The 57,671-nt window shown below is 44.0% G+C and carries 48 protein-coding genes (2 of these 48 only partly in view); 36 read left to right on the forward strand and 12 right to left on the reverse strand.

Annotation, left to right across the window (positions count from 1 at the left end; all coding sequences use genetic code 11):
- Positions 1 to 174, forward strand: the 3' end of a protein-coding gene (locus MKY42_RS15690) for a right-handed parallel beta-helix repeat-containing protein (RefSeq protein ID WP_339852393.1). Its footprint begins 1,374 nt before the window's first position; 174 of the gene's 1,548 nt are visible here — the last part of the coding sequence; its start codon lies beyond the left edge, outside the window; the stop codon is at positions 172 to 174.
- A 339-nt stretch (positions 175 to 513) separates the two neighbouring features.
- Positions 514 to 1,143 (forward strand): hypothetical protein, encoded by a 630-nt coding sequence (locus MKY42_RS15695; protein ID WP_090897873.1) that lies wholly within the window; start codon positions 514 to 516, stop codon positions 1,141 to 1,143.
- Positions 1,144 to 1,341: 198 nt separating this feature from the next.
- Here MKY42_RS15695 and MKY42_RS15700 read toward each other — a convergent pair whose 3' ends face one another.
- Both MKY42_RS15700 and MKY42_RS15705 read right to left on the reverse strand, forming a co-directional pair.
- Complete coding sequence (locus MKY42_RS15700; RefSeq protein WP_179264872.1) at positions 1,342 to 1,983, reverse strand: TetR/AcrR family transcriptional regulator; 642 nt, start codon at positions 1,981 to 1,983, stop codon at positions 1,342 to 1,344.
- Positions 1,976 to 3,178, reverse strand: coding sequence for an MFS transporter (locus MKY42_RS15705; RefSeq protein ID WP_110000101.1), 1,203 nt, complete (start codon positions 3,176 to 3,178; stop codon positions 1,976 to 1,978). The genes MKY42_RS15700 and MKY42_RS15705 overlap by 8 nt, the downstream gene beginning before the upstream one ends.
- A 113-nt stretch (positions 3,179 to 3,291) precedes the next feature.
- On the opposite strand from MKY42_RS15705, the gene MKY42_RS15710 reads away from it, so the two are divergent.
- The 6 genes from MKY42_RS15710 to MKY42_RS15735 all read left to right on the forward strand — a co-directional run bounded on the left by MKY42_RS15710 (position 3,292) and on the right by MKY42_RS15735 (position 9,785).
- Positions 3,292 to 3,708, forward strand: coding sequence for a class I SAM-dependent methyltransferase (locus tag MKY42_RS15710; RefSeq protein WP_339852398.1), 417 nt, complete (start codon positions 3,292 to 3,294; stop codon positions 3,706 to 3,708).
- 1 nt (position 3,709) lies between these two features.
- Complete coding sequence (locus tag MKY42_RS15715; RefSeq protein ID WP_339852401.1) at positions 3,710 to 4,033, forward strand: methyltransferase type 12; 324 nt, start codon at positions 3,710 to 3,712, stop codon at positions 4,031 to 4,033.
- A gap of 359 nt (positions 4,034 to 4,392) precedes the next feature.
- A complete protein-coding gene (locus MKY42_RS15720; protein ID WP_090897885.1) occupies positions 4,393 to 5,094 on the forward strand; it encodes a response regulator transcription factor in 702 nt (233 codons plus the stop codon).
- Positions 5,094 to 6,353, forward strand: coding sequence for a HAMP domain-containing sensor histidine kinase (locus MKY42_RS15725; protein ID WP_179264870.1), 1,260 nt, complete (start codon positions 5,094 to 5,096; stop codon positions 6,351 to 6,353). Before MKY42_RS15720 ends, MKY42_RS15725 begins: the two co-directional genes overlap by 1 nt.
- 98 nt (positions 6,354 to 6,451) lie before the next feature.
- Positions 6,452 to 7,141 carry an ABC transporter ATP-binding protein gene (locus tag MKY42_RS15730; RefSeq protein ID WP_090897891.1) on the forward strand — a complete coding sequence of 230 codons (690 nt, stop codon included), beginning with the start codon at positions 6,452 to 6,454 and terminating at the stop codon, positions 7,139 to 7,141.
- Positions 7,134 to 9,785, forward strand: coding sequence for an ABC transporter permease (locus MKY42_RS15735; protein WP_339852405.1), 2,652 nt, complete (start codon positions 7,134 to 7,136; stop codon positions 9,783 to 9,785). The genes MKY42_RS15730 and MKY42_RS15735 overlap by 8 nt, the downstream gene beginning before the upstream one ends.
- Before the next feature lie 151 nt (positions 9,786 to 9,936).
- Here MKY42_RS15735 and MKY42_RS15740 read toward each other — a convergent pair whose 3' ends face one another.
- Positions 9,937 to 10,194, reverse strand: a complete 258-nt coding sequence (locus MKY42_RS15740) for a GlsB/YeaQ/YmgE family stress response membrane protein (protein ID WP_090897897.1) — start codon at positions 10,192 to 10,194, stop codon at positions 9,937 to 9,939.
- A gap of 199 nt (positions 10,195 to 10,393) precedes the next feature.
- On the opposite strand from MKY42_RS15740, the gene MKY42_RS15745 reads away from it, so the two are divergent.
- The 4 genes from MKY42_RS15745 (at position 10,394) to MKY42_RS15760 (ending at position 17,746) form a co-directional block, all read left to right on the forward strand.
- Entirely contained in the window at positions 10,394 to 12,055 is a 1,662-nt protein-coding gene (locus MKY42_RS15745; RefSeq protein WP_339852408.1) for an extracellular solute-binding protein, read from the forward strand.
- Positions 12,056 to 12,151: 96 nt separating this feature from the next.
- Positions 12,152 to 13,966, forward strand: coding sequence for a histidine kinase (locus MKY42_RS15750; protein ID WP_339852411.1), 1,815 nt, complete (start codon positions 12,152 to 12,154; stop codon positions 13,964 to 13,966).
- Between the two features lie 2 nt (positions 13,967 to 13,968).
- Positions 13,969 to 15,540 carry a response regulator gene (locus MKY42_RS15755; protein ID WP_339852414.1) on the forward strand — a complete coding sequence of 524 codons (1,572 nt, stop codon included), beginning with the start codon at positions 13,969 to 13,971 and terminating at the stop codon, positions 15,538 to 15,540.
- Positions 15,541 to 15,697: 157 nt separating this feature from the next.
- On the forward strand, positions 15,698 to 17,746 hold the full coding sequence (locus tag MKY42_RS15760) for a glycoside hydrolase family 16 protein (protein ID WP_339852418.1): 2,049 nt from the start codon (positions 15,698 to 15,700) through the stop codon (positions 17,744 to 17,746).
- Positions 17,747 to 18,005: 259 nt separating this feature from the next.
- Here MKY42_RS15760 and MKY42_RS15765 read toward each other — a convergent pair whose 3' ends face one another.
- Together MKY42_RS15765 and MKY42_RS15770 are read right to left on the reverse strand one after the other, a co-directional pair.
- Positions 18,006 to 19,301, reverse strand: a complete 1,296-nt coding sequence (locus MKY42_RS15765; RefSeq protein WP_339852421.1) for a M56 family metallopeptidase — start codon at positions 19,299 to 19,301, stop codon at positions 18,006 to 18,008.
- A gap of 9 nt (positions 19,302 to 19,310) precedes the next feature.
- Positions 19,311 to 19,685 carry a BlaI/MecI/CopY family transcriptional regulator gene (locus MKY42_RS15770; RefSeq protein ID WP_090897911.1) on the reverse strand — a complete coding sequence of 125 codons (375 nt, stop codon included), beginning with the start codon at positions 19,683 to 19,685 and terminating at the stop codon, positions 19,311 to 19,313.
- A 236-nt stretch (positions 19,686 to 19,921) separates the two neighbouring features.
- Here MKY42_RS15770 and MKY42_RS15775 point away from each other — a divergent pair, with 236 nt between their 5' ends.
- The 4 genes from MKY42_RS15775 to MKY42_RS15790 all read left to right on the forward strand — a co-directional run bounded on the left by MKY42_RS15775 (position 19,922) and on the right by MKY42_RS15790 (position 23,096).
- Complete coding sequence (locus tag MKY42_RS15775; RefSeq protein WP_179264865.1) at positions 19,922 to 20,548, forward strand: hypothetical protein; 627 nt, start codon at positions 19,922 to 19,924, stop codon at positions 20,546 to 20,548.
- Between the two features lie 245 nt (positions 20,549 to 20,793).
- On the forward strand, positions 20,794 to 21,387 hold the full coding sequence (locus tag MKY42_RS15780) for a YdeI family protein (protein ID WP_339852426.1): 594 nt from the start codon (positions 20,794 to 20,796) through the stop codon (positions 21,385 to 21,387).
- Between the two features lie 185 nt (positions 21,388 to 21,572).
- Positions 21,573 to 22,601, forward strand: coding sequence for an ABC transporter substrate-binding protein (locus MKY42_RS15785; protein WP_090897917.1), 1,029 nt, complete (start codon positions 21,573 to 21,575; stop codon positions 22,599 to 22,601).
- A gap of 123 nt (positions 22,602 to 22,724) precedes the next feature.
- A complete protein-coding gene (locus MKY42_RS15790; RefSeq protein ID WP_339852428.1) occupies positions 22,725 to 23,096 on the forward strand; it encodes an iron chaperone in 372 nt (123 codons plus the stop codon).
- Between the two features lie 70 nt (positions 23,097 to 23,166).
- On the opposite strand, the gene MKY42_RS15795 is transcribed toward MKY42_RS15790, so the two are convergent.
- Complete coding sequence (locus MKY42_RS15795) at positions 23,167 to 24,057, reverse strand: LysR family transcriptional regulator (RefSeq protein WP_339852430.1); 891 nt, start codon at positions 24,055 to 24,057, stop codon at positions 23,167 to 23,169.
- Between the two features lie 111 nt (positions 24,058 to 24,168).
- On the opposite strand from MKY42_RS15795, the gene MKY42_RS15800 reads away from it, so the two are divergent.
- Complete coding sequence (locus tag MKY42_RS15800) at positions 24,169 to 25,554, forward strand: MFS transporter (RefSeq protein ID WP_090897922.1); 1,386 nt, start codon at positions 24,169 to 24,171, stop codon at positions 25,552 to 25,554.
- A gap of 24 nt (positions 25,555 to 25,578) precedes the next feature.
- On the opposite strand, the gene MKY42_RS15805 is transcribed toward MKY42_RS15800, so the two are convergent.
- Entirely contained in the window at positions 25,579 to 26,442 is an 864-nt protein-coding gene (locus MKY42_RS15805) for an AraC family transcriptional regulator (protein WP_256222054.1), read from the reverse strand.
- Positions 26,443 to 26,568: 126 nt separating this feature from the next.
- Here MKY42_RS15805 and MKY42_RS15810 point away from each other — a divergent pair, with 126 nt between their 5' ends.
- The 4 genes from MKY42_RS15810 to MKY42_RS15825 all read left to right on the forward strand — a co-directional run bounded on the left by MKY42_RS15810 (position 26,569) and on the right by MKY42_RS15825 (position 33,450).
- Positions 26,569 to 28,512 (forward strand): beta-L-arabinofuranosidase domain-containing protein, encoded by a 1,944-nt coding sequence (locus MKY42_RS15810; RefSeq protein WP_339852434.1) that lies wholly within the window; start codon positions 26,569 to 26,571, stop codon positions 28,510 to 28,512.
- A 281-nt stretch (positions 28,513 to 28,793) separates the two neighbouring features.
- Complete coding sequence (locus tag MKY42_RS15815) at positions 28,794 to 30,935, forward strand: M1 family metallopeptidase (RefSeq protein ID WP_339852437.1); 2,142 nt, start codon at positions 28,794 to 28,796, stop codon at positions 30,933 to 30,935.
- A gap of 348 nt (positions 30,936 to 31,283) precedes the next feature.
- Positions 31,284 to 32,729 carry an amino acid ABC transporter substrate-binding protein/permease gene (locus MKY42_RS15820; protein ID WP_339852440.1) on the forward strand — a complete coding sequence of 482 codons (1,446 nt, stop codon included), beginning with the start codon at positions 31,284 to 31,286 and terminating at the stop codon, positions 32,727 to 32,729.
- Positions 32,722 to 33,450 (forward strand): amino acid ABC transporter ATP-binding protein, encoded by a 729-nt coding sequence (locus MKY42_RS15825; RefSeq protein WP_090897930.1) that lies wholly within the window; start codon positions 32,722 to 32,724, stop codon positions 33,448 to 33,450. Before MKY42_RS15820 ends, MKY42_RS15825 begins: the two co-directional genes overlap by 8 nt.
- Before the next feature lie 157 nt (positions 33,451 to 33,607).
- On the opposite strand, the gene MKY42_RS15830 is transcribed toward MKY42_RS15825, so the two are convergent.
- Positions 33,608 to 34,459 carry a MurR/RpiR family transcriptional regulator gene (locus tag MKY42_RS15830; protein ID WP_339852444.1) on the reverse strand — a complete coding sequence of 284 codons (852 nt, stop codon included), beginning with the start codon at positions 34,457 to 34,459 and terminating at the stop codon, positions 33,608 to 33,610.
- Positions 34,460 to 34,639: 180 nt separating this feature from the next.
- On the opposite strand from MKY42_RS15830, the gene MKY42_RS15835 reads away from it, so the two are divergent.
- From MKY42_RS15835 to MKY42_RS15860, 6 genes are all read left to right on the forward strand, one after another.
- Entirely contained in the window at positions 34,640 to 35,659 is a 1,020-nt protein-coding gene (locus tag MKY42_RS15835; protein WP_179264860.1) for a Gfo/Idh/MocA family oxidoreductase, read from the forward strand.
- 1 nt (position 35,660) lies between these two features.
- Positions 35,661 to 36,647, forward strand: a complete 987-nt coding sequence (locus MKY42_RS15840) for a Gfo/Idh/MocA family oxidoreductase (RefSeq protein ID WP_339852448.1) — start codon at positions 35,661 to 35,663, stop codon at positions 36,645 to 36,647.
- Between the two features lie 135 nt (positions 36,648 to 36,782).
- Complete coding sequence (locus tag MKY42_RS15845; protein WP_179264858.1) at positions 36,783 to 37,784, forward strand: LacI family DNA-binding transcriptional regulator; 1,002 nt, start codon at positions 36,783 to 36,785, stop codon at positions 37,782 to 37,784.
- A 16-nt stretch (positions 37,785 to 37,800) separates the two neighbouring features.
- On the forward strand, positions 37,801 to 38,709 hold the full coding sequence (locus MKY42_RS15850; protein WP_090897944.1) for an AraC family transcriptional regulator: 909 nt from the start codon (positions 37,801 to 37,803) through the stop codon (positions 38,707 to 38,709).
- Positions 38,710 to 38,935: 226 nt separating this feature from the next.
- Positions 38,936 to 39,931 carry an aldo/keto reductase gene (locus MKY42_RS15855; RefSeq protein ID WP_339852452.1) on the forward strand — a complete coding sequence of 332 codons (996 nt, stop codon included), beginning with the start codon at positions 38,936 to 38,938 and terminating at the stop codon, positions 39,929 to 39,931.
- Positions 39,932 to 40,108: 177 nt separating this feature from the next.
- Positions 40,109 to 41,464, forward strand: a complete 1,356-nt coding sequence (locus MKY42_RS15860; RefSeq protein WP_179264856.1) for a DJ-1/PfpI family protein — start codon at positions 40,109 to 40,111, stop codon at positions 41,462 to 41,464.
- Positions 41,465 to 41,645: 181 nt separating this feature from the next.
- On the opposite strand, the gene MKY42_RS15865 is transcribed toward MKY42_RS15860, so the two are convergent.
- Positions 41,646 to 42,536, reverse strand: coding sequence for an AraC family transcriptional regulator (locus MKY42_RS15865; RefSeq protein ID WP_090897953.1), 891 nt, complete (start codon positions 42,534 to 42,536; stop codon positions 41,646 to 41,648).
- A 161-nt stretch (positions 42,537 to 42,697) separates the two neighbouring features.
- Between MKY42_RS15865 and MKY42_RS15870 the strand changes: the two genes are divergently transcribed.
- From MKY42_RS15870 to MKY42_RS15880, 3 genes are all read left to right on the forward strand, one after another.
- A complete protein-coding gene (locus MKY42_RS15870; protein WP_257031414.1) occupies positions 42,698 to 43,600 on the forward strand; it encodes a DMT family transporter in 903 nt (300 codons plus the stop codon).
- 51 nt (positions 43,601 to 43,651) lie between these two features.
- Positions 43,652 to 43,984, forward strand: coding sequence for a chaperone CsaA (csaA, locus tag MKY42_RS15875; RefSeq protein ID WP_179264854.1), 333 nt, complete (start codon positions 43,652 to 43,654; stop codon positions 43,982 to 43,984).
- A gap of 192 nt (positions 43,985 to 44,176) precedes the next feature.
- On the forward strand, positions 44,177 to 45,367 hold the full coding sequence (locus MKY42_RS15880) for a cellulase family glycosylhydrolase (RefSeq protein ID WP_339852461.1): 1,191 nt from the start codon (positions 44,177 to 44,179) through the stop codon (positions 45,365 to 45,367).
- Between the two features lie 76 nt (positions 45,368 to 45,443).
- Here the strand turns inward: MKY42_RS15880 and MKY42_RS15885 are convergent, their stop codons facing one another.
- Entirely contained in the window at positions 45,444 to 46,085 is a 642-nt protein-coding gene (locus MKY42_RS15885) for a DUF2306 domain-containing protein (protein WP_339852464.1), read from the reverse strand.
- Between the two features lie 49 nt (positions 46,086 to 46,134).
- Positions 46,135 to 47,169: a DJ-1/PfpI family protein gene (locus tag MKY42_RS15890; RefSeq protein WP_339852466.1), complete on the reverse strand. Its 1,035-nt coding sequence runs from the start codon at positions 47,167 to 47,169 to the stop codon at positions 46,135 to 46,137.
- 259 nt (positions 47,170 to 47,428) lie between these two features.
- Here MKY42_RS15890 and MKY42_RS15895 point away from each other — a divergent pair, with 259 nt between their 5' ends.
- From MKY42_RS15895 to MKY42_RS15905, 3 genes are all read left to right on the forward strand, one after another.
- Positions 47,429 to 48,115 (forward strand): response regulator transcription factor, encoded by a 687-nt coding sequence (locus tag MKY42_RS15895; protein ID WP_090897970.1) that lies wholly within the window; start codon positions 47,429 to 47,431, stop codon positions 48,113 to 48,115.
- Position 48,116: 1 nt separating this feature from the next.
- A complete protein-coding gene (locus tag MKY42_RS15900) occupies positions 48,117 to 49,448 on the forward strand; it encodes a HAMP domain-containing sensor histidine kinase (protein ID WP_339852469.1) in 1,332 nt (443 codons plus the stop codon).
- 202 nt (positions 49,449 to 49,650) lie between these two features.
- Positions 49,651 to 50,652 carry an NADP-dependent oxidoreductase gene (locus tag MKY42_RS15905; protein ID WP_090897976.1) on the forward strand — a complete coding sequence of 334 codons (1,002 nt, stop codon included), beginning with the start codon at positions 49,651 to 49,653 and terminating at the stop codon, positions 50,650 to 50,652.
- 104 nt (positions 50,653 to 50,756) lie between these two features.
- Here MKY42_RS15905 and MKY42_RS15910 read toward each other — a convergent pair whose 3' ends face one another.
- On the reverse strand, positions 50,757 to 51,602 hold the full coding sequence (locus tag MKY42_RS15910) for an AraC family transcriptional regulator (protein ID WP_090897978.1): 846 nt from the start codon (positions 51,600 to 51,602) through the stop codon (positions 50,757 to 50,759).
- 334 nt (positions 51,603 to 51,936) lie between these two features.
- Between MKY42_RS15910 and helD the strand changes: the two genes are divergently transcribed.
- The 3 genes from helD to MKY42_RS15925 all read left to right on the forward strand — a co-directional run.
- Positions 51,937 to 54,366 carry an RNA polymerase recycling motor HelD gene (helD, locus tag MKY42_RS15915; protein WP_339852474.1) on the forward strand — a complete coding sequence of 810 codons (2,430 nt, stop codon included), beginning with the start codon at positions 51,937 to 51,939 and terminating at the stop codon, positions 54,364 to 54,366.
- A 263-nt stretch (positions 54,367 to 54,629) separates the two neighbouring features.
- Positions 54,630 to 57,479 carry a glycoside hydrolase family 2 TIM barrel-domain containing protein gene (locus MKY42_RS15920; RefSeq protein WP_339852477.1) on the forward strand — a complete coding sequence of 950 codons (2,850 nt, stop codon included), beginning with the start codon at positions 54,630 to 54,632 and terminating at the stop codon, positions 57,477 to 57,479.
- A 126-nt stretch (positions 57,480 to 57,605) separates the two neighbouring features.
- Positions 57,606 to 57,671, forward strand: the 5' end (the start) of a protein-coding gene (locus MKY42_RS15925; protein ID WP_339852480.1) for an amino acid permease. Its footprint extends 1,284 nt past the window's final position; 66 of the gene's 1,350 nt are visible here — the first part of the coding sequence; it begins with the start codon at positions 57,606 to 57,608; its stop codon lies off the right edge, out of view.

Consider the following 57,671-nt stretch of genomic DNA (forward strand, 5'->3'; position numbering starts at 1 on the left):
TCCTTGTTCATTGATCCCAAATTTGTGAATGCTTCAGCATACGATTTCCATCTTCAATCTTCATCTCCAGCGATTGATGCCGGGAACACGGACAATGCCATTATCGGAACACTGGATATTGAGGGGAAACCGAGAGTACAGGGAGCTGCCGTGAATATCGGTGCTTACGAGTGAGACTTATAATCGAACGAATGGAAAGATACAAGTATCCATGGTGGACAAACCCTGTTCGATTACGACTGTCTCATTTAACGAACGGATCCATTTTTGTCCGCTGATTCAATAAGTTAACGGGCAGGTCACCTATGTGGCCTGCTCGTTTTTTTGTGCAACGGAGAAACAAATGGGTTGGAACCTAACCAAATCCAACTCATTTTTAATGGTGCAACGATCATATTTGTCCCTGTGATTGATGCTAATACATGGGCCACCTAAATTTATACAATTGCGGAGTTTATTCTGATATACTAGATGCTTATTTAATATGGATGTTGGAGGGAGGTGAAGATAGAAATGGATAGGCGGGAAGTTGTGTATTATGCTGCTTTATTTGTCTTTGGCCTTGTGATGCTGTGGAATGGACAATCGATTTTTCTGGTCGCAGGCATGATGCTTGCTACCACTCTTATTGCTTTTACCATTTACGTTTGGTATCCCATGGCTTGGGAAAAAAGGATGGATCGTGTAGAGAATTTTTTACGAAGAAATCATTATAAGCCCTATATCTATTTTTATTATGTGACTGCCAACAGACTTGATGAAGAAGTCGAAATCACGATGGAGAAACTCAGAAACAACTCAACGAATAAATCAATGCAAGCGATATATCAGGCAGCTTACGGTGTTTATCGCAAGGATATGTTCATTGTTCGGCAAGCCGTACCCAATATGCGCAGATCCGATTATCGTACATATTACGAAACATGTCTACTTATAGAAGAAGGGATGGGTGAGCAAGCCAGGGAGCACCTGAAATCCATTAGAAGACGATGGATGCAATCTGCACTGCTGGCCGAAATTGAACGTAAATTAGGTCATCGTGAGATGGCCATTCAGCACGCTGAGGAAGCAGTGAGTGCCACCAACGGTGCCCAGCGTTATATGCTGGTTAAAGAGTATGAAAGATGTTATGCAGAAGAATAACACGTACCATCAATGAACTGCATTATGAAGAGTCTAGTACAGTTGCGCTCTCAACAATTGAAAGAAGCCCTTCCTTTGTAGCATGGACGTGTCATGCAACCATTTCGTGAAGGGCTTCTTTTGTACAATCTAATTTAGTGCAGTTTACCTGACTATTCTTTCTGTGAATCATTTTGATTCGGTATCTTCCTGTCATTCTTATCTCTGGTCCTCGTTACACGCATAATGCAGCAGCATATTCACCAATTGCTCAGTCATCTGATCATCCGGAGGGTAAAGGTCATTGGAGCGGCTTGTAACCATTTTCTGAAGCATGCCCATCATCACCGTGAAAATAAACTGTGCAAGCTTGAGCGGAGGGGAGGGATTTTGGATGCTGCTATCAGCAATCCCTGTAGTTAGTGCCCCCAGCAGGAAGTGATTTTCCTTACCGTTCTGGGTGAAACGGTCATACACTTCTCTTAACTCCGGATGAAAATCATAAACCTCATAATTAATATCAAATAATTGAATAAAGCGTATATGGTCGGGATGATTCTGTGCAAAATGGACCCACGCGTTCAACATAGCTGCAAGCTGCTCACGACCACTCTCATTCGGGATAGCGGCATGCCTGACATGATCCGTTAATTTCTCAACCAGCTGCATCTGTACCGTAAGCAGCAGCTCATCCATCGATTGAAAATGTTTGTAGAACGTCACTCGGCTAAGCTCCGCCTTGGTACATACGTCCTTGATTTTCACCTGAAGCAATCCGTACTTCAAAAAGAGCTCCTTGCCTGCTTCAATCAGATCATCACGATGTTGGTTCTTTATCTGCTGATGCCAGTTTTCATTCACTTGTATAGGGCAGTCCTTTCCTGGAACGATGTGCTTTTAACGTAAGGGAACATGCGGCCAAAAGCATAATGGCACCAAAAATATACGGGAAGTTCACGTTTTTGTCAAACAGCAGACCGGCTACCAGAGGGCCGAACACCGTACCAAGACTGGAATAGGTTGTATTTAATCCGGACGCATATCCTTGTCGATCGCCTGCGTTTTTGGAAATAAGCGAGCTGACTGTCGGCCGCAAAAAAGCATTAAAAGCAAAATACAGTGCTGATGCGAATAACAGGAACAGCAGGTTGACCTTAATTAACATCAGCAAGAGCGCAATGGGTGTAATGATTAAGGACAGGCGAATGAGCTTGATCTCTCCCATTCTTTTCACAAAGAAGTCCAGCAGCCAAATTTGCACTACAATACCAATGATCGCTCCCATCGTAATGATGATGGAGATGGTTGAAGCATTAAAGCCGTATTTATGCTCGGCAAAAAGAGAGAAGACCGTCTCGTAGCTCATCAGACCAAAGGTCATCACCAGAATAATCAACAAGTAGCCAAAATAGGGAACCTGGAATGAACTCCAGAATTGTTTTCCGATAGCGAACCCTTTCCCTTTCGAATGAGCGCTCGTCCTTTTCTCAGGCGGAAGTGTCTCAGGAAGCAGCAGCGTGAGCAAGGCTGCAACAAGTCCCAATCCGGCAGCAAAGAAATAGGGCATGCGCACACCCATCTCCGCAATCAAGCCGCCAAGACCGGGTCCAAGCACCATACCGAGGTTCATGGCGGCACCGAAATAACCCATGCCCTTTGCCCGGGTCTCCGGTGTTGTAATGTCGGCAACATAGGCCAGATTGGCCGGAACCATCAAACCCAGACTGATTCCGCCGATGAAACGTGCGATATAGAGGAGAGGCAGGGAGGTGGACAATGCAAATATGATATCCGACACAACAACAAGAAACATGCCGGCCATAATCAATTTTTTTCGTCCAAAGCGATCAGCCCATTGTCCTCCGAGTGGAGAGAAGAGGAATTGAGCAGCTCCGAATGCAGCTACCAAAAATCCGGCAACCGTACCTCCTGCATGAAAAAGCTTAAGGTACTCAGGCAATATGGGGATCAACATGCCTTGCCCCAATAAGGCAATGAACAGATTTAACATGAGAATAAAAAGCGGGAATCGGACGGACTTGGGTAGTGAACTCATGATGAAGCATTCTCCTTTGTTTACACAGTGTTAACCTTTACAATCTGTAAACCATCATAATATGCTATAATCCCAGTTGTAAATACATTTTTTTGGAAGAAGGGTGAAACTTATTGATTGACCACAACAATCTGGAAGAATACCAGGAGCCCATGAACTATGATCTGGAATTTGGCGGTGAGACCGGCAAGTATGACTTTTTCCTTGAGTTGGCAAAGAGCCATCCGGGGAACGTGCTTGAGCTTGCTTGCGGAACCGGATTAACCACCATTTATTTAGCCGAAGCGGGCATTCAGATAACCGGTGTGGATATCGTAGAGCCCATGCTGGCTTATGCGCGGCACAAAGCGAAGGATCTGCCGGTTGAATTTATTGAAGCAGATGCTCGGACCTTTGAATCTGATCAGCGCTTTTCCATGATTTATTTGACAGGAAACGCATTTCAGGCATTTCTGAGCGATGAGGATTCAGATTGCGTTGCTGCAAACCGTTTATGCCCATCTGGAGCCTGGCGGCATATTTGTTTTTGAGATGAGAAACCCGGAAGGCAATGATTTGTCTGACGAGGAAGAAGAGAGTTGGGCCACGTTTGTCGATACGGATGGCGTCACCGTCAAGGTATCCGGAACCCAAACCTATGATGCGGGGAAGCAGATCATGCACTGGGTTACGATTCGGGATTGGGGACACCGCAAAACCATATCTCGAATTGCCTGCCGCTTTACGGATAACAAGGCCCTTCAGCATCTGCTGACAAGCCATGGCTTTATCGTAGAACATCAATATGCGAACTGGGATAAAACATCTTTTGAACCATCAAGCCCGCTAGTGATCAGCGTATGCAGGAAAGTATAAAGTTGAATTGAGATTACATAAGAAGAAAGGGAAAGGTTTGACATGACAATATAAAAATGCGGTTGTATCTCGTTTGTTGAAGCGATGGATTTCATAAATTTGCGGCCCGTGAATGAAAAATTGTCACTTGTTTCTGAACGTGTGTATACGATAGGTCTGGACTGCTCATTCTATAATTCTTCCTGTCAGACAATCCATGCGTGGCATCGCATCGGTTGTCTTTTTGTGTTGAACACCAATGTATGTATTTCAAAAGCACGTAGACATTCCGTCTCTTGAAATTCAATATGTCCATTTAGTAGAATGATTGAGCACATACGCTTGGATAGATAAGGTTACGCTATAATGGGGGTGTTTGGATGAAACGCATCTTACTTGTAGAAGATGACGAAAATTTTGTATTCGGGATAGAGTATACCTTGACGAATGAAGGTTATGAGGTCGTTCATGCCGGAAGCCTGAAGGAAGCCAGAGCTGCGCTCGCACAGACGGAAGTGGATATTATTCTGCTGGACATTAATTTGCCTGATGGAACAGGATATGAATTGTGCAGGGATATTCGCATGGATTCTCAGGTTCCTATTATTTTTCTGACTGCACTGGACGAAGAAACCAACGTGGTCGCGGGACTCGATCTGGGTGCAGACGATTACATGACCAAGCCGATCCGCACCAAGGAATTGCTTTCCAGAATCAAAGCGGTTTTGCGGCGTCATCCTCACCCTGAACAGAAGTCGAATATATGGAGGTCCGGTGAATTTGAAGTTCGGGTCCTTGAAGGGGCCGTTCTCAAAAATAAAAAGGAAGTTTTGCTGACCAGCATGGAGTTTCGGCTGCTCCTGATGCTGATGTCCAACCCAAAGCAAATCTGCAGCAGAACCTCAATCCTTGAAAAATTATGGGATGTCTCCGGCGAATTCATTGACGACAATACGTTGTCGGTGCACATTCGAAGACTTAGGGAAAAAGTGGAGCAGACTCCCGCTGCACCTCAATATATTGTTACGATTCGCGGCGTTGGATACAAATGGAATGCTGAAACGACAGGAGTATACAGCTGATGCATGAAGTGATCCGTAATCCGGAATGGAAGTCTGTCGCCGCCAAGTTGATCATATTGCAGCTTTTTTTGGCATTATGCGTATATCTTCTGATGAACGTTCAGCTTCAAAAAATCAATGATGCCATTGTTCATCAACAGGCAGCCTTCGTTGGACAAGTCCTGAGCAAGGAGCCCCAGCTGGAACCACAGCTCATTCATCATGTTACTCAGGGTGCGAATGAAAAGGACATTGCACTGGGTAAACGGATATTGTCCCAATACGGGTATACGGAACAGATGACGATTCAAGATCAGCCTGCACTCTCTGGCACAAGATTGCCTGTGAATGCTGCAGTGATCTGTTTTCTGTTTGGTATCCCTGTATTGTTGCTTTTATTTTGGGAGTACCGCAAACTTTTTTGCAAAATTCGCAATGTTGCGTTTGCAGCAGAGCAGGTCGTTGAAGGTCGCTTTGATACTTCCTTACCGGAAAGCATGGAGGGGGATCTCAGTGCGCTTGGCCACAGCTTCAATCTGATGGCAGGCAGACTGAGTCATAGTGTGGAGCAGCTTAAACAGGAGAAAACATTTCTAAGCCATCTGCTCACGGATATATCGCATCAACTCAAAACACCTTTGGCATCCCTGCTTATTTTTAATGAAAACATGCTGGATAATTCCGAAATGAAATTGGAGACAAGAAAAATTTTTCTGGAGCGAAGCAGGCAACAGATTGAGCGCATGGAGTGGCTGATCATCAGCTTGTTGAAGCTGGCAAGGGTGGAAGCGGGTGCAATTGTTTTTCACAAGCAAAAGGTCAGACCAAAAGACATTGTCGAGTCAACGGCGTTATCTTTGCATGCCTTGGCAGAACAAAAGGAACAGACCATTCTCATTCGGGGCGGGGAAGAGATGTTCCTGCACGCGGATGAAGAATGGTTAACCGAGGCCATCATCAATCTGACCAAAAATGCGCTTGAACACTCCCCGGTGTCGGGCAAGGTGTATATTACACTGGAAGAGGATTCATTGTTTGATTCAATCGTCATTCGGGATGAAGGGGAAGGCATCAAACCGGAGGAGATACCCAATGTATTCACCAGATTTTACCGAGGGAGGAGCAACGCCAAGCCGCATAGTACAGGAGTCGGTCTATCCCTGACCAAATCAATTATTGAAGGTCTGGGAGGCACCATCTCGGTATCGAGTGAACCCGGGAAGGGTTCCGAATTCAGAATTACATTCATTAAAACTGTGCATGAAGAGGAAGCTTACTAAAACGTAAGCTTCCTCTTCACTTTAACGTAAGCTTCCGTGCCTATAATAACTAATATAAGTTACAGCAAACATTCACAACTCTAAAGGAGGCACATGTCTTGGAAATTTTAAAGACCCATGATTTATGCAAAACATACGGAAGCAACGATGCAAGGGTCGAAGCATTGAAGAATATCAACTTAACGGTTGAACGTGGGGAATTTGTCGCCATTGTTGGTGCCAGTGGTTCGGGGAAAAGTTCTTTACTGCACCTGCTTGGTGGTGTGGATCGCCCAACTGGTGGTCAAGTGATCATTGATAACACAGATTTGTATTCTCTTGGTGAGAAAGATCTGGCTATATTCAGAAGACGCAAAATTGGATTTATTTTTCAGGCCTATAACCTGATTCCGGTATTGAGTGCTGAAGAAAACATCAAGCTGCCGATGCTGCTCGACAACAAAAAAACGGACGAAAGCTACGCAGACGAATTAATGAACGTACTCGGTCTGAGTGACAGAAAACTTCATCTGCCAAACCAGTTGTCTGGCGGGCAGCAGCAACGTACAGCTATTGGTCGAGCCTTGATTAACAAACCATCCATCATTCTGGCTGATGAACCTACAGGTAATCTGGACAGCAAAAACAGTAAAGAGATCGTCGATTTGCTCACCTTCTCAGTCCGGAAATATAATCAAACGCTGATCATGATTACGCACGATTCCAATGTCGCCCAAAGAGCCGATCGAATCGTAAACATTAAAGATGGAGTTCTGATGCAGCAATCCGGGGGCAAGCACGATGCATAAGTATACGAGACTTACGGAGAAATATCTGCTCGGTCAGAAAAAACGTTCCATACTTACCATTGTCGGAATCATTTTATCGGTAACGCTTCTCACCGCTGTCGGAACACTCGCCATTAGTTATCAGGACAAGCTGATACGACAGACAACACAGGAATACGGGGATTATGAGGTTTCATTCAAGGGAGTTCCTGGGAAGGACGTTTCCCGTATTATCAACCACGCTGTTATAGGCAGTGCAGGCGTCCTTCACCGCGTCGGTTATGCAGCGATTAGTTCTACAAGTGAAAAAGAGAAAAAGGAAAATCCGTTTTCTGCGCCTTATCGCTATTTAAATGTCAAAGGATACGATTCAGAGGCGATGAATAAGCTGCAGATTCAGCTGGAGAGCGGCCGTTTGCCTCAAAAAGATAATGAAATTATATTGTCATCCTGGAGTCTGGAGTATTTTGCTTCCAAGCCGACAATCGGCGACAACATCACGCTGAACCTCGGTGATCGGCTTGTGGCTTCCACTGGAAAGGTGAAGAGTGCTAATACAATCGGTGATTACGGTTGGGATCTGGATGAGAAGTTCCAGCCGCGAACCAAACAGAAGTATACCGTTGTAGGGATTATGAAGCCTGCCAAAAATGTGACATGGTCGTCAACCTTTATCTATTCAGCCATTACGTATGACGATCATCAAAAGACAGATCCGTCCAAAACGTATTTTATCTATGCCACCATGAAATCAATGGACAACATTCGCGAGAAGAGTGAGGCCATTCTTTCATCCCTGGCTTGGGGAAAAGTTGATCAGGGTGCTGCCCAGGCATTGAATCGGGAAGCGGTCAGCAAGAATGCAAGCATCGAATTTAATAATGAGCTGCTGAAGCTGTATGGAAAGAGTACCTATAAAAATGTTAACCAAAGCTCGCTTCTCGCATTTTCAGCAATTGTTCTCATTATTATGGGATGCACGAGCGCAGTCATATATAATACGTTCCATATTTCGGTGCTGGAGCGCATATCACAATTCGGGATGCTTCGGTGTATTGGTGCAACACCAGATCAGATTCGCAAGATCGTACTGAAGGAAGCAGCCATTCTTAGTTTAGTTGCGATTCCCATCGGTTTATTTACAGGAACGATTCTCATGAAAGTGTTGTTTTATAATATCAGCCTGCTGACGTTAGGCTTCTTGAACGATATGCATATGATTGTTTCACTACCCGTTATGGTTGCTGCAGCGGGGTTAGGATTATTGACTGTTTATGTGTCAGCCCTTGGACCCGCCAAGATGGCTTCCAGCGTTTCACCACTTGAAGCCCTGAAAGCCTCGGGTAGTACGGTAATAGAACCGGGTAGCTTCAAGCGCCAATCTTATATGAGCAGCCGATGGCTGGGTTTCGAAGGACGCTTCGCCAGCAGAAATATACGGCGTAACAAAAAAAGATTTCGGATCACGGCATTCTCCATGATCATTAGCATCGTGTTGTATATCGTATTCAGTGGGCTGGCGAGTTATCTGGAGACAACATCCGCATCCGGCATTGATTACTCCTATTCGCTGGAGTATGAGGGGGCGTCCAAACGCATCCCGAACGCTGTGTACACCAATATGACCACACTTGATGCGGTTGACCAAGCCTATACATTTTATAATCATCAGGTTCAGGCGATCATTCCAAAAGAAAAGGTGAACCCTGAGTATTACAAGGATCGGAAGGGGATGTACACGGTTGAAAAGGAGAACGGATATCGGACAGACAACAACTATCTGGTGTCTTACGGCATTAACGGACTTCATGAACTTCGAACTAAATTGACTTCGGGAAGCATTAATGTAAGCCAAATGAACGATGAAAATGGTGTCATCGTAATCCAAAAAATCAGCATGACAACAGAACAAGGAAAGCGTATGATCATTGATCAAACCCGCTTCAAGGTAGGGGACCGGATTCCAGTACGATCTCTGGAAGGAGATCGGGATTACAAGATGCTTACCGTTGTGGGAACAGCAGATAAAGAGCCGCTCTCCAAGGGATATGGGGAAAGTGCAGTTCTTGAATTGATAACGACACCCCAGGTGATAGAGAACATCACTGGTGATAATTCCTATGGCAGAATATTAATTCAGGCTAATCCGAAGGCAGACAACAAGCCCATTACCAGTTATCTCAAAAGCCTTGTCCAGAAGGATGCAGCCTATAGTTATCGTGATCGGGTAGAAGAAATGAAACAAGACCAAAACGACGCCAAGACCTTGGATATATTCCTGTATGGCTTTATCGGTGTAATAGTCGCGATTGCCTTTCTGAACATTTTAAATACCGTCAGCACCAATCTTATTCTTAGAACAAAAGAATTTGCCGTATTGAAGGCAATTGGTATGACTCAAAGGGAGATTGGTAAGATGGTTCTCCTGGAAGGAGTGTTTTACGGTGTCTTCGCAGCAGTTTATGGAAGCCTCCTGGGAACAGGTTTGAGCTATGGGGTGGCCTATCTGATGAGAAATGCTGTACAGCTGGAATGGGTCATACCCTGGAGCAGCATCGGCATGGCCAGCTTGGGTGCCATCGCCGCCACGCTGATGGCGTCCTACTGGCCATTGAGACGACTAGGCCGTGTTAAAATTACTGACGGGTTACGCGGGGAAAACTAGACCTTGTGAAAAACCTGTCTGCTAGAGCATGTCATTGGCGATCATTCACTGGGCGGTGCTTCAAAAAAAATAACCCCGGTGAAAGTCGCTAATGTCACAGCGTCTCTGATCAGGATTATCCAATATACAACAGGTTTACGTCTTACGTCTGTTAACGTCTTCGGAACGCTCCACCGCGCGCCAGAGCATAGAAAATCAAGAGAGCAATGACCGACCCGACGATCGCGGGTATGATATGAAATCCACCCACTACCGGCCCCCTCGGTCCCAACAGTTCATACCCTAACCATGATCCAATAAAGCCAGCAATGATATTTCCAAGCACGCCTCCCGGCACGTCCCGCCCAATCAGATTGCCGCTTAACCAGCCAATAAGCCCACCGACAATGAGTATCCAGATTAGATACAAGAATTGGTCTCCCTTCCATTGGTTTATTACAAGTTATGTTTCGTCAGGCGGAATGTTGCGGATCATCTGAGAATCAACCATGAAATCATTTCCATTTTAATCCAAGGGTAGTAAAATCGGTTGTACCACCACTCGTATGAATGCTGGTGCAGATGCAGATTGGGATTGGAGTTGGCCGGTATAGAAAGGAGGAGCTCGAATGTTCATATTTCGAAGGCCTTTTAGTTTAGCCTTGTTGATGATGTTTCTGATGTCAGGCTTGGCGGCTTGTTCCGAGTCAGAACAATCGGAAGATAAGGGTGCTGCAATGACAGAGGCTGACTCAACGGAGCTTGTGCAGAGCCTCAGTATGGATCCGGAAGAACCGGCATGGAAGCTGGATACCACACCCGTGAATCTAACGTGGTTCGTTGGAGCCGAATGGTACGGACACACTTGGGGTGAAAGCCTGACTTCCGAATATGTCACCCAAAAAACAGGGGTCAATATCGAATTTGAAGTATCAACTGGTGAACCAAGCGAGATGTTATCACGGATGTTGACGACCGGTAGTCTGCCGGATTTAATAACCATCGGCTCCTGGGAAAGTGCGGTTAACAAGCTTCGGGAGAGCAATCTCATCTATCCTCTGGAGGAGCTAGCCAAGCAGTATGATCCGTACTTTTACAAGGTAGCAGGTGATGGTGCTCTACAATGGTATCGGCAGGAAGATGGCCATACCTATGTCATTCCCAATGATGCGTACAGTCCCGAACAGATGCGTGCAACCGGTTTGACGGGAGCGAACCAAACCTTTCTCGTACGTAAAGATCTGTATGAGTCGATGGGCAAACCGGACCTCAGCACGCCGAAAGGTTTTCTAAATGCACTGCAATTGCTGAAGAATCAATATCCTGTTTATAAAGGCCAACTGATCAGTCCGTTTTGGGCACAGGGGAATGCATCTTACGGGATGACCGAATATTTGCAAAATTTGCTCGCGATCCCCCATGAACAGAACGGTAAAGTATACGACCGAATGACAGATCCCGATTATATTCAGTGGCTGAAAACATTTCGTACCGCTTACGAGCAGGGCCTGATTAACGTTGATTTCCTGGTCGACTCCAGCGCACAGGTGCAGGAAAAAACCAACTATGCCCAATATTTTATGATGATTCGAGAATGGACAGACATAGCAGACCTCAATTCGAAGCTGGCAGTCCGTACGAATCAGAGTTCATACTATATTGCTGTAGATGGACCCCGGAACAGCAGGGGAGAATCCGCCAAACTGTTCCCCGGCAGCATGAATGGCTGGATGGTTACGATGATTAGCAAATCCACCAAGAATCCTGAACGAGCCATCCGCTTCTTGACCTATCTGGCCAGCGAAGAAGGGCAAAGGGATGTATTTCTCGGCAAAGAAGGCGAAACATGGGCGATGGTGAATGGGAAACCGCAGTTGAAGGCGGAAATGGTCCAGTTGCTTGACACGGATAGGGAGCGGCTAGAAAAGGAATACGGCATCATGGATACTTACTGGATGCTGCGAAACCCTGCCTTCGTTAACCAGTGGAGACCGGAGAAGGCGCCATCGGTTAAGCAAATGGAGGATTTCGCGAACAAACAGGCGGATATGGACAGCGGCATCTACAAGGGAATTGATCCTGTAGGAGATTCCGATATAGCCTTATCCTGGTCGCGTATTTCTCAGAATTGGGAAGAAGTGCTGCCTGAACTGATTACAGCGAAGGATGAAGCTGCCTTTGACAAAATTTTTGAGAATTTTCTGATACGTCGTGTGAACTACGGCTTTAACCAGGTGATGGAATACCGTCAGACGGAGCTGGAGGCGCGAAAAGCCAAGATGGCTGAATAACCATTCCCTCACATCCTCGCTTTCTATCAGATAACTAGTAATATATGGTATAACAAAGGTGGTGAATACATCAGAATGAAATACCTACTAACGAGATTGAGGAAGCTTTATCGCAATGCCCGTATTTCCCAAAAGCTGTTTCTGGCATTTAGCCTGATGATTGCCATACCTGTTATTTTGGTATCCTTTTTATATATTCGGATGCAGGAAACCCAGCTATACAAGGACGCTATGGCAGCAGGCAACAGTCACGTTTCATGGTTAAACGAACAATTGCGCAGTAGAATGGATATCATTGAGAACGCTTCCAACACTGCGCTCACTCAAAAGTCATTTGTGGATTTTATTCATTCCAATATGCTTGTGGATGGACTGCGACTGGTGAAATTTAAGCAAAACCAATTTGAGCAAATGCAAAACATCATTCAAAGCAATGCGATGATTAGTGAGCTCAGCTTTTACGTGGATAACCCAAATTTGTATGAAATCTGGCCTGAAATCTATCATTATCAGAAATTTTGGCCGCAGGATTACTGGACAAAGCTTCGGGATGAAGGTGGTGCGGCTTACCGCTTATTTTCTTTTAAGAATGGTGAACATACACTATCTTACTTCCGGCTGGTTCGCCTTCAGGGTCAGGAGAAAAAACGACCTAGTATTATGGAAATTCGCGTCCCGCACAGTATGTTTTTCAGCGATCTGCTCCGGGAGAGCAAGGGAAACTTTTTTTCTGTTTTGATGAACGAAAGCGATCCTCCCCAATATGTGTATAATCCGCAGCATGAGTTTTCTCGACAAGCCGGAGAAGGACTGGACGATATCCTTGGCGGTATTCATCGTCAGTTGGATGTACTGCCACAGGAAAATCCCGTTAAGATTAAGGTAGGAGATCAGAGCTACTATGCCCTATATCGCTACATCGCTCCGCTAAACACGTATGTGGTCGATATCGCCTCCCATCAGGCATTGATGAAGGGGCCACGCAGCTGGTACGCATTTGTGGTATCGATTACATTATGTGTATTGCTGCTCATCATGCTGATCGTATCACATACAACTCGGCGCATTTTCCGTCGGCTGGACAGCGTACTGGCTTCAATGCGTCAAGTACGAAAAGGGCAACTGGATGCAATGATTGATACCGGCCTTGATGAGAACGAAAGAGGGGATGAGATCGATGAAGTGGCTGTGAGCTACAACAAAATGTTGCATGAGGTCAGACATCTGATGACGCAGGTTGTGGACAAACAATTGATCGCCAAAAACGCACAGCTGCATTCCCTGCATTCGCAAATCAACTCTCATTTTTTATATAACGCACTGGAATCTATTCGAATGATCGCAGAGGTTCAACGGCAACCCGCTATTGCGAATTCATTGGTATCGTTAGGTTCGCAACTTCGCTACAGCATGCAGTGGCGCAGCGACACCGTTGCCCTTCGTGAGGAACTTGCCAACATTCAAAGCTACATTCAATTTATTAATTTGATGGAAGGCGGCAGCATCATGTTGAAGGCAGATCTCCCGCAGGAGGTGCTCCGCTATGCGATTCCTAAAATGTGCTTGCAGCCCATCGTGGAAAATGCAGTGCATCACGCTGCACCGTCAGGCGGGAGTGTGTGTATTCAGATCACCGTTTCAGTGCAGAATGACCGATTGCTCATTAACATACAAGATGATGGAGAGGGCGTAGACCCGGAGATGTTAGTTCGACTGCAAGCGGCACTGCGGGGAGACTCGGATTCGCCGATGGTTACCAGCAAGAATGGACTCGGTTTGGAAAATGTTAATAAACGGCTGCAGCTTCATTATGGAAAGGACTGCGGTCTTTGGATTGATAGTGTTCAAGGCGCTTATACCTGTGTAACGATACGTTTACCTTGGGAAAATGTAAATCTTGGAGGGTGGTAGGAGTGATCAATATTCTGGTTGTGGACGACCAAAAGCACATACGTGACGGTCTGCAGGCGATGCTGCATCAATTTCCTCTGGAGCTGAACAACATTTACTGTGCCGCAAGCGGGATGGAGGCGCTAATTCTTTTGCGCAAACATACCATTCATATCGTTCTTACTGACATTAGGATGCCGGACATGGACGGGCTGGCACTGATGGCACAGACCAAAGAGGAGCGCATTGAGGTGGAATACCTCATTATTAGCGGTTATAGTGATTTTACATATGCCCAAAAAGCCATCGAATTTGGGGCAAAGGGATACTTGTTAAAGCCTCTGAAGCGAGAGGATCTGCAAACTTCACTGGAGCATGTATGGCAAGAAATCCAGACACGGCAGGCCCTTACGCACAATATGCAGCATGTCTCCCGTCTCGCACGAGAGACAGATCGTAAAGGGCTACAAATGTTTATGCAGGGTGCGTTAAACGATGAAGCCTGGATTCTCCAAATTCAGGAACAAACTCCTGCGCTGTGGCACCATTATCGCCTATGCTTGCTGCGTGAGAAATGCTGGATTAACCAGCCGGGGGCGAGCAGTGTCCATAGCATGGAAGCTATTGCTTATGGTGTGTTTGGTAGACAAGGTTGTATTTGTTTGCAGCACAGCCCGTACCTAATTCTTGCAGTGAATGCAGCGATAGATCCGGATGCTTTGCCAGCGGCGCTCAAGGAAGGAATGATCGACGCGATAACCGTTATGACTGACCCGCAGCAAGGATTAAAAACGCTGCCTGGCAGCTATGCACAATTGCTTGAGCTATACCGTCATAGTTACCTGTTTCCGGATCTATATATCATTCTGCCGGCACATATTGAGCATATGGAGCAGCAGTGGCAACTTCCCTATGAAGAGCTGTATGATCTGTTTCAGTCTGTCGGGACCGACAACAGTGGTAGAATAGCTCAGGGCATTTCCGCAATATTTCACAAAAATGTGCTGCAGCGCTATCATATTCGCTACACCCAGCAGCTCTGCGGCGCAACAGTGCAGATGATGGAGGAGTATGAACAAGTTATTCGCCCCTACATGGGGGAAGAAGCGCTGGAGCTTGAATCTTTGCGTAATCTCTTTGATTATCCTGGGATGCGGGATTATATTCAAGCGCTGCAACAGCAACTGCTTCGGCTGAATCAGTTCTATTTTGAATATAAGTGCAGCTATCGCAATTCGCAGGAATTAAATGAAGCCATCCGTTTTATACACGAAAGCTATCATAAGCCGCTGGATCTCGCGATGGTATCCAATCATGTGTCGCTTAATTACGCTTATTTCTCAAATCTGTTCAAGAAGAATATTGGCAAAGGTTTTGCCGAATACCTGCGAGATGTACGTTTGGATAAAGCGCGGCGACTCCTAGCCGAAACCGATCATAAGATTGTTGAAGTTGCTGCTATGGTTGGTTATGAAAACTATAAAAGCTTTACGCGGGCGTTCCGCCTTGCGATGCATATCCAACCCACAGAATATCGACAAATGATGCGCCAAAAAGGAGAACGTGAAGTGCAATACCACAGTACCTATCTATAAATTGAATCAAAACCCAAAAAAATGGGATACAACAAAAATAATTGTACCTTTCAGCGGATTATGCCATTCGATAGAATAAAGATATTCCCCGATGTAAGCGATTACCTTTATGCGCATTGATTGGGAGAAACTATGATCCTATCAAAGGAGGGCAATTATGAAACCATCTCACTTTACAGAGAAACGGGTTATGAAAAAGGTACTTGGCTTGTTCCTAGCGGTTGTGATGCTGGCTAGTGTTGGCGTGCTGCCAGCATCGAAAGTTCAAGCAGCTGGAACGACCGTTACCTCAATGGAGTACTTCTCACCGGCAGATGGACCTGTTATTTCAAAATCCGGCGTTGGCAAAGCCAGCTACGGATTTGTTATGCCTAAGTTCAATGGGGGGTCCGCTACCTGGAATGATGTTTACAGTGACGTGGGTGTTAATGTGAAAGTGGGTAACAACTGGGTTGATATTGATCAAGCCGGAGGTTATATCTATAACCAGAACTGGGGGCACTGGAGCGATGGCGGTTTCAATGGTTATTGGTTCACCCTTTCCGCAACAACCGAAATTCAACTGTACTCCAAAGCGAATGGCGTCAAGCTTGAATATCAACTTGTATTCCAAAACATTAACAAAACAACCATCACAGCGATGAATCCAACACAAGGCCCGCAAATTACAGCAAGTTTCACAGGCGGTGCAGGCTTTACATATCCAACGTTCAACAATGATTCTGCGGTAACGTATGAAGCCGTAGCGGATGATTTGAAGGTATATGTAAAACCTGTAAACAGCAGCACATGGATTGATATTGACAATAATGCAGCCAGCGGCTGGATTTATGATCACAACTTCGGCCAATTTACCGACGGTGGAGGAGGTTACTGGTTTAACGTAACGGAATCGATCAACGTCAAATTGGAATCAAAGACTTCCTCAGCTAACCTTGTTTATACAATTACCTTTAATGAACCTACTAGAAATTCATATGTCATTACGCCATACGAAGGAACAACCTTCACGGCAGATGCGAATGGTTCCATTGGACTTCCGCTTCCCAAAATTGATGGGGGTGCGCCTATCGCCAAAGAACTTGGTAATTTCGTATACCAGATTAACATCAATGGCCAATGGGTGGATTTGAGTAACTCCAGTCAGAGCAAATTTGCATACTCCGCAAATGGCTACAACAATATGTCGGATGCCAACCAGTGGGGATATTGGGCCGATTATATCTATGGTCTTTGGTTCCAGCCAATCCAGGAAAATATGCAAATTCGTATTGGGTATCCGCTGAACGGACAGGCGGGTGGAAATATTGGCAACAACTTCGTCAACTATACTTTCATCGGCAATCCAAATGCTCCGCGTCCAGATGTATCCGATCAAGAGGATATCGCGATCGGAACACCAACCGACCCGGCTATCGCGGGCATGAATCTCATTTGGCAGGATGAATTTAACGGAACTACGCTGGATACAAGTAAATGGAACTATGAAACAGGATATTATCTCAATAACGATCCCGCTACTTGGGGATGGGGAAATGCAGAACTGCAGCACTACACAAACAGCACCCAAAATATTTATGTACAGGACGGAAAGCTGAATATCAAAGCCATGAACGACAGTAAATCTTTTCCGCAAGACCCGAATCGGTATGCACAGTTTTCTTCAGGAAAGATTAACACCAAGGATAAACTGTCCTTGAAGTACGGCAGAGTCGATTTTCGTGCCAAGCTTCCTACAGGTGATGGTGTATGGCCAGCACTGTGGATGCTTCCACAAGACTCGGTATACGGCACTTGGGCTGCATCAGGTGAAATTGATGTTATGGAAGCGAGAGGCCGTCTGCCTGGATCAGTAAGCGGTACCATACACTTTGGTGGACAATGGCCCGGGAACCAGTATTCGGGCGGCGATTATCACTTCCCGGAAGGGCAAACTTTTGCCAATGATTATCATGTATACTCGGTAGTCTGGGAAGAGGATAACATTAAATGGTATGTCGACGGCAAGTTTTTCTATAAAGTGACTAACGAGCAGTGGTATTCCGCAGCTGCACCGAATAATCCGAATGCACCATTTGATGAGCCGTTCTATCTCATTATGAATTTGGCAATCGGCGGAAACTTTGACGGCGGCCGTACTCCGAACGCGTCCGATATCCCGGCAACCATGCAAGTGGATTATGTACGTGTGTATAAAGAACAGTAAGAAAACAGCTGTTTTGGAGTCGTGTCTAGGCGACTCACCATAGTTTTCGGTGATGAGGCAAGATGAACGGAGAAGACAGGGAAGACCAACAACAAAAATGTTGTTGGTCTTTCTTATTTGAGCAGGTAGCCGGTTAGTCTCAAGCGAAAACTCTCTACTCTACAATAATGAAGCAGCCTTCGTTCAATTGTTGAACGAAGGGTGCTGTTTGGAGTCTTTATACCAAGCCTATTTATTTTGTAATTTCATGAAATTGCTTTTAATGACGGGAAGCTGCTTGCGCTGGTACCACAGAAGCTTCTTCACGAACTGCCTCTTGAGCTGCCGGACGTGTTACTACAGGAGATTCTTTACGAACTACCTCTTGAGCCGATGGACGAGTTACTGCAGGAACTTCTTCCCGAGCTACTACTTGGTCATCCGAACGTGGTACCACAGAAACTTCATCACGGACTGCGGCTTGAGCAGAAGGACGTGTTACTGTAGGAGCATCTTCGCGGCCATCCGTTTGCTGCGATGGGCGCGTTACTGCAGAAGCTTCTTCACTCGCAACCACCCTCGGAGTATTGCTCGAAGCCCAAGCGGTTGTCACTGTACTAATTGCAGCAACGGCGAATAGCGTCGATATCGCTATAACAAAGGTTTTCTTGTTCACATTTTTTACGTTAAGCATAAATATTAATCTCCTTTTTAGTTGTTTGCCTTCCCCGGATAAAGAGGAGCAGAATTGTATAGGTAGATTCCTTGATCCTGCCACTACGTTCAGGATGGTTTCCCCATAGCGTTTACGATCCGCAAGGGACATTCCCTTTACGACTTCTTCATCGCAGGACAGTTCACTCCACGTATGAATATCTTTCGAAAGCATATGAACCAATGGATTGAACCAATGCAATGCACGGGCTACTAATATGAGCGCCTTGATCCATAGATCTTTCCTTTTCAGGTGGATCAGTTCATGATGGAACACCATACGTATATCCACGTTTGCAGAATTCTTCAGAGGCAGATAAATAGTAGGTTTCCTCAGCCCAATAAGAAAAGGACTGCGAATCAGAGCGCTGTAAGCGAGTCGAACCTCGCTCTTGAGACCCAGACTCTCCTTGATTGCAGGGAGCAGCATAGCAATTTCGCCGGTCATTGGAACGCTGGTTCGCGTAAGTTTTAATGTCTTGATAAATCTGTGGTAACAATATGTTTGCCATGCTGCAAAAGCTATGGCCCCGATTACCCATAAGCATATAAAAGTGAGAGCTGTGTTTGCTGGAATGGTCTGTACCTGAATGGCAGGCGTCGGATGAAATGATCCAGGTATCACATGTTGAGCAGTTATGGGTAACTCGTTTACTGTAGTACTGAATGGGAACAATGAAAACATCCAATTAAAGACCAGAAAAATGGGCAATAGATACAAGCCTAAAGCCATTTTCCCAATTCCAAAACGCCATTTTGCAGGGAAGACTTGAAAGGGAGCAAGGCGCAATAACAGAATGAAAGCGACAACGACACTTCCGGCAACAGTCAGCGTAGACAGTAATACAAGAATGGTATTCATAGATTACACCTACTTTTCTGAAAACCATTGTCTCAGCTCTGCAATGTCTTGATCTGAGAGCTTGTCGCCATCATACAAAGCTGAAATCAAATTTTTTACAGAGCCTTGATATAATCCATCCAGAACTTGTTGTGCCTCCAATAGCTTGTAGTCTTCGGGTGAAATACGGGGCACATATTTGTTGGTCCGTCCATCCCTTGTAGCTGTAAGGGCCCCTTTGTCTACCAGCCGAGAGAGAAAGGTAGAGATCGTTTGCGCCTTCCAAGCTTTACCCCTTTGGGAAAACATGGTCAGCAGTTCGGTGGAGGTGACAGGTGGCTCACACTCCCAGATCACTTCCATCAGTTCCATTTCAGTATCCGATAATTTTTGCAGATGGTTCACGGTGAACACTCCTTAACTTCGTTATGCGTCCATATCGAAGGTTATTACTACACTACGTAGTACATACAAGTTACTACAACGTGTAGTAGGTAGTCAAGTGTTGCATGGATATTGCAAAAACAGAGTCAGGTCTGTACTGCTATAAGCTTAATCTTTGATTAATTTTAATGCAGCGACGAATGTCTGGAGTATATACTTAGTCTTAAATCCTGAAATCACTATTGGGGAGGAACCACATGAATCTGTTTCATATACGAGCCACACTGCAAGAGATCGATTGGACGGAGTCGTTTCTGGAGAATAACTTTATCGGCATTGGTTGGCCTGCGACAGGAGATTTGGAGCACGAGCCTGCAGAAGAATGGACAGAGCAATTAGTTCAACACTACAGGATAGGAAAGACGGAGCTTCGTGATGTCCTGGATACGCTCCATACTTTTGTCTACGTGATGCAGGATGGGGACTATGTCTTGATAAACGATGATGAATGGGCATATGTAGGGGATTTGGGCGATTATTTTTACGATGATTCCAACGGAACCGGAGAGGAATACATATGCCATCGACGGGGAGTTACCTGGCTGGGGCGCATTCCCTTAGCAGAGTTAAATGATAAAGTACTTGCACTTGTGAGTCATTACTCAATCATTGCGAAATTCGAACACTCAATTACGCAGGCTCAACTGGAGCCCTGGGTTTCGATCACCTCTGTAGCTACTGAAGGAGATAATCATTCCTCAGTTAGAGTAGATGAAGCTACTATTCAAGAAGCACTCAATGTTCTAAAAAAGGCATTGCATAGCGAAGAAGAGGGCCTGCGAATCCGCGCAGCGGCGGCAATTTTACAATACGCCAAATCCTAGGGGCTTTCTCACTTTGGTTCTTTTAATATCGGCTTCCTAGTTAGGGATAAGAGGTGGGACAAAGGACATATGTATATGAGTTGAATAATAGTTAGTATTGACCAGACGCCAAATGGTGTCATAATATTTAAGCGACACACATAGTTTTGAATGAAATTAACTGCTTTTTCTTGGCAATCATATGTAAAAGAAGAATCATTTTAGAAATGCAACAATATGACTAGCATGATGAAGGATGGTCCCTGATGACAACTAATAAAACAAATCCCAAGGTGGATGGATATTTAAACAAAGCAAAGAAGTGGAAGGAAGAATCAGAGAAGCTAAGAGAGATCGTTCTTTCCTGCGACCTGACTGAAGACTTTAAGTGGATGCATCCTTGTTACACGTTGGAGAATAAGAACATCGTTATCATTCATGGATTTAAGGAATATTGTGCGCTTCTTTTCCATAAAGGAACCTTGTTAAAAGATAAGCAAGGTATTCTAATCCAACAAACAGAAAATGTACAAGCTGCTCGCCAAATCCGGTTCACTAATCTTCAACAAATCGTTGACATGGAAGCTATCCTGAAAGAGTATATTCTTGAAGCCATTGAGGTTGAAAAGGCCGGATTGAAAGTGGAACTCAAAAAGAATATAGAGTATGCTGTTCCAGAAGAGTTTCAAACTAAACTGGATGAAAATCCTGCGTTGAAAACCGCATTTGAAGCATTGACGCCTGGACGTCAACGGGCATACCTTTTTTATTTTTCCCAACCGAAGCAATCCAAAACCCGTGTGTCCAGGGTGGAGAAATGTACGCAGCAAATTCTGGATGGAAAAGGGTTGAATGATTAAACCTTTAATGTACAGGAAACAGCCTGTTTTGTTTTGAAATTAATTTATATGCATCGAAGCACCCGCCTTAGTGGGTGTTTTTTTGTTTTTTCATCTGTCGAATATGAAATCATCTTGTCAAATGTACTATTGCATGGTATCGTTGATAACGATTATCAATATCATTTGAAAAAGGTGGGTTTATTTTGCTGAAACGAAGAAACTCGATATGGCTTTTGTCTGCTCTCTTTATATTACTTGTACTAAGTGCATGCGGTCAGGCCGCAATGACAAGCAATACAACGGAGACCACTACAACCGAAGCTACGGACATGGAATCATCAACTGACTCCACTTCTGCTTCTGACGCCGATACAACAACAGGTGCCGAAGGAGAGACTGTTACATATCAATCGGATGCAGGTGAAGTGGAAGTACCTGCAAATCCGAAGCGGATTATCGATCTGACCGCATTTTCAACAGGGTACTTTGTTGCACTCGATGCTCCAGTCGTCGGAGCCTTGTCAGGTGCAATAAACAACAAGTACATCAAGGACCAGCTCAAAAGTCAGGGGACAACAGATCTGGGAGAGCAGCCAACAGCGGAGCAAATAATCAGCCTAAAGCCTGATCTGATCATCGCATACACAGGTACAGAGGGTCTCGACAAGTTGTCGCAGATTGCACCAGTGGTACAGTTACAATATGGTAAGCGCAATTTCAAGGATCTCATGTTGGAGATGGGCAAGCTGACCAATAGAGAAGCCGAAGCAAAAGACTGGATCACACAATGGGAAGCGAAGATCAATGGGTTGAAGCCAAAAGTGCTTGCCGCTGTAGGAGATCGTACAGTCTCCATTTTGAATCCATACGCCAAAGGATTATTTGTATTTGGTCATAATTACGGTCGTGGTGGTGAAATACTCTATGACGAATTTGGTCTCAAGGCACCAAAAAGGGCTCAGACAGAGGCAATTGATAGTGGCACAGGCTGGGCTTCAATCTCGATGGAAGTGTTACCGGAATATGCAGGCGACATCATCTTCACCAGCCCGTGGTCAGGAGATACAACCGATCCGAAGATTGTTTACGATAATACGGTGTGGAAAAACCTAACTGCGGTCAAAGAGGGCCATGTGTTCCAGCTTGATCCGACCTCTGATACATACAACGACCCTGTATCGCTTGAAGGTCAGCTGAAGTTTATATCAGACAGCCTGCTTTCGGTGAAGTAGTCTTTGAGTAATATATATTTTTTCAACCCTTTGGCGAATCTGGACCAAAGGGTTTTTCAATTTCATTTTCATGATAATATGAGATGAAGTATGCGAAATAAATCTTGGTTAGGAGAAGATAATATGGACGTTTTTGCAGAATATCTAGCACGAATTGATAACCTGGGACATCGGGACCGTACGGAAGAAGTTTTAGAATGGATTATCAAGAAGTACCCAAATTTAGTACCTAAAATAGCGTGGAATCAGCCCATGTTTACCGATCATGGCACATTTATTATTGGATTTAGTGCATCCAAACATCATTTGGCTGTGGCGCCTGAGAAGGCAGGGATTAATCATTTTTCCGATGAAATTGTGAAGGCCGGCTATGAGCACACCAAGGAGTTGGTGCGTATCCGGTGGGATGGACCGGTTGATTTTTCATTACTGGAACGAATGATTGATTTCAACATTACGGAAAAAGCAGACTGTTCAACCTTTTGGCGGAAATAGGCATGATCGATAGCCTACAACAAAAGACCTCGCTCTCACTTACGTCGGTGAGCGGGGTCTTTGTAATGGGTTATTCAGCAATTGGTTTGGACATTGCACCAAAATAATCTATGACTACGCTGCGAAACGCGATAGCTGCTTTCGAGATATATCTGTTTTTATGCGACAATAAAGCAATTTCCCTCACTAGGTTCTGATCCTCGATCCGGAGATATACAATTCGTTCCTGCGGGTTTCTTGCTGTATTGGGTATAAAGGCAATCCCAATCTCCGCCTCCACAAGTGCAGTTAATCTTGCAGGCTCATCTCCTTCATAAACATACTTCGGTACGAATCCGACGGATTGACATTTGGAGTCCACCAGATCACGAATACCATATCCTTTTTTCACCCCCACAAACCACTCATCCTTAAGCTCTTCTAATGTGATGCTGCTTCGATCCGCATATTGATGACCGAGAGGCACGGCAACTACAATTGGGTCCTGGAACAGCATCTGACATTCGATTTCATCTCCCTGGATTGGAGGGGAAGACAGACAAAAATCAATTTCGCCTCGGTGGAGAAGCGTGCACATATCGTCCAACGTAACCATTTGTACATGAAACTGAACATTCGGCTTATTTTTTCGGAATTCCCGCAAGATTCCTGGTAATGTGCTTGCTGTAGTAACTGCCAATTGAAGTGTACCGTGATCCGGGTTGGAGAGATCAGCAATTTCCTGTTTTCCCTGTTCCAATTCGAATAAGGCTTTTTCGGTCCGTCGAAGGAATGTTCTTCCGAATTCGTTTAACCGCAGTTTTCTGCCCAATCGATCAAATAACGGTGCACCCAAGTCATCCTCCAAACGTTGTATCGTCTTGCTCAGTGAGGATTGAGTGACATGCAGCTTACCCGCAGCTTCTGTAACATGTTCACATCGGGCTAACGTCAGAAAATAGCGTAGCTGAAGAAGTTCCATTTCGCACCACTCTCTTATTCCTTTTAGTTCATCAAATTATAACATAAAATGCGTTGGAATAAATAAAGGGATTCCATTAAGATGACAACAGAAGAAGGAGGGATATACATAATGAATGCTCGAAATATATGGTTAATGATATCTGTGGGCTTGGGAATCATGCTGAATCCGCTCAATTCCTCCATGATATCTATAGCAATTGCAAGACTACAACAGGAGTTTATACTTGATGTTACGACCGTGTCATGGATTATTTTTTCCTTTTACATTGCAAGTGCTGTGGCTCAACCGGTCATGGGCAAGTGCAGTGATCTGTTCGGCCGCCGAAAGATATTCCTTATCGGTCTGGTTGTTGTCTTTGGTTCCTCCATGTTAGCTCCGTTATCTCCAGACTTTTCTTGGCTTATCGTATTCCGGATCATTCAATCTGTTGGCACAAGCATGATGGTAGCCGTCGGAATGGCGATTGTAAGAATCCACGTTACTGAGAAACAGGCTGCTGCCCTGTCTATCCTTGCGATGTTCCTGTCTGGTGCAGCCGCGGTAGGCCCTTTTATTGGCGGTGTATTGATTCATTGGTGGGACTGGCAAAGTATTTTTCTAGTGAATATTCCATTGGTAATCGCAAGCTTTATATTCGCCTGGAAAACCATTCCCAAAGAAGCGACCCTCAAATCCAACTATGGCGACATGTCCATCAGAAAATGGTTCCTGCTGATTGATGCGCCCGGCATACTTTTGTTCACCGTCGCATTGGTGACTCTGCTAATGAGCGTGCTTTCCGTTAAATCAATCGGACATCTTTTAACTTGGCACCTTATGGCAGGAGGGATCGGATTGCTTGCATTAGCAAGTTTTATCCGACATGAATTGAAAACAGCGTCCCCCTTTATTCCGCTGAGGGTATTTGCCAAATATCCCGAAATGACCTGGGTGAATGTACAATTTATGCTGGTTAACACTCTGTTTTACGCTCTGTTTTTTGGTGTGCCATCTTATTTACAGCAGGTACGCCATCTGAACGAAGTTCATACAGGACTATTGATGCTAACCCTTGGTTTATGTTCACTCATCAGTTCTCCTCTCGCCGGACGCTGGATTGACAAATCAGGTACGCGGCCAGCTTTGATCGTTTCAGCGGTGTTAATGACGTGCGGGTCCATCTTGATTGTGGCATTGGATAAAGACTCACCAGTGGTGAATGTCATTTTGCCCTTAGCTGTATTTGGTATAAGTAATGGGCTCAACAGTGTTGGTATGCAGGCGGCTTTGTTTAAAAGCACACCCAAAGATATGATCGGTGTCGCATCAGGTATTTTTAATACATCGAGATATCTGGGGACCATTTTGTCATCGTTGTTGATTGGAATTGTCATGGGAGACACATTCAGTTTTATAGGATTTCAAACGCTTGGAATCATCCTGACAGTATTAGCTGCATCTTTAATCATCATGACCTTACGACGCCAGAAATCATCCGCAACGCAGACGTTATAGGGCCGAATCTCATAATTCATATCATTACGTAGTCATATATTGCTTTCGAAATTGAAGCGGAGACAACCCGATATACCGTTTGAAACAGGATGAGAAGTATGGAGCATAACGAAAGCCCACTTCTTCTGCAATGCGATCAATCAACCAGTCTGTAGTAACCAGTAATCGCTTTGCACGTTCTAAACGAAGTTCATTTAAATATTCAATTGGTGTTTTACCATACTTCATCTTCATGCAGCGGATAACATAGTTGGGATGAAAATGGAGAGCTGCTGCCAACGTTTCATTCGTGACCTTTGTCTTATAATTCTGTTGAATATATATTGCTGCTTGTTCTGCTAATCGTGTCTGCACGGAATCCATAACCCGCAAGCTGCCTTCTTCCAGTATGGAAAGCAATTCACCTAGCAAGCGCTGCTCCTGCCAAAAGGAGCTATCCATTTCTAGTGTCAATAATTGCTCCAGAAGATTGAAAGCCGCTTGTGGATTGGCTAATTTCGAATGTTTAGGAAGCCTTAACGTATAAGGATTGCCAAACGGTCTGGAGGAATCTTGCAACTCCGGTTCATAATCAGAAGAGGTCAGCAAGCTTTCATATCTTTCAACATGCTCGAAATGCAGCCAGTAAAATACCGTTTTCTGTGAACACGGCCTGACCGAATAGTGTTCTCCTTCTGGCAGCAGGATTAGTGAGTCTCCTTTTACCAAAGTCCATTGCTGATCATTCTCTCCAATATATAATTCTCCCTTGACCACAATCAGTACATCGTAGATACCAAGCTTTTTCCGGTTCGGATGTTGATCTCCGATTTCATATTCAGAACGTCCTGCTCCTAGATAATAGGGGAGTTGGGGGACGTTAAGCTCTATGATTCCATCTCCATTCAAAACAGATAACCCTCCCTATTAGTGTTAAATTTTATAGAAAAAAGTTCAATTCAATTCTATTTTCCCATGTAATCACAGCTTATAATTGAAAACCACAAGAGTCAATTTTATAGGAGGAATTCCATAATGCGAAAAGCCAAAGTAGCCATTCAAGACACCTTCTGGAAAGAATACTCCGAATTAGTCCGTCAGACTGTCATTCCTTATCAATGGGAAGCGCTAAATGACCGAATCGAAGGCGCGGAGCCGAGCTATGCCATCCGTAATTTCCGAATTGCAGCTGGCTTGGAGAAAGGTGAATTCGGGGGATGGGTATTTCAGGATAGTGATCTCTACAAATGGTTGGAAGCGGTTGCTTATTCGATCGGTAACCATCCTGATCCCAAGCTGGAGAGCATCGCTGATGAAGTGATTGATCTGATTGGTCAAGCTCAACATGAAAATGGCTATGTAAATACCTACTTCACCATTAAAGAGCCTGGAAGACAATGGACCAATCTGTATGAAGCTCACGAGCTATATTGTGCTGGACATATGATAGAGGCAGCAGTTGCATATTATCATGCGACAGGGAAACGCATTTTTCTCGACATCGCATGTCGGTTCGCTGATCTCATTGATAGCTTGTTTGGAACCGAGCAAGGTAAAATTCAGGCGTATTGTGGGCACCAGGAAATTGAATTAGCTCTGGTTAAACTATACAACGTTACAGGAGAACAACGTTATTTGAATCTGAGCAGTTATTTCATTAATGAGCGCGGTAACAAGCCAAGTTATTTCGTGGAAGAGTGGGAACGCCGGGGAAGGAAAAATATTTGGTCACAGGGGACTCCCAATCTTGAGGTATATCAGTCTCATCTGCCAGTGAGAGAACAAACGGTCGCTGTGGGTCACTCTGTTCGAGCAGTCTATATGTACACCGCCATGGCCGATTTGGCACGCCTCACGAATGATTCAAGTTTGCGAGAAGCCTGTGAGCGGCTCTGGATCAATACAACGCGCAAGCAAATGTATATTACCGGCGGCATAGGTGCAACACATCTGGGGGAAGCATTCACGTTTGACTATGATCTGCCTAACGATACGGTTTATGCAGAGACCTGTGCTTCCATTGGACTAATTTTCTGGGCACGTCGGATGCTGCAATTGGAAGCCAAAAGTGACTATGCTGACGTCATGGAAAGAGCACTATACAATAATGTACTTGGCAGCATGTCCAAAGATGGACAACATTTCTTCTATGTAAATCCACTAGAGGTATACCCGGACGCAAGTGAAAAAAATCCAGACAAACATCATGTGAAGCCCGTACGGCAGAAATGGTTTGGTTGTTCATGCTGTCCGCCTAATGTGGCACGTTTATTGAGTTCACTTCATGATTATATTTATGACATATCTAATGACGGAAAAACGGTGTATGTGCACTTGTTTATCGGTAGCGAGCTTCAATGGGTGACAGGAGACGGTCTGCAAGTAACAGTACATCAACGATCTGAATTACCCTGGTATGGAAAGGTGGAGTTCTCGATTTCTTTGGCTGGTAATGATGCTAAAGCTGCTCCATTTGAGATTGCAGTCCGCATTCCTCAGTGGTTTCAAAGTCAGGATCCAATATTAAAGATCAACGGAGAACCTCAACATTATCGTAAGCATAATGGTTATGCAAAAATGGAACGTGCCTGGTCCGATGGTGATACAGTAGAGTGGATATTGCCACTAGAGACCCAATTGATCGCTGCTCATCCTCTGATCCGGCCAGATGCTGGGAAAGCTGCCATCCAACGCGGCCCACTCGTTTATTGCCTGGAGCAAGTGGATAATGGATCTCCACTGTCTTCACTCTCATTCGCAGAGGAGCCAGAGTTGAGAGAACACGAAACGCCTGAACTGCTTGGTGGCTGCATTACTGTAGAAGTTGATGGGCTACTTGTGGATGAATCCGTGTGGTTGGATAATCAACCTTACCAGCCGTTAAACAAAAACGTCAAACCAGTACAACTCACAGCAATCCCTTATTATTTATGGGGCAATCGACAAGCCGGAGAAATGAATGTTTGGCTTCGTACCTGATTCTATAATTCGTTTGTGACACCTTTCATTGAAAATCGGTAAAGAGACACAATTACTAAAAGTCGCCTAAATGGCGACTTTTTGCTTTATGGTCATGCTCGTTTAATACAAACAGCTTCTTTTTTTAAACGAAATTTAAGATACGCATTAAACCAATGTAAGGTTGATCTTCTATACTTGCCTCTGAGCTTCAAAAATCATTCGAGGGAGAGATTTATATCTATCATTCACGTTCATACACATCAAATCGAATCAGAATAACAGCTATCAGCGCACTCGCTATGATTCTGACCGCATGCCCGATCATAAGTACGGGTAGTGCTGCCGCTAATGCAGCTCCTGTATCAGCTATTTCACAAGCCAATAAAGATATTAAGGCTCAAGCGCCTATCCAATATCGAATTCAAGCCCGGCTGGATGAGAAGAAGATGATGATCGAGGGGAGTGAATCCATTACTTACCGCAATACAAGCAAAGATACATTGAAGCAACTGGTTTTTCATACTTATGCTGATGCCAACCTTTCGGAATCGACACAGACGACCATGTTTAAACATTCCAATGAAGAGATTAGCAAAAATAACCCTGATAAGAAACCGGAAGACTTTCTTGGAGGAATTGATATTGAGAAGGTGACGACCGGTGGGCAAGCCCTTGATTTCAGTAATAAAGACCAAGCTATGTCGGTGAAATTGGAGCAACCCCTTCAGCCTGGTGAATCCGTGTCGGTTCAAGTCCACTTTAATCTGAAGATTCCCTATGGCTCACAGCGGTTATCGTATTACAAAGATATTATCAATGGGGCTCATGGGTTCCCTGTAATGTCAGTCTATGATGAGGCCAAGCATGAATGGGATACCAAACCTTATAGTAAAACATTCGAAACGGATTATTATACTTCCGCGGATTATGAAGTTCAGTTCAATGTTCCCGATCAATATCAGGTAGTGATGCCTGGTACGATAACCACACGTGATGATGCAGAGACTGGACGCAAAGTGGTATCCACCGTAGCCGAGAATACGAGGGAGTTTGCTTTCTTTGCCAGCCCGAACTTCAAAGTGGACAGCGTAACCCGGAATGGCCTCACCGTAGAGTATTATTATTTTGACAACCAGCCAGGTAAGAAAAAAATCGTTGATGGATATATTGATCAAGCATTCAAAGCCATTGATTTTTTTAGTGATAAATACGGTAAATATCCTTATCCTGAATTCCGGATTGTTGAATCGTATGTAGAAGGTGTAGCTATCGAGTATTCAAGACTTATCCAAATGGGGCAAATCGGAATAAATTCTGCTCCAGAACAAGACACCGTATTTGTGCATGAAATCGCCCACCAGTGGTTTCATGCGTTAATCGGGAATAATTCGGAGACAGAGTCTTTCCTGGACGAAGGCTTTGCAGATTTCTCTAAAGTGTATTTCTCTGAGAAGCAGGGGGACACGATGAATGGCTTTAAGTCTATCCAATTTGACGATTCCACGGTGGATAAGGCCATTGCTTCAACCAATGACGAGGTGGGAGATTGGGCAAGCCCAGTTTATTACGATAAAGGCCGCCAAGCAATATACCAATTGTACCGTTCCGTCGGGGAAGAAAAATTCGATGCCTTTATGAAAGAGTATTTTAAACGCTATGTGTATCAAAATGCTACGATTGACGGACTTCTGCAAACGATAGAAGATGTACTGGGGAAAGAGACGCGAAATGATATGAATAAAGCCTTATATGATCCCAATTTTGTGCTGAAGCCCGAATATCAACTGTCGAATGAGGAAAAAACGGCATATCTGCATGATCAGTTTCAATCGCTATATGAATCAGCATTAACTCAGGTTCCGAATGTACCTTTTGAAACGATGAGCCGTGTGATGGATAAAGCCCTTCAAGGTGAGCCATTAGCCATTGTGGTCAGTGATCAGGTGAGCAAGTCAGCGAACGAACAACAGGAAGCCATGGTAAACCAACTAACAACTCTTCTGGATTTAAGCGGAGTGAAGTATGACGTGATCCGGGACCGGCAGGATTTGAAGCAAAAAATGAAAAAAGAATTGGCTACCAGCAACCTAATAGTACTTGGTAGTGCTAAATCAAATGGTTTTGTACAAGCTTTAAAATCCAGCATTATGGACCGTGCTAACCATATCGGTTTTCAATGGAAAACGACTATGAACCAACCGTCAGTTGCTGGAGCCTATGTGATCAAACACCCTTATAATCAAAATCGTTTGATGCTGCACTATTTCTGGAATGAAGATCATCTGAGCAGTGGGAGTCTTGAACCCTTTATGATGAAGATGCAGGAATCCACTGGATTCAGCAGCGCTTATTATCAGTACTATATGTTGAACAAGACGGGCAAGGTAACATTGGATAAAAAAGTGGAAAATCCACTTTCAAAATTATTTGTTGAGGAATAACTCGAAGTGTTCATTCTTATAAAGAAAGATTAAAATTTCCTTTTGCAATTGTCATTGGATGATCATCATATTGTCTATTACAGAGTCGCCTATATGGCGGCTTTTTTATTTAAGTTCAATTTAGGTTTTTAAAACCTGTCCTGAAGGGTAAATATAACGTGGATCTTTAAGTGGATTGTCAAATAAAACGTTGCGGAGGAAAGTGAAGAATGTTAGGGAAAGCATTGATTGTTAATATACTGCAAATAATAACAATATAATGTGCAAAGACACCTAAAACTGTACGACAGTAACATCAATGACAAGAAAATGATCAGAATTCGGAGAACACCGAGATGAGGAGGACATATGAAAACAACCAAGGTCTCATTTTATGTACTATCAATAATTCTGCTCCTAGTGGCGGGGTTATCCGGATGGTCGGGGGATGCCGATGCAAACTCCAATTCAGGTAAAACCTATGTGATCCGCACGGACATCACATTTGCACCGTTTGAATATCAAGATGAAAATGGGGATTATGTAGGCATCGACATGGATTTGCTGGATGCGATCGCCAAAGATCAGAACTTCAATTATCAAATCAAAGCGCTGGGATTTAATGCGGCTGTGCAAGCTCTTGAGTCCAATCAGGTGGATGGCGTCATTGCCGGGATGAGTATTACAGATGAACGAAAACAAAAGTTTGATTTCTCAGAACCTTATTATCAATCAGGCGTCGTAATGGGTGTTAGCGTAAATAATGATACCGTAAAAAGCTACGAAGATCTCCGCGGTAAAAAGGTCGCTGTGAAAACGGGCACAGAAGGGTACAGCTTTGCTGAATCCATCGCCTCAAAATACGGCTTTACCATTGTTCCATTCGATGATTCTTCGCAAATGTATGATGATGTGAAAACTGGAAACTCGGTTGCATGTTTTGAAGATGAACCTGTCCTAAGATTTGGGATAAAACAGAATAACGGTTTGAAAACCGTTACCGATAGAGAAGACGGCGCTTCCTATGGATTTGCGGTAAGCAAGGGACAGAATCAAGAACTCCTAAAGATGTTTAATGAAGGATTAGTGAATATCAAGGCTAACGGTGAATTTAAGCGCATTACCGAGGAATATGTTGGCGAGAATGCCACTGTCGCAAACCAGGGTCGTTGGGAATTAGTTCAAAAATCTCTACCTGTGCTGTTCAAAGGTATGGGGAAAACACTCTTGTATACGATTATTTCGCTGTTTTTCGCCTTTATCATCGGCTTGATTTTTGCTTTTATGAAAGTGGGTCAGAATAAGTTCCTTCGAATTGTTGCTACTGTATTTGTGGATATTTTCCGCGGGATACCGTTGATTGTCCTGGCATTCTTTATTTATTTCGGAATTCCTCAGGCGATGGGCTTCACCATGCCACTGTTCCTGGCCGCCATTCTGACGTTGAGTCTGAATGCAGGGGCGTACGTAACGGAAATTATTCGTGGGGGTATTCAATCGATTGATCGTGGACAGATGGAAGCAGCCCGTTCATTGGGACTTCCTTATCGCAAAGCGATGATAAAGATTGTAATCCCTCAGGCCATACGGGTTATGATTCCTTCATTTATTAATCAGATGGTTATTACATTGAAAGATACGTCGATCTTGTCCGTCATTGGTCTGGTGGAGTTGACGCAATCCGGTAAGATTGTCATCGCAAGAACATTCGCCTCTTTCGACATTTGGTTGACTGTTGCGATTATGTACCTGATTGTTATCATCACATTGACTAAAATTGCTGACTACCTGGAGGTGAGGGTTCGTCGTGGGTAAAATTAAAGTAGAAGGATTAAAGAAAAGTTTTGGCACGAATCATGTGTTGAAGGGCATCGATATATCGGTCAACGAAGGTGAAGTTGTCTGTGTCATTGGACCTTCAGGTTCAGGTAAAAGTACGTTTTTGCGCTGCATTAACCAGTTAGATGAGATCACAGCTGGACGGGTTATCGTAGATGATCGGGATTTAAATGATCCCAAAACGAACATTAACAAAGCTCGCGAGAACATAGGTATGGTATTTCAGCACTTTAACCTGTTTCCTCATTTTAGCGTGCTCAAAAATATTATGTTTGCCCCCAGAGAACTTGGGATTTTAAAAGAACAGGAAGCACGCGATACGGCACTCCGTTTACTGGATCGGGTTGGTTTGTCGGATAAAGCAGACAGCTATCCCAACCAACTTTCGGGCGGACAAAAACAACGCGTAGCGATCGCTCGTGCGCTTGCCATGAATCCGGACGTTATGTTATTCGATGAACCAACTTCGGCACTTGACCCCGAAATGGTAGGCGAAGTCCTTGGTGTAATGAAGGATCTTGCGAGCGAAGGTATGACGATGATTATCGTGACCCATGAAATGGGCTTTGCCCGTGAAGTTGCGGATCGGGTTGTCTTCATGGACGGTGGATATGTTGTAGAGCAGGGCACTCCTGATGAAATATTCGGAAATCCAAAAAATGAACGGACGATCAGCTTCCTCGAGAAAGTACTCTAAAACCATACCAAAAAACCTTCAAGAATTCGTTCTTGAAGGTTTTTTGGTATGTTGTAATTTCCTGCTTTTACACCCGGTCTGATGTCTCTCCATCACTTTGACAGCGGCAGCAACCTCTGTTAGCAGGGAAGACGCAAGAATAGGGCCCCCTCTCATATTACTCATCCAACTGGTAATTCTTCAACGAATATGTAGTCATTTGCATGTTTTTGGCGTAGTCGATTTGAAAAATACAGGAATAAATCACGTTTAACACGTAATCAAAGGCAATTTGTGATGAAAATGTACCGATCTTTGCATGTTTTGTTTCGTCATTCGGCACCTGGATACAGATCGTACTCATCTTGGCCAACTCACTTTGATGATTCGCGGTAATCGTGATAAATGGAATGTTTTCACGCGAGAAATGTTGGGCTGCCTTTAGGAAAATGGGCGATTTTTCATGATAGGTCAGAAAAATGGCGCAATCCTGCGTCGTAAGATTGATGGTATGGTAAGCCCATTCAGATAGCTCTGTTGTAATCACGACGTATTTATTGATTTTAATCAATTTATTCTGAAAACTCTTCGCGCGGATTTGAGAATCCCCCAACGCATAGATGAAGATTCGTTTTGCCTGATCCAGCAAATGGGCTGCTTCTGTTAGAGAGGCTTCATCCATAAAAGCAAAGTTTTTCTCAATCGTTTCTTTCATTAGTTCAGCTATATCTTTTGCCACCTGGAGTGAAGATTCACCAAGAGCGAACGGATAATTGGGATCGATATTGGAGATGTTCTGAGCATCCTGCTGAAACTCTCGAGCAAGCTTTATGCTGAACTCCTTAAACCCCGAAAGTCCAAGCTTATGAGTCAAGCGGTTGATGGCAGAATGTGACGTGTATGTAGCTTTGGCAAGCTCTTGAATATTCAAGTGAAGCATTAATTCCTTATGAGTCAGAATATAAGAAGCGATGCTTTTTTCATTTGGTGTAAAGTGGTTCATGTCTGTTAGTTGGGTCAATATTTTCAACAGGTTCACCCCGGAATCATTGAAATAATGTTGATGTAGAGCGTTCAGTAAACATTTTGTTTAAAAAGAGGGCATGAGAAATACAAAATATTGGTCAAATGTACCGTAATTTCTTCAAAGCCCCTCCGGCGGATTTTCTTCTTCTATAATAAATGAAAAAGAGCCTGAGGGGGAATTCATATGTTGACCATCGGTTACATTGGCAATGGCAAAAGTACAAATCGTTATCATCTTCCTTTTTCATTGAATCGGGATCATTTGAAAGTAAAAACGATATACGCCCGTCATCCAGAGAAAACGGAGTGGGAGAAAGCGCCTGGTGTTCTGTATACAGATGATCTTGCAGCTTTAATGAATGACGATGACATTCAGTTGGTCGTGGTCTGTACACATACCGAATCCCATTATGAGTATGCAAAGATGGCACTCGTTCATGGAAAACATGTACTTGTGGAGAAACCTTTTATGCTGACCAAAGAAGAAGCCGAATCCATTTTCCAGTACGCCAAAGAAAAAAATCTCTTGATTCAATGTTATCAGAACCGACGATATGATTCGGATTTTCTGACGACCAAGAAAGTGATTGAATCAGGAAAGCTTGGCGATTTGCTGGAAGTGGAAATGCATTACGATTATTATCGACCGGAGATCCCGAATGCTACCACCCATTTTTCCAAATACAAAAGTTATTTATACGGGCACGGTGTTCACACCATTGATCAGGTATTATCCTATTTCGGGCAACCGGACAAAATACATTACGATGTTCGTCAATTGCTGGGGCCTGGCAGAATGAATGATTATTTCGATCTGGACTTTTATTACGCTTCGCTGAAAGTATCAGTCAAATCCAGCTTTTTCCGCTTAAAGCCACGCCCGAGTTTTGTAGTATACGGCAAAAAGGGGGTATTCGTAAAACAAACGGAGGATCGTCAAGAGGAACATCTGAAGTTATTTTACCTTCCCAAAGGACATCCCGATTTTGGTAAGGATTTGCCTCAGCACTATGGCGTACTGACGTATCTGGATGACGAAGGAATCTATCATGAAGAAAAAGTAACTTCTGAACAAGGCGATTATGCAAGAGTGTACGACGATATCTATGAAGCCATCAACCATGGCAAAGAAAAAGTGATTCAAGACCAAGAAACGATCGCGGTTATGGAAATATTAGAAAAAGGTATGGAGGAGTGTAACTAATATGAAACTGGGAATTGTCGGAGCTGGAATGATTGTAAAGGATCTATTGAGCTTTATTCATGAAATTCCTGCGATTACGTTGGAGGCCATTTGTTCCAGACCTGGTCATCTGGATAAAATGCTGACTCTGCAAGAGCAGTATGGAATTGCACAAATATATTCGGAGTACAGCGATATGATTGCAAATGATGAAGTGGATACGATCTATATCGGACTACCAAATCATCTTCATTATGCATATGCCAAAGAAGCGTTATTGGGCGGCAAACATGTGATCTGTGAGAAGCCGTTCACTTCCAATTTTCAAGAATTTCTTGAACTTAAAGAGATTGCACGGCAAAAACAGCTGGTGTTGGTTGAAGCCATCACAAACCAATATTTGAAGAATTATTTGTCCATGAAGGAGAATCTGCGCAAACTGGGTGACATCAAAATTGTGGAGTGTAACTATTCCCAATATTCATCCCGCTATGCGGCTTTTCAGGCTGGAGAAGTGCTGCCGGCATTTAATCCGGAAATGTCTGGTGGAGCCTTGATGGATATTAATTTGTATAATATTCATCTGGTCGTAGGGCTTTTCGGAAGCCCGAAGAAGGTGGAATACTGGGCCAACATGGAACGCGGGATTGACACTTCAGGCATGTTGCTTTTGGACTACCGTGAGTTCAAGTGTGTTTGCATAGGCTCTAAAGACAGCACGGCCCCCAATGCAATGAACATCCAGGGCAATAAAGGATATATCCACATGACCAGTTCGGCCAACAAATGTGAATCCTTTGATCTTGCGCTTCATAAGGAAACGCCGATTCGAATAGATATTAAGGATCATCCTCATCGTATGTATGACGAGTTTGTTGAATTCGAGCGTATGATTCGTGAACATGATCTGGAGAAAGTCACAGCTATGTTAGAGCATAGCGAGAAGGTGATGGAGGTTATTGAACAAGCCAAACAATCCGCCAATCTTGTATTTGGACCTGATCGATAATATATTCTGAAATTCCAGAATGATTGTATTGTATCTTTTTGTGCATTTCCCAAGATGACTGTGTTAAAATGCGGTGAAAGATATAAAAAATTCATATGTCAGTGAACCAATAACAGTCTTCTTGGGGAGTATTTAATGATAACGATTAAAGATGTAGCAAAGTTAGCGGGTGTCGCGAGTTCAACTGTATCCTATGTACTCAACGGCAAAAAACATGTAAGTGAGCATACAAGACAGAAAGTACTTGCAGTAGCAAGTGAGCTTAATTACATCAAGCACGGAGCCGCATCCGAATTAAAGCGAAAACACACACAAACGATCGGAGTTATCGTTCATGATATGTCTGTCCCCTATTTTTCCGACTTGGTGAGTGGAATTGAATCCAGCGCCATAAGTCAGGGATATGACCTCATCGTATGCAGTTCTTTAGGCGGGGAGCGATCGACAGCCGCACGCTTTATCCGAGAGAGAAGGCTGGACGGTGTGATTGTAATCGCTGAAAATATTGAAGATGAGTTGTTGTTGCAGGCTGCCGAAACGGGGTTTCCAATTGTTGTGATGGACCGGGAACTTCATAGTAAGCATATTGTAAATGTTCTGATGGATGATGAGCAGGGTGGTTATATGGCAACCCGTTTCCTTCTGGATAAAGGTCACCGCGCAATCGCCTATATTAGTGGACCTTTAAGTTCGGATTGTAATCTGATGCGATATCAGGGTTATCTGAGAGCTATGCATGAAGCTGGGGTGGAAGAGAATGAGAATTGGAGACTTGGCGGCCAATTTCTGAAAACAGGTGGCTACGACGCAGCCAAGTTGCTAATGGAGGGAGAGCTTCCAACGGCAGTCTTTTTTGCGAATGATGAAATGGCCATTGGAGGTTTAGAGGCATTCAAAGAACACCAGGTTTCCATACCCGAAGATCTATCTATTATTGGATTTGATAACATACATGTAACTGAATACTTAAATCCACCTCTTACGACTTTTCGCCAACCCAAAACAGATGCAGGCTCCTTTGCTGGACATGTACTCATTCAGATGTTAAAAGGAGAGACTGTTGAGTCTACTTATAAGATCAATATACAGTGTGTCGAGCGTGACTCCGTTTCCTGTTATTCTATTATTAAAAGCTAAAAAGGCGGGACTGTTCATGTCCATGAGAAACGGAAAGATCATCAAAGCACCACAAGGACTGGAACGTGCTCCAGACAAACAAGGAAGTTTAAAGCAGAATGGGTTATCCGTCATTCAATTCTGTTTGCATACACAGGGGACAACAGGCTCCTATTTTCTGAAAGATCACATGTTGTTGTTCGTTATATCGGGCGTATACACGGTTCGCTTCAAGGATCAGGAGTACACTGTGCGAAGTAATGAAATGGTGTTTCTTCACCAATCGATTCGTATTGATTACATAAAGTCGGGTGAACCTGGATCTGAGTTCATGCTGGACTATATGATGTTTTTCCTTAACGAAAATATGCTTGCGGAGTTTGTTCAGTTTTCTGGATTCAAACCGACGGATACCGTGAATGAAATCGTGCCGGTGTCCATTATACCGGTCAATGAACTCACCCGCTCATATATAGCATCATTGAAACCCTATTTCGAAAATCCAGACGAGGTACAAGACGGACTGATCCGGCTTAAATTCATGGAACTCCTGTTTCATCTGGCACACGCCAATGATCGATTTTTACATCAACTTCTGCAACCAAATCATGATAAAAACAGCGACTTCGGCAAAATAATAGAGGAGAATATTACGAATCCCATTTCTATAAGCGATCTGGCTTATTTGTCTGGCAGAAGCCTGTCTACCTTCAAAAGGGATTTTCAGGCCCTATACCACACGTCACCCTTGAAGTGGATTCGTAATCAGAGGCTGCATAAAGCCAAGAAACTGTTGGCAGAGACATCATTGTGCGTCACCGATGTCTGTTTCTCAACAGGTTTCGAAAACGTTGCCCATTTTTCCAAAGTGTTTAAGCTTCAGTTCGGGCTTCCGCCCTCGGAGTTTAGACAGCAATGCAAACGAAGCAAGGCAAAAATCACATAAAGCCAGCTTAATCTGTCCATACTTTATAAACAAGAAACGTTGTACCACTGTTGAGTAAAGCGCTTCGCGATAAATATCGTGAGACGCTTTTTTTCATTATTCGAAAAAATGAGCTAAATAAACAAATCCCATGAGCTTAGCAGCAAAGAAATGCATCTATTTTCTTGTTATTGTTGTCTCATGCGTTACACGTTGTCGCAACCCAAAAGCTGAGGAGGATTAACCAATGGAATATGTGAAATTAGGAAATACAGGCATGGATGTATCTCGACTTTGTCTTGGCTGCATGGGATTTGGTGAAACGGGACGAGGGTTTCACCAATGGGTATTGGATGAAGAGAATAGTCGTCCCGTCATTCAAAAAGCATTGGAGTTAGGTATTAATTTCTTTGATACAGCCAATGTGTATGCAGGCGGAACAAGTGAGGAGATCCTGGGTCGGGCACTCAAGGACTACGCTAATCGAGATGAAATTGTCCTTGCGACAAAAGTGTTTTCCCGTATGCATGATGGTCCGAATGGCGCCGGACTTTCTCGAAAGGCAATTATGAGTGAGATTGATAAAAGCCTCAAGAGATTGGGAACCGACTATGTAGATCTGTATCAAATTCACCGCTGGGACAACCATACCCCTATTGAAGAGACAATGGAAGCATTACATGATGTGGTGAAGGCAGGCAAGGCAAGATATATTGGTGCTTCAGCCATGTCAGCATGGCAATTCCAAAAGGCTTTATATGTCGCCGAGAGAAATGGTTGGACCCGCTTTGTATCGATGCAGAACCACTATAATCTGATTTACCGTGAAGAGGAAAGGGAAATGATGCCTCTTTGTCAGGAAGAGAAAATCGGTGTAATTCCCTACAGTCCACTTGCTTCTGGACGGTTGACCAGAGATTGGCAGGAAACCACACAGCGTTCCGAGACGGATCAGGTTCAAAGGGCAAAATACGATGCAACAGCCAGCACCGATCGATTAGTGGTAGAGCAGGTAGCAGAAATCGCTGAAAAACGCGGCGTTCCCCGGGTACAAATCGCTCTTGCCTGGCTGCTGCACAAGAATCCGGTTACAGCTCCGATTATTGGCGCTACGAAGACATCCCATCTCGAAAATGCAGTTGAAGCTCTGTCGATTGCATTAACATCAGAAGAAATGGCGAGCTTGGAAGAACCGTATGTACCTCATCCGGTATATGGACTTAATGCTGGATTTAAGTCATAGCAATATGCTGAAGATGAGTTAATGGGTACGTTTACTACAAAGTAAATAGCTTAGAGTCTAGTAGTAACACCCGACATTAGTCGAGTTCCTCTAACCGACCACAGACAGACGATAACTTCATTTTGGATTGATATAATTCCATAGGTAAATCATTTATAACCAGAAGGAGAATCCAAAATGAAGTCTGTATTACGTTTCATGATTTATCTGATCATTATAGTTGTTGTGGTGGCAGGGGGAGGAACAATCGGGTTCATCAGCACGATGAATTCAGGAATGTCGACTTACGATACATCCGCTCCTGAATTAAACAATGTACAAGTGCCGGAATATGACGCCAGCAAACCGACAGTGGCTGTGCTGCTGGCAAACGAGGTCACCGAAGTATTTGATTTTCTCGTTCCGTACGAGATGTTTGCGATGACGGAAGCTTACAATGTGTACGGTGTTGCACCCAATCGGGAAATTAAATCTCTAACCGGGGGACTTGATGTAATCCCGCATTATTCTTTTGCTGAGATGGATACGCTGCTCGGAAAAAGTCCGGACATCATTGTCATTCCATTTATGCCAATGTTGGACGAAAACCAATACGCACCTGTACGTGAGTGGATTCAGAAGCACTCAAGTGTTAACACAACATTACTCTCCATTTGCAATGGAGCAGAAAACCTGGCTGATACGGGTTTGCTGGATGGCAAGTCTGCCGCAACGCACTGGGGTGACGTTAACCGTCTCATCAAAAAATATCCCGAAATCCAGTGGGTGAAGGATCAGCGTTATGTTCAACATGGCTCGATTATATCTTCCGCGGGTCTAACTTCCGGTATTGATGCAACACTTCGTGTAATTTCGGATCAATTGGGTGATGCGTCTGCGAAGAAGGTAGCAGAGCAGATGAACTATCCATCATATGATTACGTCTTAAACCCGCATATGAAGCCGTTTAATGCCAAGTTGAGCGATATTTCGTACATAATGAATAATGCTTTTCAATGGAAAAAGGTGAAGGCCGGGGTGCTGTTGTATAACGGAGCAGATGAATTGGATTTGTCTTCCGCTTTTGATACGTATGGTGCTTCCGGTACTACAAGGACACTGACCGTCTCCAACCAAAATGACCCCATTGTAACGAAGCATGGACTGAACATCGTGGCGCGCTATCAGATTGAAAACGTGCCGAAGCTGGAGAAAATGATTATTGTCGGTGCAAATGCGGATTCTGTCGCCGCTGAGGACATCAATAATTGGAGAAACAGTGGTAATCGTGCGGAACTGCTGTTTCTGCATCGTGATGCATCAGAACGGTTTGCAATGGAACCTGCTTTCGAAGATCTGGCAGAACAAGAGGACATCCGAACCGCGAAATTTGCTGCCAAGCGCCTTGAATATCGTGCGACCGATCACCTGAACCTGAAGGGCAGCGCCTTTTCCTTGGAAGCGTTTCTCATTCCTGTGCTGCTCGGCGTACTGACTTTTCTTATTATTCTCTATATTGATTTGCGTTTCATACGCAAGAAAAAGAAATCGTAATGGCCTCAAATTAAGATGTTCTCTAAACGAAGAAGTGAGTAAGACTAATCAGGTTAATGGAAAAGAGATTAGGTGGCTAATTATGAGCCACCTAATCTCTTTTTTTAATTATTTCTTTAAAATAGCCGGATTCAGTTCATAAGTGAAAGTCTCTTCGATGGTCTCCTTTTTCGTATATCTACTATTTAATCTCATTACTCGAATTCCGGAAACTCTTAGGTGTTTGGTTTTGATGTTTTTTGAAAGACTGAATGAAGTTATTTACATGATTAAAACCAACCCTATGAGCTATTTCGGTTACTGTATAATCAGTTGAAATTAGTAATTCCGCGCTTTTCTTGATCCGGTACTTAATTAAGTAATCATACGGTGTCATATGAATGGTTTTCTTAAAACTCCGGGTGCACTCCGAGATGCTCAGATGTGCTGTATCAGCAATTTCTTGCAGTGTGATATTCGTTGAATACTGCTGATGGATATAGCTGAGCATGAGTTGAAGGCGCTCTTGCTGAAGCTTTACATATTTGGGCGCCTCCTCGGAGGGAAGCGTAATATTATGAATCAAAATTAGCCACAATTGAACGGTTTTGATCGAAACCTCATATTCCCATCCCCACTTTTTTGTCATATCAAATCTCTTTTTCATATCCCATAACATATCTAGCACATTCTGTTGCCATTCTACATCCCCTTTGATTACCAGCGACACCAGTGAAGAGTCTGTATAAGGTAAAACATAATTTTTCTCCATGGCACTATCTGCGTAGAAGGCTAACAGCTTTTCAGGGAAATTAAAACTCACATATTGACCGTTGTGGGTCAGATGGGTTGTAACATGCAGGACTCCCTTATTAATTAGGATAGCTTGACCCGCCAGTAACTCATGATCAACACCGTTAACCTGTATAACCAACCTTCCTTGAGTAACCAATGTAATCTGTAGTTCTTCATGCCAATGCAAGTCATTAAATCCTCTACCTTCAGGAATAATTTTCTCGGAATTAGCTGTGTACATAATGTATGGAAATGAAGCATCAGGGAAAAGAATCGTCTCGTGAAGCTGCTTTGACATTTAAATGTATCCTTTCAAATGGTGATATTTATATACAATATAGCGATATTATTACACAAATAAAACATTAACGATGATATTATTATATCCAATCTTTGTTTTATCACTATAATCCTGTGCACAGAATTTGGATAGAACATGTTGAAGGAGTAAGTATGAAAATGAATAAATCGTTGTATCCGCCTCATCCGTACCTGTTGCTTTTTATCAGCATTTTGTCCATCTCGATATCTTCCATATTGATAAAGTCCTCAGAGACACCAACCTCTGTAGCTGGGATGTACAGATTGTTCATAACGGTAATACTAATGCTTCCTTTTGTACCTTGGAAAAGTCTTCGAAACCTTATGATGAGCAAAAAAGATTGGAGTGTTGTGTTGTTAGCCGGACTCTTTCTCGGATTGCATTTCTTATGCTGGATGGAGTCATTGGTGCACACCTCCGTTGCAAGTTCCATGGTCATTTTATCGTTGCAGCCTTTATTTGTAATGTTGGGGTCATACTTCATCTTCAAGCAACAAGCAAACATGGTTACGATTCTATGTCTGGTTACAGCCCTTGCAGGGTCAATTATTATCGCATGGGGTGACATCGGAGTATCTAGAGAGGCACTGATCGGAGATGGATTATCTTTATTGGGCACCATCGCGGTTTCGGCATATATGCTTGCTGGACAAAAAGTCAGTCACAAAATCGATGCAAATGTGTACAGCGTTATTGTCTTCTTCCTTGGGGGGATTGTCTTGCTTATCTACAGTCTAATCAATCATATCCCCCTGACCGGATATAACACTTCAGATTGGATGTATTTCTTGTTGCTTGCCATCATTCCAACCATTTTTGGACAATTTCTTATTAATCTATTATTGAAATCTTTAGGTGCAACGACGCTTTCTGTAGGCATTATTGGAGAGCCTGTTCTTGCGATCATACTCGCCTTTCTATTTCTGGGAGAAACCATCTCTCTGTTTCAGTTTATAGGCGGGATGGTGACTGTACTTGGCATGGGGGTGTATTTTTGGGCAAAATCCTGGCGATACACCATTTCTAAAGTTCGAACTTGACGTGAATTTATACAACGAAAACGATAAGACAAGTAGAAGAGGAGAATATATATGGCTACTATTGATGATTTTTTGAAACTGGATATTCGCGTCGGAACCGTTACAAAAGCTGAGTTTTTTGCAGAAGCGAAAGTGCCTGCGATCAAACTTGAGATTGATTTTGGACAAGAGATTGGAATGAAAAACTCCAGTGCACAAATTACCAAAAGATATGCAGCAGAGGAACTGATCGGACAACAAGTCATAGGGGTAGTGAACTTTCCACCGCGCCGGATAGCCGGGTTTAAATCAGAAGTATTGGTTCTGGGAGGAATACCCGAAAAAGGGGATGTCGTTCTGTTAAAACCAGATATCGAGCTGCCTGACGGAATACCGATTGGATAATAGATCATATTGTCATATTGGCGTAACAGACAACAGGTAAGATGGCTATCGAGGTGATTGATCATGAATAAAATATCAACCAAATCGAGTTGGCCCATCGGAAAAAATGTTTTACTCTCGGCGGTCATTTTGGTTGCACTAGGTGGATGCAGTTCTAACTCTGTTTCGACAAAGCCATTGGAGATATCAGGGATGAACAGCAGTCAGGAGGAGAAGCAGGCTGTTCCTTCGGAGAAAATGAGCTACTGGAATGAGCAGCGAAAAGGGACCAATTTTATGAACTCCACCTCTCTTCCTGTCAACTATGAAGCAGCCAAGGAACAGGGCATAGAGTTCGTCCGGCTTGCGCCCGATAAGTGGAGTAAGGATCGGGATTTTTTGTTCAACGATAAGCCGGATAAACATATTAACGCAGACTTTTTGATAGGCAGCTCGGATAAGTACGAAGGTATCGTGGAAGCGGATTTTGCCCGACTCAAAGCGGATCTTGACGCCGCCGAGGATAAAGGGATGAAAGTGATTATTACAGTGCTTAGCTTACCGGGTGATCGCTGGCGGCAGTTCAACGGGGCCAAGAATGATGATCGGATCTGGAATGATACTGAATATCACAATCAGGCCGCTCAGTTTTGGAAGGATCTTGCAGCACGATTGAAGAATCATCCTGCCGTCATCGGCTATAACCTGATTAATGAGCCTCATCCGGAAACGGGTACGGGTTTTCATGATTTCTGGACGCAGGATTATTTGGAGTGGTATGCCAAAGTGGAACATACCGCAGCTGATCTGAATTCACTCTATGACACGATAACCAAAGAGATCAGGACGGTAGACCAGACAACTCCCATCATTGTAGATTCGGGTCTCTACGCAACACCTTGGGCTTTTACGTACCTGAAGCCGATTGATGATCCTAACGTGCTGTATGCTTTTCATATGTATGAGCCTTATGAGATGACAAGCCAGAACCAGAAAAAAGGATTTACGTATTCTTATCCAGGGAACGTAAAGGTTGGAGATGATGAGACGGAAAAAGTGTTTAACCGTCAGACTCTGAAACAATTTGTCGAGCCTGTCGCCAAGTGGGCGTCCGATCATAACATATCTGCGAACCGGATTATAGGTTCCGAATTCGGAACGAACCGAATGGTTCACGGTGCAGATCGCTACATGTCGGATCTGATATCTATCTTTAATGAATACGGATGGCATTGGGCTTTCTATGCATTTCGCGAAGATACGTGGGATGGGATGGATTATGAATTAGGCAGTGAGAAGCCCAACTGGAAGTATTGGGATGCCATTGAAAAAGGGGAGCAGCCTGCACGCGGTACGGCAGACAATCCACTCTGGAATGAGATAAGAGCAAGTCTGACGAATTGAAATAGAGAAGAGAAGGATCACCAATGCATTCTCACTTGTTCTACTAAAGCTAGAATGTAGAACAGCCTCCGAAAAATTATTCGGGGGCTGTTCTTAATTTGTTGTTCATTCTGATAATGAATTCTGGAATAACTAGCAGCAAAGCAATAGAGCCATAAATACTTATAGTGTAGCTTGCAGCATAAACCAACCCGAAACCCTGATGAAGAAGGGAAGTGATGAGGTGAATCAACATGTTCGTGAAACAGAAGGCATAACTTCGAATCATCCAGTTCCGGTGTTGGATCATTCGTTTCTGTTTAATCTGAATGAGAGCCGTAATCGTAATGAACAGCCAGATGATATTAAGCGCATTGAAGCCCATACTGCTTATTTTCCCGCCAGTGGCGTAAGGTGCCATATAACCGGAAGTCAGTACAACAAGCACTACGGATACAATGTAAACATAACCGTTTATACGGTGGAACCTGCGGCTCTTTTTAAAAATCCGATTAGAGAAGTTGACCAGTCCAGACGCCATGGCCAAACATGCAAATGCAACATGAACGTACATGACATTCAGCCAGATCGGAAGATGAAGCTCACGCTTTAAACCCGTCTTGTGGCTTAAAAAGTCTGAGGCTTGTGGGTCTATCCAATAGTTCTTCACCAAAGCATACACAATAAATAAAATACTGACACAGGCCAGCCATCCGTATAATGTTCCTCGTTTCTTCATATTCACCTACAACCCCCGAGATTCCTTTTTGTGCAATATGACAACCAGGCTAGTTTATTCGTTTTCCAGTTAATTTGGAAGCAGGAAGAAGGCCAGCTTTAGCGAATCCGCTCATCTGATCTCCATCCACGGCAACTTCGAATTTCAGATTCAAACGCATGGGTTTGGTAATCGGCAGGGACCAGGTCAACTTGTTGTCGCAGAGTACAGGGTTCACAAATGGGATTGTTTCATCACCTTGTGTGGCCGTGCCCTGAATCACATTGGAACTTGTCGTTATGTAGAGCTTGACCTCCAGCTTACCTACAGGTGTAGCGATTGTTGTGTCCCAATTACCGTCAAAGACGGATGTCTGTGTTTTCTCGTTAGGCAATATGTCCGAGATTACTGTCGTTTGATTCATGACAATGCTTGGTTCGTTGTCCGTTAACGACTTGTGAGTGCTGGGTACCATGCCTTTCGCTCTCCAAACAGTTCCTCTTCGCTCATACTCAAACAACTGTTCTATCTCGTGTGCAATACGCGGTCCCAGTTCACGTTCGACCAGATACAGCGCAACATCGAGTCCCGAGGTCACACCGCCACCAGTAACCAAATTACCATCATCCACTACGCGTGCCGGGACAGGAATTGCCCCAGTCGCACCAAGTAAATCCATACCCAAATGATGCGTTACCGCATGTCTGCCTTCCAGGACTCCTCCCATGGCTAACAAAAGGGAACCACCGCAGACCGTAGCGATTACGATGTCTTTGTGTTCGAGAGCTGCCTTGACCTTTGTGGTCAATCCCGTATTCATGGCTTTGCCCAGAATAGCTGGAATCGAGTCTGGACCATCTCCTTCAACATCACCAGCTGCACCAGGCACAAGTATGATACCCTCACGTTCCGGGTCCAGTGTGTCGATCGCTTCGATTGTCAATCCATTCACACCGCTAGTCACAGGTCTTGGTCCTTCAGCCGTGACCAGTTCTACCTTGAGTGACTTGTCCGTATACGTGGAAGCCGCGCAAAATACTTCGTAAGGTGCAATAGCATCCATTAGGTCGAAGCCGTCAAATAAGACGATTTGAACAGTTAACATTAACCCATCCCCTTAACTATATTTTGTCAAAAGATCTTTCAGCAAGTGATATTCCTTGTCGTCAATTTCTCCTTTAGCCATTCGACTGGACGAAGTAGGATACAGGTCGTTCTTGCTAACAGGTAGAATCATAACAAATGAATATCTCAAAGAAAGTCGTAGAAAGGTCACAAAACGATAAACAAATCATCACAGAGTACAGCTTCATCTTGGTAATGGAAGAAAAAATGATAAACTAGATGGCAGAGGTGGGATAAGCATGAGTAATTATCATACGATACTTGTTGTTGATGATGACGAGAGTATCGTCGAACTATTAAGAGACTTTCTAGAGAACGATCATTTCCATGTAAAGACTGCTTGTGAACCGGAGCAAGCGTGGACCATACTTCAACAACATTCGATAGATTGTATTGTTCTGGACATCATGATGCCGGGACAAAACGGATTTGAGTTATGCCGTCGAATTCGAGGGGACAGCAATGTTCCAATCCTATTCTTGAGTGCCCGCAGTGATGATGTGGACAAGATCCGTGGTTTGACACTCGGCGGGGATGATTATATTGTCAAAACTGCTTCGCCTGGGGAAATTGTGGCCAGAGTGAAAGCCGTTTTGAGACGCACTACTTCCAGGCATCCCATGGAAGGGAAGATCTTGGATTATGGACGCATCCAGTTGAATCTGACAGCAAGAGAGGTCCTGATTGAAGGGGTGAAAGTCGAGCTTACACCGAAAGAATATGAGTTGTTGCGATTATTTGCGGAACACCCGAGGCAGGTTTTCTCCTACGAACAACTGCTTGCAAAGTTTTGGGAGGGTGTAGGCGACAGGCACACCATTCGGGTTCATCTGAGCCGGCTTCGTGAAAAAATTGAATCCGATCCAAACCATCCACAATTCCTCATCAACGTGTGGGGAGTAGGATACCGCTTTGAGGGAGTGTAACATGAGAAAACTTCGCATTCGTACATTTACTATGCTTTGCCTATTCTTCTTGCTTACGATGCCTTGGATCTTTTTTGTCACGGCTCACTTTATGGACACTCAGTCGTTTAGCATCTCTACTAGCCAACAGCAAAATGAAACGCTGCAAAGACATCTGAGCGAGATGATTCACACGATTGAAGCTGGTACGGATAAATGGACGGATACCGGTTGGCAAAACGAACTTCATACCAAGTTGAGCAAAGCAAAGATGGATGTGGTGATTGAATCTGCGTCCAATTCGGAAATATATCGTTCCACCCAAAAGCACCATAGTAGATTATCGTCGACTGAACAGTTTTCTGTCATAAAAGATGGACAATTACTGGGAAGGGTAGTTCTTTATCTTCCCAAATCCAACGGAATTCCAATGCTTGCGGCATTTTTCGGGCTGCTGCTTGCTTTCTTTGTGGTTGGAGTTGAAATGAGACGATTTCTCCTTAAACCACTTGAGAACATGAGCAAGGCGGCCAGACAAATTGCAGCAGGGCATTGGGAAGTGCAGTTACCCAACTCCAGAATTACGGAAATCGCCGAAGTCCGGGACGGATTTGAGGTTATGGTAAAAGGACTCGAGCAATCCCACCGGAAACAAGCGGAGCTCGAGGAAGAACGCAGATTTGTCATCGCTGCCGTTGCACATGATTTACGCACACCGTTGTTTGCCTTGCGGGGGTATTTGGATGGATTGGAACAAGGTATAGCTCAGTCGCCGGAGAAGGTCACCCGATATATTGCCGTATGCAAAGAGAAATCCGCCCAATTGGATCGATTGGTTGAGGACCTCTTCACTTTTACAAAAATGGAGTACATGGAAAGTGAACTTAACACGAGAACGCTTGATTTAACACAGATCATCCGAAGATCGATAGAGAGTGTGAGTCCACAAGCTGAGCAGAAACATATTTCTATCTTAAAGCAATTAACTGACGGTTGTTTGATTAACGGAGATTCGTATGTATTGGAGCGTGCGATGAACAATATATTGGAGAATGCGGTTAGATATACGTCATCAGGTGGCTCAATAACAGTCCAATGCTGTAAAGATGGCAATAAAATCAGGTTTATGATCCGTGATACCGGACCTGGTTTCTCTTTCGAAGAATTAGAGCGCGTTTTTGAACCTCTGTATCGCGGGGAAACGTCTCGAAGTCGTGCAACTGGAGGCAGTGGATTAGGATTAACGATCTCACAACGAATGATGAAGCAACATGGAGGCGAACTTATGGTAAGCAACCACCCTGACGGTGGAGCAGTTCTAACAGGATGTTTACCGCTAGCTGACTTGAATTAAAATGATCGGCAACTCCTTATCTCCTAAAACCATGGTTGGTTATTTAACATGTATTACGTGGATTTTTGACTTCAGACTGGAAGAGAGGTAAACCTGACCTCAGCTTCCAGTCTGGATATCCTGATATTATGCTTGATTTGTTAACGTCTTAGATATAATATGTTCATATGTTTAAACTCTTAAACGTAATGGAGTGATTTAAATGCAGGCTATGGTTATTGAGAAATACGGGAAGAATGTTCCCTTGATACAGAAAGAAATGCCTGCTCCTCAAATCGGAGATCATGATGTATTGGTGGAAATCCATGCAGCAAGCTTAAATCCGATTGATTTTAAAATAAAAGAGGGCAAGGTAAAGCTCTTGTTGAATTATAAGATGCCATTGATTCTTGGGAATGATTTTTCCGGGGTTGTGGTCAAGGTTGGTAAACAGGTGAACGCTTATAAACCTGGAGATGAGGTATATGGCAGACCTCGTAAAGACCGAATTGGAACTTTGGCTGAATACATTGCTGTCCATGAAGAAGACATCTCGCTGAAGCCCCAAAACTTAAACTTTGAAGAAGCAGCATCCATACCACTGGTCGGTCTTACGACATATCAAGCTTTTTACGATATTTTGAAGCTTCAGAAAGGCCAAAAAATATTAATTCATGCAGGATCAGGAGGGGTTGGCACGTTCGCCATCCAGTTGGCCAAATTAATGGGAGCTTACGTCGCCACTACTGCCAGCGATAGAGGTTACGAATTGGTCCAATCCCTTGGTGCGGACCGTATTATCAATTATCGTAAAGAACATTTTGAAGAAATGCTGTCGGAATATGATGCGGTGTATGACACATTAGGAGGCGAGGTACTGGAAAAATCCTTTCAAGTACTTAAGCCCCATGGAAAAATAGTATCCATTTCCGGCTTGCCAAACGCGAGATTCGGGCGAGAAGCCAATTTGGGCTGGTTAAAGACCACACTGCTATCGATTGTGAGCCATAAGATTACAACTCTTGAGAAGAAAAACCAAGCAAGTTATCATTTTCTCTTTATGAAACCAAGCGGGGTTCAATTAGAGCGAATAAAGGGTTACGTGGAGGAAGGTCTCATTAAACCGGTTATTGATAAGGTTTATGATTTTGAAGATGTCGGGCAAGCGTTTCAGTATCTCGAAGGGGGAAGTGCCAAAGGGAAGGTCATCATTAAAATGAAGTAAGAGTTCAATAGAGATGGATTCCGTTCTTGTCCGAATGGAGAACAAGAACGGATACTTTTCTGATCGGACAGAGTAATGAATCAAAACCCAAATTGGATTTCTTTTTATTTTATCGGTATCCAAATTTGAGGTGGCTGGTGCGGTCCTGGATATACTTCCAGCTCGGGTATACCTGCATGCTCGTAAGGATTGGAAGGGAACCATTCGGAGATAATCTGCTTCCATAAGCGCTGCATACTTTCTGGCATCGGACCTTCGATTTCAAAAACACTCCATTTGCAAGCCGGAAAGGTGAATGAGGATAACCCTTCAGGTACTTCACCATCATACGCCGTAGCAATCCAGTATTCCATCTGCTTCACCTGGATTTCGTTCTGATCCACACAGACGCCTAGCAACCCCTTAATTACACCATTATTCAATTCAAATAAACGATCTTCTGTACCACTCGTATACGCATCCTGCCACATCTTGGCTATGCCTCGTAAGTTTTCCCCATCAATATAAGAGAAAGCCTGCTTTATCCCAACTACGGTAAAGGCATCTTGTTCAACAATTCTGTGATTCATCGGTTCTGCTCCTTTTAGACTTAATTGAATAACCAAACGATTATACGATTTGATAGAAGTACTGTTCTTACGCGCTTCACTGGGGGCAATTCCGTGCTGCCTCCGAAAAGCTTTGGAGAAAGATTCAGGAGTGTCATAACCATACTTGAGCGCCAGATCAATGATTTTTTGATCACTTTGTATAAGTTCATTGGCTGCCAAGGTTAACCGTCTTCGTCTGATATATTCGGCTACCGTAACATCAGTTAATAAGGCAAACGTACGTTGAAAATGAAAGGGAGAAATATGAGCTTGAGCTGCAATTTGCTCCATAGTCATATTTTCGAACAAATGATCTTCGATATAAGCAATAGCTAGTTGTAATGATTCGATCCAGTTCATACGATGAACCACTCCTTGATTCCAATAATAGATGAAAACTGATTCAAGAACCTGTCATTATGTGCTTTAATTTGTCCGGTTAGGGAAGGAGGAGAGGGAAAACCCAATCCACACGTAAAAAAAAGATGACCCCTGATGATTTCAAAGGCCATCTTTTGGCAAACGAAAAAAAAGAATTGAACGAAAAATAACGCTATGATATAATCGTTAGCGCCATTGACAAAAAAATAAAGTATGTACTTGTTTTTATCCCTACTTTAATTTTACATCTGGAATTTTGATTTGTCAATGCTCTTTTTCATCCCAAAAATAGGAAAAGGAGTGGTTCGGAGAGATGCAAACAAAAGAGTGGCAGCTGGAACAGGAAAGACTGGACTCTGTAAGGAACAAACTACAGGCCAGAATCACAGAATTGGAGCCAGAGGTTGCCGGGATGTGGGACCAGGCTTCGGAAATTCGCAAGCGCTTTTGGGAAGAAGTAACGATCAATACTAGCACCCAAGAAGATTTCGAAGAGACCTTCTACACCATTAACCAGCAGTCCGCGGTATTGGCCGAGCGGGAACGGGGTCACATGCGGTTGACGCAGCAATGGAATAACATGAAACGTCTGCTCCCGTCCCCCTATTTTGGCCGCATCGACTTTCAAGAGAAAGGTCTGGCCCACAACGATCAGATCTATATCGGCGTATCTTCCTTTGTCGACGAAGACGGATTGAGCTTTCTGATCTATGATTGGCGTACACCGATTGCGAGCATGTACTATGACTCTTCCCCCGGCATAGCGTCCTATGTGACGCCGATCGGAAGAATCGAAGGCACAATAGAGCTCAAAAGGCAATTTCAGATCCAAAACGGACAAATCAACAACATGTTTGATGCAAATGAAACGATTGGTGACCAATTGTTGCAGCAAGTGCTCGGCAAAGGTGCGGATTCACAAATGAAAAGCATCGTGGCAACCATTCAGAAGGAACAAAACGCCATTATCCGTAACGACACATGCCGAATGCTTATCGTACAAGGAGCAGCCGGTAGCGGTAAAACTTCCGCAGCCTTGCAGCGAGTGGCGTACTTATTGTACAAACACCGCCAGACGATCAGTGCTGATCAGATCGTCCTGTTCTCACCGAATCCGATGTTTGGCAGTTATATTTCCACTGTTCTTCCGGAGCTCGGTGAAGATAATATGCAGCAGACTACTTTTCAACAATATCTCGACTACTGGCTCGGCTCTTCGTTGCGTCCGGAGGATGTGTTTGATCAGATTGAATATGTACTGACCGCGCATGAAGCTCCAGGCTATGAGGCTCGGCTTCAGGGGATTGAATATAAAGCCTCCGATGCTTTTCTGCAAGCCTTGCAGAACTATGGAAACTGGCTGGGGCAGGAAGGCATGCGATTCAACAGCATACGCTTCCGGAACCGCGATTTGATTACTGCGGAGCAAATGAGAGCCAAATTTTACGGCTATGATCGTTCCCTGCCCTTGCTAAATCGCGTTGTACTCTTGCAGGAATGGCTGCTGAAAGAGCTGGATTCCCTGGAACGGATGGAACGTGAAGAAGCGTGGGTGCAAGAAGAATTGAATTATCTAGACACTGATCAGTATGCGGATATCTTCGAAATGCTGCATAAAGATAAGGAAGTATTCGATATCGCGGAGCAATACGCTCAAATTCGCGAGAAAATAAGCAAAAAGCGTCGGGAAGATGAAGGTGATTTTGACTTTGCCCAGAAGGAGGAGGACCTGCTCAGCCGCAAGATCGTGAAAGAACGTTTTAGCCCACTAAGAAAAGGTATCAAGAAATTTTCTTTTGTTGATATCAAAGGTATATATGGCGATTTGTTTGTTGACGAAGCCACTTATCGGGAGAAAACGAAAGCTACGGTTATCCCCACGCTATGGCCTAAGATATGCAGTCAAACCAAGGAAAGCCTGCTCCAGAACGCGTTGTTCCATGAGGATGCGACTCCCTATTTGTATGTAAAAGAACTGATTGAAGGTGTCCGGACGAACACGGAAATCAAGTATGTCTTCGTTGATGAGGGTCAGGATTACTCAACATTTCAATATGAATATCTCAAAAAGCTGTTCCCAAGAGCCCGCATGACCGTGCTCGGCGATTTCGGGCAAGCGATTTTCACGCAGGCTACCAATTTGGCCGCAGCTGATTCACCACTGGTCCGTCTCTACGGCGAAGCCGAAACAAGCCTTTTCTCCCTAGTGCGCAGTTATCGCTCTACGAAGGAGATCGTTGAATTTACAAGAGCGATGCTTCCAGACGGAGATGAAATTGTACCCTTTGAAAGAAAAGGCCTAAAGCCCCTGCTGACAAGAAGCAACGACAGAGAGAGGTTGGATGCACAAATGGTGGCAGATATCGCGGCGCTAAGAGCCGAGGGCTTTGATTCCATCGCTATTATTACGAAGACCGCCGCCGAAAGCCTCAAGGCCCATGAGTCGTTACAGATTCAAGGAGGCGAAGCGTTGCAGCTCGTTACGAAGGAAACGTTCAACTTTGAAAAAGGTGTAATGGTCATGCCTGTGTACCTCGCCAAAGGTGTAGAGTTCGATGCAGTCTTGGTCTATGATGCTTCATCTGGAGCTTATGGTCGAGATAATGAACGCAAGCTTCTTTATACGGCGTGTACGCGCGCTATGCATCGCCTTCATCTATACACGACGTGCGATTGGTCGCCTTTCATACAGGCCTTGGCAGCCGATTTGTATGAGGAATCAGGGACCTTTACAACGGAATAAACATGCTCGCATTGTCTGATCTAGCTGCGTATACGAATGGAGTCAATCAAACAAGTAGAACGAGTCGCCTTTAAGGCGACTTTTTTAGATTTTATATGTCATTAATATAGACAAATTTGTTAGCTGCAGCCTTTGGATTATTTCCATATTGTTATACTCATCATAAATTTTATTATATGGGTGGACTAAGATTACAGTTATATAATAGAAATACGTAACCAGAAGAATAGATTGCATACATAAAGTATAGAGGAGCTAAGATCATGTTAACCCAAATGAATTTACAGGGAAGCTGGGAGCTTCAACTGGATGAACATCAACAAGGCGTACAAGGCCCATTTGACGATACCATAACACTGCCGAACACGACTTCTCATGCACGTAAAGGAAGAAAGAATCATGTAGCTCACATTGGGTCTTTAACCGATGAATATTCTTTTGAAGGTTGGGTGTGGCTGAAACGGGAGATTGATATACCGGCAACGGTTGCTGGCAAGAAATGCAGTTTGTATCTGGAACGCACACGCATCACCAAGTTATGGGTCGATGGTGAAGAAGTTGGAGCGCAAGATAGTCTCAACACCCCTCATGTGTACAGCTTGTCGGAAGGGTTATCGGAGGGGAAACACACCCTCACCATCCGGGTCGACAATACGGACTATCCGACGAAAGGCGGACATCTTACATCCGTTGATACCCAGACTAACTGGAACGGAATTACCGGGAAGCTGGAGCTTCATTTTTACCACGACATGAACATGGGTGAGGTACAGATCTATCCCGATGCTAAAGAGCGAACATTCAGAATCACAAGTACATTGTCCAAATGCATACCAGGTACTGTATTGTCTGTTACTGCGCAAACCTTCAAGCCCCTTTTAAAAGAGACTCATGGATATAAGCCATCAGATGGAAATCATGTGCTGAATGAGCAAACCTATCCATGCAGCAAGGACGAAGTTAATGTGCTCTACAAGATGGGAGACGACGCATTGCTCTGGAGTGATTCAGACCCACATCTGTATGTGCTGACCCTTACTCTGTTGGGGGAACATGGCGATGTGCTGGATACAACCGAAATCATAACAGGACTGCGAGATTTTGAAGCTAATGGAGATGCTTTTACCATCAATGGTCGAAAGACGTTTCTTCGCGGAAAACATGACGGTCTAATTTTCCCGCTTACAGGTTACGCGCCAACCGATGTGGATGAATGGCTGGGAATCCTGAGCATTTCCAAATCCTATGGTATAAATCATTATCGCTTCCATACCTGTTGTCCGCCTGAAGCTGCGTTCACTGCTGCAGATCTGCTTGGCATCTATATGGAGCCCGAATTGCCATTCTGGGGAACGATCACAGATGAACTTGACCCACAGCATAATCAGGCTGAACAGGACTATCTCATTCGTGAAGGTTTTGCCATGCTCAAGGCGTATGGGAATCATCCTTCTTTTGTAATGATGTCACTCGGTAATGAACTTTGGGGCAGTAAAGAAAGACTGAATGCCATTATTAAAGCGTATAGAGCATTTGATTCACGCCATCTGTACACCCAGGGTTCAAACAATTTTCAGTTCACTCCGGTTATTCTAGAGGAAGAAGATTTTTACTGTGGTGTACGCTTTTCCAAAGATAGACTTTTCCGCGGCTCCTATGCCATGTGTGATGCCCCGTTGGGTCATGTGCAAACCGACGTGCCTGGTACCCTGAAGGACTACGACGACATGATCTTGCCAGATAGGACAGCTTTGGTGAGTGAGGGAATTCAAGGAGAAGAATCGGAGATTCAAATTCAATATGGCACGGAAGCCAAGACCGTGAAAGCCGCTTCTGTTGAAGAACAGCTCATTCCACATCTGCCCGTCATTTCCCACGAAATTGGACAATATGCCATGTATCCGAATTATGAAGAAATCGAGAAGTATACCGGGTCACTGAAGGCAAAAAACTTCGAGGTGTTTCGGGAACGTTTGCAATCCAAAGGGATGGGACATCTGGCTGAACCCTTTTTCAAAAGTTCTGGCAAACTTGCAGTAGCCTGCTATAAGGAGGAGCTTGAGGCGGCATTTCGATCCAATCATCTGGCAGGATTTCAATTGCTCGATCTTCAGGATTTTAGTGGGCAGGGAACAGCACTGGTAGGCATTTTGGATGCCTTCATGGATTCGAAAGGGCTAGTTACTCCCGAGGAGTGGAGGACGTATTGCTCGGATGCTGTCCTTCTGGCCCGATTCGAAAAATACAATTACAATTCGGGTGAAGATTTCAATGCCCACATTCAATTAAGGTACTACCGAACAGATTCATTGAAGGGTCATACCGTGGAGTGGGAGATGCGTGATTCGGATCAGCTGATTGCACAAGGAAAAGACGATATTTCCTTTATCTTTGGAGAAACTTGGTTTGAGATTGGCCAAATAAAGTTCAAGCTGCCTGATGTGAAAAGGATGACGCCAATCACTCTATCCCTGTATATTCCAGGTACCGATATTCGGAAGCAGTATGACCTATGGGTATACCCTGATCATGATGTGACAGCTATTGAACATGACCATATTTATAAGGAATTGTCCGATGAAGTCATTCACTTACTGGAACAAGGCGAGAGTGTGCTGTTACTCCCAACACTGGAGGATAACGAACATTCAATCGAAGGCACATATTGTACCGACTTCTGGTGTTATCCGATGTTCCGATCCATTTCGGAAAGCATGAACAAGCAAGTTCCCGTTGGCACGCTTGGTCTATTAATCGATAACGCGCACCCGGCATTGAAGCACTTCCCAAGTGAGGCGTATTCCACGTATCCTTGGTGGCATATCGTTATGAATTCACGGTCTATTATTATGGATAACGTCGCAGAGAATGTTCAGCCTTTCGTTCAAACCATTGATAATTTTGAACGTAATCATAAGCTGGGGCTGCTGTTTGAATGCCAGGTTGGAAAAGGCAAGCTGTTGGTTGGGGCACTAAATTATGATAAGTTGATTAACCATACAGAAGGGCGGCAATTCCTTTACAGCCTTGCACAATATGTAAAAAGTGAGGACTTCCAACCGGAAGCGAAGATAGAACTGGTTGAGCTCCAACAATTGTTGGGCAAGAAATAGATTAGGTTAACGAAACTATTATTATGTAAACCAAATGAAATTCCAGTTTCATTTCTTTCTGCCTTAATGACATAAAACCTCCATCATATGTAAACCGTAATGGGGTACGCATGAAGGAGGATACATATGAAGAAAGATCATGTGCATCAAAAAGAAGAAGAGAAGCTGAGCTGGATTAGTCTTTCCTTATTT

The sequence above is a fragment of the Paenibacillus sp. FSL W7-1088 genome, from assembly GCF_037969855.1.
Classification (GTDB): Bacteria; Bacillota; Bacilli; order Paenibacillales; family Paenibacillaceae; genus Paenibacillus.

Excerpts from the sequence above, each read along its gene's own strand:
- MKY42_RS15695 (WP_090897873.1), top strand. The coding sequence starts at position 514 with ATGGATAGGCGGGAAGTTGTGTATTATGCTGCTTTATTTGTCTTTGGC.
- MKY42_RS15705 (WP_110000101.1), bottom strand. The coding sequence starts at position 3,178 with ATGAGTTCACTACCCAAGTCCGTCCGATTCCCGCTTTTTATTCTCATG.
- MKY42_RS15715 (WP_339852401.1), top strand. The coding sequence starts at position 3,710 with ATGAGAAACCCGGAAGGCAATGATTTGTCTGACGAGGAAGAAGAGAGT.
- MKY42_RS15720 (WP_090897885.1), top strand. The coding sequence starts at position 4,393 with ATGAAACGCATCTTACTTGTAGAAGATGACGAAAATTTTGTATTCGGG.
- MKY42_RS15725 (WP_179264870.1), top strand. The coding sequence starts at position 5,094 with ATGCATGAAGTGATCCGTAATCCGGAATGGAAGTCTGTCGCCGCCAAG.
- MKY42_RS15735 (WP_339852405.1), top strand. The coding sequence starts at position 7,134 with ATGCATAAGTATACGAGACTTACGGAGAAATATCTGCTCGGTCAGAAA.
- MKY42_RS15745 (WP_339852408.1), top strand. The coding sequence starts at position 10,394 with ATGTTCATATTTCGAAGGCCTTTTAGTTTAGCCTTGTTGATGATGTTT.
- MKY42_RS15760 (WP_339852418.1), top strand. The coding sequence starts at position 15,698 with ATGAAACCATCTCACTTTACAGAGAAACGGGTTATGAAAAAGGTACTT.
- MKY42_RS15765 (WP_339852421.1), bottom strand. The coding sequence starts at position 19,301 with ATGAATACCATTCTTGTATTACTGTCTACGCTGACTGTTGCCGGAAGT.
- MKY42_RS15775 (WP_179264865.1), top strand. The coding sequence starts at position 19,922 with ATGAATCTGTTTCATATACGAGCCACACTGCAAGAGATCGATTGGACG.
- MKY42_RS15780 (WP_339852426.1), top strand. The coding sequence starts at position 20,794 with ATGACAACTAATAAAACAAATCCCAAGGTGGATGGATATTTAAACAAA.
- MKY42_RS15790 (WP_339852428.1), top strand. The coding sequence starts at position 22,725 with ATGGACGTTTTTGCAGAATATCTAGCACGAATTGATAACCTGGGACAT.
- MKY42_RS15795 (WP_339852430.1), bottom strand. The coding sequence starts at position 24,057 with ATGGAACTTCTTCAGCTACGCTATTTTCTGACGTTAGCCCGATGTGAA.
- MKY42_RS15800 (WP_090897922.1), top strand. The coding sequence starts at position 24,169 with ATGAATGCTCGAAATATATGGTTAATGATATCTGTGGGCTTGGGAATC.
- MKY42_RS15810 (WP_339852434.1), top strand. The coding sequence starts at position 26,569 with ATGCGAAAAGCCAAAGTAGCCATTCAAGACACCTTCTGGAAAGAATAC.
- MKY42_RS15815 (WP_339852437.1), top strand. The coding sequence starts at position 28,794 with ATGATTCTGACCGCATGCCCGATCATAAGTACGGGTAGTGCTGCCGCT.
- MKY42_RS15820 (WP_339852440.1), top strand. The coding sequence starts at position 31,284 with ATGAAAACAACCAAGGTCTCATTTTATGTACTATCAATAATTCTGCTC.
- MKY42_RS15835 (WP_179264860.1), top strand. The coding sequence starts at position 34,640 with ATGTTGACCATCGGTTACATTGGCAATGGCAAAAGTACAAATCGTTAT.
- MKY42_RS15840 (WP_339852448.1), top strand. The coding sequence starts at position 35,661 with ATGAAACTGGGAATTGTCGGAGCTGGAATGATTGTAAAGGATCTATTG.
- MKY42_RS15845 (WP_179264858.1), top strand. The coding sequence starts at position 36,783 with ATGATAACGATTAAAGATGTAGCAAAGTTAGCGGGTGTCGCGAGTTCA.
- MKY42_RS15850 (WP_090897944.1), top strand. The coding sequence starts at position 37,801 with ATGTCCATGAGAAACGGAAAGATCATCAAAGCACCACAAGGACTGGAA.
- MKY42_RS15855 (WP_339852452.1), top strand. The coding sequence starts at position 38,936 with ATGGAATATGTGAAATTAGGAAATACAGGCATGGATGTATCTCGACTT.
- MKY42_RS15860 (WP_179264856.1), top strand. The coding sequence starts at position 40,109 with ATGAAGTCTGTATTACGTTTCATGATTTATCTGATCATTATAGTTGTT.
- MKY42_RS15865 (WP_090897953.1), bottom strand. The coding sequence starts at position 42,536 with ATGTCAAAGCAGCTTCACGAGACGATTCTTTTCCCTGATGCTTCATTT.
- MKY42_RS15870 (WP_257031414.1), top strand. The coding sequence starts at position 42,698 with ATGAATAAATCGTTGTATCCGCCTCATCCGTACCTGTTGCTTTTTATC.
- csaA (WP_179264854.1), top strand. The coding sequence starts at position 43,652 with ATGGCTACTATTGATGATTTTTTGAAACTGGATATTCGCGTCGGAACC.
- MKY42_RS15880 (WP_339852461.1), top strand. The coding sequence starts at position 44,177 with ATGAACAGCAGTCAGGAGGAGAAGCAGGCTGTTCCTTCGGAGAAAATG.
- MKY42_RS15885 (WP_339852464.1), bottom strand. The coding sequence starts at position 46,085 with ATGAAGAAACGAGGAACATTATACGGATGGCTGGCCTGTGTCAGTATT.
- MKY42_RS15890 (WP_339852466.1), bottom strand. The coding sequence starts at position 47,169 with ATGTTAACTGTTCAAATCGTCTTATTTGACGGCTTCGACCTAATGGAT.
- MKY42_RS15895 (WP_090897970.1), top strand. The coding sequence starts at position 47,429 with ATGAGTAATTATCATACGATACTTGTTGTTGATGATGACGAGAGTATC.
- MKY42_RS15900 (WP_339852469.1), top strand. The coding sequence starts at position 48,117 with ATGAGAAAACTTCGCATTCGTACATTTACTATGCTTTGCCTATTCTTC.
- MKY42_RS15905 (WP_090897976.1), top strand. The coding sequence starts at position 49,651 with ATGCAGGCTATGGTTATTGAGAAATACGGGAAGAATGTTCCCTTGATA.
- MKY42_RS15910 (WP_090897978.1), bottom strand. The coding sequence starts at position 51,602 with ATGAACTGGATCGAATCATTACAACTAGCTATTGCTTATATCGAAGAT.
- helD (WP_339852474.1), top strand. The coding sequence starts at position 51,937 with ATGCAAACAAAAGAGTGGCAGCTGGAACAGGAAAGACTGGACTCTGTA.
- MKY42_RS15920 (WP_339852477.1), top strand. The coding sequence starts at position 54,630 with ATGTTAACCCAAATGAATTTACAGGGAAGCTGGGAGCTTCAACTGGAT.